Raw genomic sequence first — 56,574 nt, 5'->3', positions numbered from 1 at the left:
TCGGCGTCGTCAAGCAGGTTCACCATGACGTTCTCGCCTTTGGCCGCAGAGGACAGCTTCAGGGCGGACTGCAGTGATTCCAACCCGGCTTCCGTTGCCTGGAAATAATGGGTTCCGGTCCTGGCGTAGGGGGCCAGCCATTGCGCCGCCGAGAACGATGAAAATGCAGCTGCGGGGAGTTCGTCTTCCCGGTGACGGCGCATGGCGTGCCGTGCCGCCTGTTCAAAGGCGCTTCCGTGCAGGGGCGTGTAGAAAGCCAGACGCTCACCGGCCGGTGGTGTATAGGCATCCTGCCATTCATCCAGCAAGGCATCCGGTTCTGACAGCACCAGGCCGCCCTCCGCCACCTGGGCCCATTCGCGCTCCAGCAGAGCCGTGCGCACATTGCTGACGTGGCCGAGGCTGACCGCCGCTGCCTGAGCCAATTCCATGACGCGCCAGGCGCGCTGCGGGTCGCGCAGCAACACCCGCAACACTTGCGCTGATTTCGGTTTGAACAAGGAGCGCAGTGCCCGTCGGTCGGCAACGGGTTTGCTGGCCACCTGCCGTTCGATGAAGATGCCGTCGAAGACCAGGCGGGCATTGCCTTCCAGATCCAGGAAACCGGCTTCATGTTCACGGCACAGCGCCTGGGCATCGGGAGACAGGTAAGGGGCGATCAGGACGGGCGTGGCGTCCTTTGCGTGGTGCGACATGTAATCGCGCAGGGTCAGCAAGGCATGGCGCACATGGCGCGGTTGCCCGGAGGAATTGGCTTCGCACACCAATGCATGGCGTTTGCCTGCGACCTTGATCCGCGCCGTGAAATCGACGCCTGAATCCGCCATGGCGGTCTCGTGCTCGATGTCCAGCAACTTGAGCGCAGGCACCTGCAGCAGCAACGAGCGCAGGGCATGGGCTGCTTGGGTCTCAAACGATTTCATTGAATGATGTGTTTTCAGCATATGATGAAATTAGCACTTTCGATGAAATTGTCAACCCATGTTTTCAGTAAAGTGGTATGTTTCAACATATGTTGAAATATGCGTTATTGGTGAAATATGCGCCGCTAATGTTCAGGCAGGATTATTGTTTGGCATCTCGCTAAACGCAAAAAAAACCCGGCCAGCTTGCGCCGGACCGGGTTGAGGGACTACCGAGGAGGAAGTTTCGGCTTATCGCTTTACCATTCGGCAAAGCTGCCATCCTTGTGGCGCCAGATCGGGTTGCGCCAGCGGTGGCCGACTTCGGCGCGCTGACGGACATACTCTTCATTGATCTCGATGCCCAGGCCAGGGCCTTGCGGGATCTTGACGTAGCCGTCTTCATACGCGAACACGTTCTTGTCGCGGATGTAGTCCAGCAGGTCATTGCTTTCGTTGTAGTGAATGCCCAAGCTCTGCTCCTGGATGAAGGCGTTGTAGCTGCCGGCATCGACCTGCAGGCAGGAGGCCAGCGCGATCGGGCCCAGCGGGCAGTGCAGCGCCAGCGCCACGTCGTAGGCTTCGGCCATCATGGCGATCTTGCGGGTCTCGGTGATGCCGCCGGCGTGCGAGACGTCCGGCTGGATGATGTCCACATAGCCCTCGGAGAGGATGCGCTTGAAATCCCAGCGCGAATACAGGCGCTCGCCCAGGGCGATCGGGGTCGAGGTCAGGTGGGCGATTTCCTTCAGGGCTTCCGAGTTCTCCGACAGCACCGGCTCTTCGATGAACATCAGCTTGTACGGCTCCAGTTCCTTGATCAGGACCTTGGCCATAGGCTTGTGCACGCGGCCGTGGAAGTCCACGCCGATGCCCACGTTCGGGCCCACGGCTTCACGCACCGCTTGCACGTTGGCCAGGGTCAGTTCGATCTTGTCGTGGCTGTCGATGAATTGCAGTTCTTCGGTGCCGTTCATCTTCACGGCGGTGAAGCCACGGGCCACGGCGTTCTTGGCCGCCGCTGCAGTATCGGCCGGACGGTCGCCGCCGATCCAGGAATAGACGCGAATCGAGTTGCGCACCGCGCCACCGAGCAGCTGGTGCACCGGTACGCCCAGGGCCTTGCCCTTGATGTCCCACAGGGCCTGGTCGATGCCGGCCAGTGCGCTCATGTGGATGGCACCGCCGCGATAGAAACCGCCGCGATAGAGCACGGTCCAGTGGTCTTCGATGTTGCGCGGGTCCTTGCCGACCAGGTAGTCGGCCAGCTCGTCCACGGCTGCCGCGACGCTGTGCGCGCGGCCTTCCACGATGGGCTCGCCCCAGCCGACGATGCCTTCGTCAGTCTCGATCTTGAGGAAGCACCAGCGCGGGGGCACGATGAAGGTGGAGATCTTGGTGATTTTCATTGTTCGGTCCGGTTATGCGTTTAATCTGTTCTGTAGATGAATGATCGCTGTGCGATCGGTGACAACGATGAATCTGGTGTGCGGGAAATCAGCCCAGCGCCTTCCAGGCCGCCACGAAGGCCTGTGCACGCTGGCGCACTGCGTCGGCGGACAGGCCCGGCGTGTAGAGCGCCGATCCGAGGCCGAAGCCGGAGGCACCGGCCGCGCGGAACACGGCCATGCCTTCGGGCGTGATGCCACCGACCGGCAGCAACGCGATGTCGCGGGCGATCACGGCACGCCAGGCCTTGACCACCTGGGGACCCAGCTGTTCGGCCGGGAACATCTTGAGTACGTCAGCGCCGTTGTCCAGCGCCGCAAAGGCTTCGGTCACGGTGGCCACGCCCGGTGCGCTGTACAGGCCGGCATCGCGCGCGGCACGAATCACGGCGCCATCGCTGTGCGGCATGACGATCAGCTCGCCGCCGGCATTCTTGACGTCTTGCACCAGCGCGGGCTTCAGGACCGTACCGGCACCGACGATGCAGTCCGCCGGCAGGCTCTTGCGCAGGATGCTGATGCTGGCCAGCGGTTCGGGCGAATTCAGCGGGACTTCGATGATGCGAAAGCCGCTCTCGTAGAGGGCCGCGCCGATGGCTTCGGCTTCCTCATTGCGCACGCCGCGCAGAATGGCAATCATGCCGGTGCTGCGCAGGGCGTCGTGGAATCGTTGGGAATGGGTGCTCATGGTCTTTTGTCCGGGTGCGTCGTAGGTGGTGCAGTAAAGGGGGCGATCAGGCCAGCAGGCCGGCGTGCTGCGCCAGGATCCACAGGCCCGCTTCGGTGGCGGCACCGGCCTCGGCGGCCGGGCCCAGTCCATACAGGTCCAGCGCCAGCTGGTAGCGGCGGCACAGGCCCGGGTCGCCGATCAGGACGATGGCCGGCGTGGTCGGATACAGATTCTTCAGGGCGGCGATCTCGTGGCCGATCAACAGGCCCGAGAGATAGTCGGGCTGCGCCTCGGCCGCCAGTTCACCGGTCAGGCCCAGGGTGCGGCTGCTGAAGATGTTGGAGAGCACGCCGCTCTTGCCTTGTGCGGTCCTGGCCACGCCGGCACCGCGCAGGAAGGCTTCGTCATCGGCCACCTCCGGTTTTTGCATGGTGCGGCCGAGGATGGTGTGGCCGCACAGCGCGCCATAGACTTCGCCGGTCATGAAGGTATCGAAATGTTCGATGCGGCCCTCGACCACGCGCACCCACTTCGAATGGGTGCCGGGCAGGCCGATCAGCAGCTCGCGCTCGGTACGGGTCTGCAGGGCACCGATGACCTGAGTCTCTTCGCCGCGCATCACATTGGGCAGGGCTCCGGCTTCCAGCAGGCCCGGCACGATCCACAGCGGACGGCCGAGGCCGGTGTCGACTTCGGTCAGCTGGCTGCCAATCAGCGCGGGGGCCAGCGGCACGTTCAGATAGGCGGCTTCACGCCAGCCCTGCTTGCTGCCGACCATGCCGGCCGCGATCAGCGGGGCGTCGGGCGCGGCCTTGAGCCAGTCGCCGCAGGCGGCTTCCAGCGCGGCGCGGTAGGGGGCGTGGGCATCTTCGCCGTGGCCCACGGCCGGCAGGTTCATGATGCCCCAGGGATGGGCGCGGCGCTCCACCACCTGGCCGCTGCGATCGAAACGATAGCAGCGCAGCGAGGAGGTCCCCCAGTCGAGGGCAATCAGGGCGCAGTCTTGATTCAGTGCTTGGTTCATCGTCATTCTTTGCCGGCGTCAGCGCGCCAGGCTTGTCTGTTGGGTGGTGGCACGGACTGGCTCCTGGGCGATCTCGCAGACCGTGAAGCGGGTCAGCAGCACCATGTCTTCTCCCGGTGCCAGCGCGATCAGGCCGGGCTGGTTCGGCTGGTGGAAGGCATCGATGGGATGCGTGACCGGTTCCAGGCAGAAATACGGCAGGCCATTGGGGCGGAACATCAGTACATAGCCGCTGCGATCCGTGGTGTGCATCTGCAGGCGCAGGCCGCGTGCCGGATCCTCGATCATGGCCAGACCGTCCCAGCCTTCGAAGCAGTTGTCGATCAGGCCGCCTTGCAGCGGGGCGGCGCGGTTGTAGTCCCAGCCGCTCGGCAGTTCCCGCGAGAAACCGGTAGGGATGCGGTCCGGCCCGGAGAGCCACACTCCGCGCGAACGGAATTGCAGGCGGGTTTGCGCGTCATGCAGGAAATACGGATGCAGGCCCAGGCCGTAGGGCAGGGTCTCTTCGCCCGTATTGGTCACGCGCAGTTCGATTTCCAGCGCGTTCTCGCGCAGGGTCAGTACCTGCCGCGCACGATAGACATAGGGGTTGCCGTCGCAGCGATGCGAATCCAGTTCCAGCGCCATGCGGTCGTCGGCCTGGGACACGATGGTCCAGGCCTGGCGCCAGCTGTCGCCGTGGATGGGATAGGGTTCGCCGGGACGATTGGGGCTCAGCGGATAATGCTTGCCGTTGAAATCGAAGCCGCCGCCGGTGATGCGGTTGGACCAGGGCAGCAGCGGGAAGCACGCGGTCGCGTACAGCTTTTCCGGGTCGGCACTCCAGGGGCGCAGCAGCGGCAGCCACTTGCGGTCACGCTGCCATTCCCAGCCGGCCAGTGCGCCGCCCAGCGTCGGCAGCACGTGCAGACGCTGGCGCCCTGATTGCAGGGTATGGATTTCCGGCAGCCCCTGGGAGCCTGCACGTTGGGCATCGCTTGCTCGGGATGGCATGGTGTCTCGTATCTTGTTATGGAGTGCTGCGTGCATCGTGGGCACGGGAACGCGTTGTCCATCGCGTCGTCCCCCTTGGGGCTGTCTGAAGTCGTCGGCAGGAAGAAGGAGTTGGCTCACGTGGGTTCGCGCCCGGTCTTCATGCAGTGCGCTTCAAAAAAAATCTGGCTGATCCTATCACCGCACTCCGATAGGGAATAATGAAAAAATCATCGCAAACGATATCAAAAATGCGCGCCGTCCGCAGTGAGGCAGGCAGTGAGGCAGCATGCGTGGCCGGCATGCGCCAGCTCGATGCACAGGCGGGGCGCGCTGCCCCAACGATGTGCGAAACGATATCGAAAAACATTAAAAATTCATTGGATGCGAATTGGTCGCTTGCCTAATATGGAGCGCGAATCAAGGACGATCAGGGCTGTCCGCGATTCCAACCGCACCGCGCCGCTTCCAATCCATACCTACAAGTCAAACGCATTCCGGCGCAGCGCACCCCACGCATAGAACAAAGGGAAGTCCACAATTCCCTGTCAACGGAGACTGACAATGAATTCGAAGAGAAGAGCGCTTCTGGGCGCAGCCATTTGCATGAGCCTGGGTAGCGCCGTGAGCTTCCCCGCCTTTGCCGCCGACAAACCACTGACCATGGGCTTCTCCCAGGTGGGTGCCGAAAGTGAATGGCGCACCGCCAATACCGTATCGATCAAGGATGCCGCCAAGCAGGCCGGCGTCAACCTGAAATTCGCCGACGCCCAGCAGAAGCAGGAAAACCAGGTCAAGGCAATCCGCTCCTTCATCGCGCAAAAGGTCGACGTGATCGCCTTCTCGCCGGTGGTGGAATCGGGCTGGGAAACCGTGCTGCGTGAAGCCAAGGCCGCCAAGATTCCGGTCATCCTGACCGACCGCGCCGTCAACGTTTCTGACAAGTCGCTGTATGTCACCTTCATCGGTTCGGACTTCGTGGAAGAAGGCCGCCGCGCTGGTCGCTGGCTGCTGGACAAGGCCAAGTCCATGCCCGCCGGCGACATCAACATCGTCGAACTGCAAGGCACCGTCGGTTCGGCACCGGCCATCGACCGCAAGGCCGGTTTCGAGGAAGTCATCAAGAGCGAACCGCGCCTGAAGATCATCCGCTCGCAGACCGGCGACTTCACCCGCGCCAAGGGCAAGGAAGTGATGGAAGCCTTCCTCAAGGCCGAGGGCAAGAAGATCAACGTGCTCTACGCCCACAATGACGACATGGCCATCGGCGCCATCCAGGCCATCGAAGAAGCAGGCCTCAAGCCGGGCAAGGACATCACCATCATCTCCATCGATGGCGTCAAGGGTGCCTTCGAAGCCATGATGGCCGGCAAGCTCAATGTCACCGTCGAATGCAGCCCGCTGCTGGGCCCGCAACTGATGCAGATCGCCAAGGACATCAAGGCCGGCAAGGAAGTCCCCAAGCGCATCACCACCGAGGAAGGCATCTTCCCGGCGGAAGTGGCGGCCAAGGAATTCCCGAACCGCAAGTATTGATGCCTGCATGACGGCAGCGCGCGCGCACTGGATTGCCCAGGGCGCGCGCGGTGCTGGTGTGGCCTGATGGGAGTGCGCAAGACGGCGCGCGCCCGTCAGGATTCCGATGCTTCTGATGGAGTTGCGATGACGATGTCTGTCGGGACGCAGGCGCGTCCCATGCTGGAATTGAGCGGTATCCACAAGGCATTCGCGGGCGTGAAGGCGCTCACCGATGTCGGCCTGCGGCTGTTCCCGGGGGAAGTGCATACCCTGATGGGACAGAATGGCGCAGGCAAGTCCACGCTGATCAAGGTCTTGACCGGCGTGCATGAACCCGATGCAGGCAAGATCGAACTGGATGGCCGCGCCATTGCGCCGGCCTCTACGCTGGAGGCGCAGTCGCTGGGCATCAGCACGGTCTACCAGGAAGTCAACCTGTGTCCCAATCTCTCCGTGGCCGAGAACATCTTCGTCGGCCGCTATCCCCGCCGTTTCGGCCGCATCGACTGGAAGAGCGTGCATGCACAGTCGAAGCAATTGCTGCAGCAGCTGCAGATCGACATCGATGTCGGCGCGCTGCTGTCGTCCTATCCGCTGGCGATCCAGCAGATGGTGGCGATCTCGCGTGCGCTCTCGGTCTCGGCCAAGGTGCTCATTCTCGATGAGCCGACCTCCAGCCTGGACGAAGCCGAGGTCCAGCAACTCTTCAAGGTGCTGCGCCGCCTGCGCGAGCAGGGGATGGCGATTCTTTTCGTGACCCACTTCCTGGACCAGACCTACGACATCTCGGATCGCATTACCGTGCTGCGCAATGGCGTGCGCGAAGGCGAATATCTGGTTGGCGATTTGTCGCGCCTGGATCTGGTCAACAAGATGGTGGGCGTGACCGCCGTCGATCATCGCAAGGTGGAAGCGGGTGCCGAGGCACTGGCGGCCGGCTTGTCTGCCGATGAAGCCGGCAAGGGCGAGGTCTTCCTGCAGGCGGATGGTTTCGGCCGGCGTGGCGTGCTGTCCCCGCAGGACCTGGAATTGCGGCGCGGTGAAGTCTTCGGCCTGTGCGGTCTGCTCGGTTCCGGACGGACCGAGATGGCGCGCCTGCTGTTCGGTGCCGACCGCGCCGATTGCGGGCAATTGCGCATCGAAGGCCGCAGCGTGAAGCTCGACAATCCGCGTGATGCGATTGCGACGGGCATCGGTTTCTGTTCGGAGGATCGCAAGAAGGAGGGCGCGATCCTCGAACTCTCCGTGCGCGAAAACATCATCCTCGCGCTGCAGGCGCGCCAAGGGCTGTTCCGCGTGCTGCCGCGCAAGCGCCAGAACCAGATCGCCGCCGATTACGTCAAGTGGCTCGGCATCAAGACGGCCGATCTGGAGACGCCCATCGGCCTGCTCTCCGGCGGCAACCAGCAGAAGGCCTTGCTGGCACGCTGGCTGGCCACCGATCCGGGCATGCTGATCCTGGATGAACCCACGCGCGGCATCGATGTGCGGGCCAAGCAGGAGATCATGGATTTCGTCATCGCCATGTGCCGCAAGGGCATGTCCATTCTTTTCATTTCCTCGGAAATTCCCGAGGTCCTGCGCTGCAGCGACCGCATGCTGGTGCTGCGTGACCGCCGCGCCTGCGGCGAGTACCGTCGCGGTGAGCTCGATGAGCAATCGGTCTTGCAGGTGATCGCGGGAGAGGCCGCATGAGTGCATCCATGGATTCCAAACTGATTCCCGACAGCGCCGCCAGCGGCAGCGCGCCGGCTTTTGCAGCACTGCTGCGTCATCCGCTGGTGCGTCCCCTGGCAGCGCTGGCCTTGCTGCTGCTGATCGATTTCCTGCTGGTGCCGGGCTTCTTCAAGCTGGAGGTCAAGGACGGCCACCTGTATGGCGCACTGATCGACATCATCAACCGTGCTGCCCCGCTGATGCTGGCAGCGCTCGGCATGACGCTGGTGATCGCCACGCGCGGGGTGGACATTTCGGTGGGCGCGGTGGTGGCCATCTCGGGTGCCGTTGCGGCCGTTCTCATCGGCGGCAAGATGGTGGTGGTCAATGGTGTCTCCGAATACGTCAGCAACGTACCGATGGTGTGGGCACTGTGCGCGGCGATGGGTGCGGCACTGCTGTGCGGAGCGTGGAACGGCTTGCTGGTGGCCGGTCTCGGGCTGCAGCCCATCATCGCCACGCTGATCCTGATGGTGGCCGGACGCGGGCTGGCGCAGCTGCTCACCGATGGCCAGATCGTGACGGTGTATTACAAGCCCTTCTTCTTCCTGGGCGGTGGCTACCTGTTCGGCTTGCCGTTCTCGCTCTATATCGCCGGGGCCATGTTCCTGCTGCTGGCATTGCTGATGAAGAAGACCGCGCTGGGGCTGTTCATCCAGTCGGTCGGCATCAATCCGGTGGCCTCGCGCCTGGCCGGCATCCGTACTGCCGCGCTGATCTTCTTCGTCTACATGTTCTGCAGTGCCTGCGCTGGTCTGGCGGGACTGATGATCGCTTCCAACATCAAGAGTGCCGACGCCAACAACGCCGGGCTGCTGCTGGAACTGGATGCGATCCTGGCCGTGACCCTGGGTGGCACCTCGCTGGCCGGGGGCAAGTTCAGCCTGGTGGGCAGCGTCATCGGTGCGCTCATCATCCAGACGCTGACTTATACGATCTATTCGCTGGGGGTGCCGCCGGAAGTCAATATGGTGGTCAAGTCCATCGTGGTGTTCCTGGTCTGCCTGTCGCAGTCGCCGGAATTCCGCCGCATGTTGAGGATGTCCAAATCATGATGCTTGCTTCTTCCTTGCGGCGCGCTTCGCACGCGCCGTGGTTCACTTCCATGGTTACGGTGGCGCTGCTGGTGCTGATGCTGGTCATCGGGGCGTTTGGCTACGATGGCTTCCTGTCGCCGCAGGTGATGCTGAACCTGCTGATCGACAATGCCTTCCTGCTGGTGGTGGCCATCGGCATGACCTTCGTCATTCTCTCCGGCGGCATTGACCTCTCCGTCGGGTCGGTGCTGGCGCTGACCACCATGGTGGCGGCTTTCCTGCTGCAGAACTGGCACTGGCCGCCGCTGCTGGTGATTGCGACCGTCCTGCTGATGGGCGCGGGCTTCGGTGCGGCGATGGGCGCGATGATCCATTACTTCAAACTGCAGGCCTTCATCGTCACGCTGGCAGGGATGTTCCTGGCGCGCGGGCTGTGCTACCTCATCAGCATCAACTCCATCACCATCGATGAGCCGCTGTTCGTGGAACTGTCGCAGTCGCGGCTGGAGTTCGGCGGACTGTTCATCTCGCCCAGCGTGATCATCGCCCTGATCGTGCTGGCCGTGGCGATCTGGATGGCCCATGGCACCCGCTTCGGACGCGCCGTCTACGCCATCGGCGGCAGCGAGAGCTCGGCGCTGCTGATGGGCTTGCCGGTCGGACGCACCAAGGTTCTGGTGTATGCCTTCAGCGGATTCTGCGCATCGGTGGCGGGTGTGCTGTTCTCCTTCTACATGCTGTCGGGGTACGGATTGCATGCGCAGGGTGTGGAACTGGACGCGATTGCGGCCGTGGTCATCGGCGGCACGCTCCTCACCGGCGGCTATGGTTACGTGGCGGGAACACTGACCGGCGTGCTCATCCTTGGCGTGATCCAGACCCTCATTGCCTTCGATGGCAGCCTCAGTTCCTGGTGGACCAAGATCTTCATTGGCGCGCTGCTGTTCGTCTTTTGCGTCGCGCAGCGTGTCATTTCCCTGGGAGCCCTGCGCGGCAAATCGGCTGGATCGGCGAAAGCCGCGCCAGCCGTGGCTTAGGCGGGATTTTTTAAGCTTAATTAAGATAACTTTACATAGAGGGAGTTATACCGAAAAACATATCCATTACGCTCAAAAAATCATTAGAAATGTATTGGTAAAGCAATTAATGTAGAGCCCGCAAAACAGTTGCTCTGCATGACATTCATCAGAAATCACGGCGCTGTTTTAGATAACTACAACACGCCATTCCAACAATGAGACTGGAGACTCGAAGCATGAAAATCAAATCCGTATTGAGCGGTATTGCCCTCGGCCTGGGCGTCACCCTGATGTCCATCAGCGCCCAAGTGAGCGCACAGAGCAAGCAGCTGGTCGGTGTGGCCATGCCCACCAAGTCTTCGGCCCGCTGGATCGCTGACGGCAACAACATGGTCAAGGTCCTGAAGGAAAAGGGCTACCAGACCGACCTGCAATACGCGGAAGATGACATCCCCAACCAGCTGTCCCAGATCGAGAACATGCTGACCAAGGGCGCCAAGGTGCTGGTGATCGCCGCCATCGACGGCACCACCCTGACCGACGTGCTGCAGAAGGCTGCCGACAAGGGCGTCAAGGTCATCGCCTATGACCGCCTGATCCGTGGTTCCAAGAACGTCGACTACTACGCCACCTTCGACAACTTCCAGGTCGGCGTACTGCAGGCACAATCGCTGGAAAAGGCCCTGGGCCTGAAGGAAGGCAAGGGTCCGTTCAACATCGAACTGTTCGGCGGTTCTTCGGACGACAACAACGCCTTCTTCTTCTACAACGGCGCCATGTCGGTCCTGAAGCCCTACATCGACAGCGGCAAGCTGGTGGTGCGTTCCAAGCAGATGGGCATGGACAAGGTCGCGACCCTGCGCTGGGATCCGGCTACCGCCCAAGCCCGTATGGACAACCTGCTGTCGGCCTTCTACACCAACGCCAAGGTCAACGCCGTGCTGTCCCCGTATGACGGCCTGTCCATCGGTATCCTGTCCTCGCTGCGCGGCGTCGGCTACGGCAGCCCGCAACAGCCGTTCCCGTATGTCTCGGGTCAGGATGCGGAAGTGCCTTCGGTCAAGTCCATCATCCGTGGCGAACAGTACTCCACCATCTTCAAGGACACCCGCGAACTGGCCAAGGTCACCGTCGGTATGGTTGACGCCGTCCTGGGGGGCAAGCAGCCCCAGATCAACGACACCAAGACCTACAACAACGGCGTGAAGGTTGTGCCTTCCTACCTGTTGAAGCCGGTCGTGGTCGACAAGTCGAACTGGAAGGAAATCCTGGTGGGCAGCGGTTACTACACCGAAGCACAACTGAAGTAAGCATCATCGTGTAATACGCGGGCGGCCGGCATCCTTGATGTCGGCGCCGCCTGCGGCAGTACCGCAAGACCCAACAAGAACAAGAATCACCGTAAGAAGAACAGCATGGTCCCGCTCTGTGCGGGACCGGGGCCTGTTCCCCTTCAATCTGTGAGTGCGAGAGGTCGCCAAGCGTTGACTGCCTAGGCGTGGCGACGCGCCGTAGCGGTGCTACGGCAAGGAGCCGCAACAACGGCAGGCGACGCTTGGCGGCCTCTCCCGAAGGGTTGCTCCCAGAAGGCGCGCTGGCCGCGTTGCACGCTGCTGCTGGTGGCACCACCACCAGCAGCAGCGCGCGCCTTGCCAGCCCGCCTTCTGGGAGCAACGCATCTCACAGATTGAAGGGGAACAGGCCCTTCTTTCAGGAAGTCGCGCTTGCCCCACCGCAACGCGCAAGAGACAAACAAGTCCGGCTACGTGATCCACGCAAGCCCGGCAAATGAGAGGTCAGCATCATGAGCAACATTCTGGAAATGCGCGGCATCGAGAAAAGCTTCCCGGGTGTGAAGGCGTTGAACAACGTCAACCTGGCCGTGCGCGAAGGCGAGATCCATGCGATCGTCGGCGAAAACGGCGCCGGCAAATCCACGCTGATGAAGGTGCTCTCGGGCGTCTACCCGCACGGCAGCTATTCCGGCGATATCGTCTACAAGGGTGAGGTGCGTGCCTTCAAGGATATCCGCGACAGCGAACACCTGGGCATCATCATCATCCACCAGGAGCTGGCGCTGGTGCCGCTGCTGTCGGTGATGGAAAACCTGTTCCTCGGCAACGAGCAAGCCCGCGGCGGCGTGATCGACTGGGAACAATCCTACGTGCGCGCCAAGGAACTGCTGGCCAAGGTCGGTCTGAAGGAATCCCCGCTGACCAAGGTCGGTGACCTCGGTGTGGGCAAGCAGCAGTTGATCGAGATCGCCAAGGCGCTCTCCAAGGAAGTCAAGCTGCTGATCCTGGACGAGCCGACCGCCAGCCTCAATGAAAGCGACTCCGATGCGCTGCTGGAACTGCTGCTGGAACTGAAGCGCCAGGGCATCGCCTCGATCCTGATCTCGCACAAGCTCAACGAAATTTCCAAGGTAGCCGATTCGATCACCGTGCTGCGCGACGGCACCACGGTCGATACCTTCGACTGCCGCGCTGAACCGATCAGCGAAGACCGCATCATCCAGCACATGGTGGGCCGCGAAATGGCCGACCGCTATCCGCAGCGCGATCCCAAGATCGGCGACGTGATTTTTGAAGTGCGCGACTGGCGTGTACACCACCCGCTGCACTCGGACCGCCTGGCCATCAAGGACGTCAACATGACCGTGCGCGCTGGCGAGATCGTCGGCATCGCCGGGCTGATGGGTGCGGGACGTACCGAGCTGGCCAAAAGCATCTTCGGCCGTGCCTACGGCAAGAAGATCACCGGCCAGGCCTTCCTGCACGGCAAGGAAGTGGACCTGTCCACCATCGAGAAGGCCATCGACAAGGGCATCGCCTACGTCACCGAAGACCGCAAGGGCGATGGCCTGGTGCTGGAAGAAGACATCAAGAAGAACATCTCGCTGGCCAATCTGGGCGGCGTCTCCGAACGCACCGTCATCGACGAGGCGCGCGAGTACAAGATTGCTGCGGATTTCAAGCAGCAGATGCGCATCCGCTGTTCCAGCGTGCTGCAGAAGGTGGTCAACCTCTCCGGCGGCAATCAGCAGAAGGTGGTGCTGTCGAAGTGGCTGTTCTCCCAGCCGGAAGTGCTGATCCTGGATGAACCCACGCGCGGCATCGACGTCGGTGCCAAGTTCGAGATCTACAACATCATCAGCAAGCTGGCGGCCGAGGGCAAGTGCATCATCATGATCTCCTCGGAAATGCCGGAACTGCTGGGCATGTGCGACCGCATCTACGTGATGAACGAAGGTCAGTTCGTGGGCCACCTGCCCAAGGCCGAGGCCACGCAGGAAAGCATCATGCGCGCCATCATGCGCAACAAGCGCATTGATGATCCGGGCCTGTCGCAAGCCGCCTGAACACCCATTATCAAGCCGGAGCCAAACCGGCAGCATCACCCATAAAGTCCATCAAGACCAGAGAGCACCCGAGGAGCAAGACAATGGAGAGCATTGACATGAGCAAGAAACCGGCCGTCGCCAGCGGCGCCGTCGAAAAGAAGGACTACGGCAGCTTCCTGAAGAACAACATGCGCGAATACGGCATGCTGATGTCGCTGGTGGCCATCATGGCCTTCTTCCAGATCATGACCGACGGCACGCTGATGCGTCCGCTGAACCTGACCAACCTGGTCCTGCAGAACAGCTACATCGTCATCATGGCGCTGGGCATGCTGATGGTGATCGTGGCCGGCCACATCGACCTGTCGGTGGGCTCGGTGGTGGGCCTGATCGGCGCACTAGCCGCCGTGCTGATGGTGGATTACGGCTGGGGCTTCGTGCCGGCCTCCATCGTCTGCCTGATCGCCGGCGCCCTGATCGGCGCAGCGCAGGGCTACTGGATCGCCTACTTCAAGATCCCGTCCTTCATCGTCACCCTGGCCGGCATGCTGGTCTTCAAGGGCATGGCGCTGGCACTGCTGCAAGGCCAATCCCTGGGCCCCTTCCCGCAGACCTTCCAGATGCTGTCCTCGGGCTTCATCCCTGAGCTGACCGACAACACCACCTTCCGCACCACCTCGCTGATCGTCGGCATCATTGCCGCCGTGGTGCTGATCCTGGTGAAGCTGCATGGCCGCCGCAAGCAGACCAAGCATGGCATGGAAGATGAACCGGCCATGTTCTTCCTGCTCAAGAACGGCGTCTTCGCCATCGCCATCATCGCCTTCAGCTACCTGCTGTCGACCTATCGCGGCATGCCCAACGTGCTCATCATCATGTTCGCGCTGATGGTGCTCTACACCTTCATCACCAGCCGCACCACCCTGGGCCGCCGCGTCTACGCCGTGGGCGGCAATGAAAAGGCGGCCAAGCTGTCGGGCATCAAGACCGAGCGCGTGTCCTTCTTCACCTTCGTCAACATGGGCGTGCTGGCGGCACTGGCCGGCCTGATCTTCGCAGCGCGTCTGAACACCGCCACCCCCAAGGCGGGCCTGGGATTCGAACTGGACGTGATCGCAGCCTGCTTCATCGGCGGCGCATCGGCTTCCGGCGGCGTGGGCAAGGTCATGGGTGCAGTCATCGGCGCCTTCATCATGGGTGTGATGAACAACGGTATGTCCATCATGGGCATCGGCATCGACTACCAGCAGATGATCAAGGGCCTGGTCCTGCTGATGGCCGTCTGCTTCGACGTCTACAACAAGAACAAGTAATCCGGATCAAGCAAGGCGGGCCTGGCGCCCGCCTTTTGCATTCGGGTGCAAGCGTTTTTCGAGATCCTTCGTTTTCTGTCATTCGGGAATTCAACAATGAGTAGCGACAAAAAAGACAAGAGCCGCACCCTGCGCTCGGCCGGCTGGTTCGGTACCGCCGACAAGAACGGTTTCATGTACCGCAGCTGGATGAAGAACCAGGGCATCCCCGACCACGAGTTCCAGGGCAAGCCGGTCATCGGCATCTGCAACACCTGGTCGGAACTGACGCCCTGCAACGCCCACTTCCGCAAGATCGCCGAACATGTGCGTCGCGGCATCATCGAAGCCGGCGGCTTCCCGGTGGAATTCCCGGTGTTCTCCAACGGTGAATCCAACCTGCGCCCGACCGCCATGCTGACCCGTAACCTGGCCAGCATGGACGTGGAAGAATCGATCCGCGGCAATCCGATCGACGGCGTGGTGCTGCTGACCGGCTGCGACAAGACCACCCCGGCCCTGCTGATGGGCGCGGCCAGCTGCGACGTGCCGGCCATCGTCGTGACCGGCGGCCCGATGCTCAACGGCAAGCACCAGGGCCGCGACATCGGTTCCGGTACCGTGGTGTGGCAATTGTCGGAACAGGTCAAGGCCGGTGAAATCACCATCCACGACTTCATGGCGGCTGAGGCCGGCATGTCGCGTTCGGCCGGTACCTGCAACACCATGGGCACCGCCTCCACCATGGCCTGCATGGCCGAGTCGCTGGGCGTGTCGCTGCCGCACAATGCGGCGATTCCGGCCGTTGATGCGCGCCGCTATGTTCTCGCGCACTTGTCCGGCATGCGTATCGTCGACATGGTCTGGGAAGGCCTGACCCTGTCCAAGATCCTGACCCGCAAGGCCTTCGAGAATGCGATCCGCACCAACGCCGCCATCGGTGGTTCCACCAATGCCGTGATCCACCTGAAGGCCATTGCCGGCCGGATCGGCGTGGACCTTGAGCTGGAAGACTGGACCCGCATCGGCCGTGGCACCCCGACCATCGTCGACCTGCAGCCCTCGGGCCGCTACCTGATGGAAGAGTTCTACTACGCCGGCGGCCTGCCTGCCGTGCTGCGCCGCATGGGCGAAGCCGACCTGCTGCCGCACAAGGATGCCCTGACTGTCAACGGCCAGACCATGTGGGACAACGTCAAGGATGCGCCGATCTACAACGATGAAGTGGTGCGCCCGCTGGCCAAGCCGCTGATCGAGGACGGCGGCATCTGCATCCTGCGCGGCAACCTGGCACCGCGCGGCGCGGTACTGAAGCCGTCGGCGGCTACGCCTGAACTGATGAAGCATCGCGGCCGCGCCGTGGTCTTCGAGGACTTCGCGCACTACAAGGAACGCATCAACGATCCTGATCTGGACGTCGATGCCAGCTGCGTGCTGGTGATGAAGAACGTCGGTCCCAAGGGTTATCCGGGCATGGCTGAAGTGGGCAACATGGGCTTGCCGCCCAAGGTGCTGGCTACCGGTGTGAAGGACATGGTCCGCATTTCGGATGCGCGCATGAGCGGTACCGCCTACGGCACCGTGATCCTGCACGTGGCGCCGGAAGCGGCTGCCGGCGGTCCGCTGGGCATCGTGCAGGATGGCGACTTCATCGAACTTGACGCCTATGCCGGCAAGCTGCAGCTGGACATCAGCGAAGAAGAGATGCAGCGCCGCCTGGCCGAACGCGCCAAGGTGCTGGCCGAACGCAAACCGGAGATGGCCGGCGGTTACCAGTCCCTGTACGTGGACCGCGTGCTGCAGGCTGACGAAGGCTGCGACTTCGACTTCCTGGTCGGTTGCCGTGGCGCGGCCGTGCCCAAGCACTCGCACTGATCTTCTTCCCGTCATCATGATGCCGGTGCCGCGCTGTGCGCGCGCACCGGCCTGCAAGGAAACCTCATGAGCAATACTCCCCAGAACGTGCAACTGGCGAACTTCCCCAGCCTCAAGGGCAAGCGCGTCTTCATCACCGGCGGCGGCACCGGCATCGGTGCGGCCATCGTCGAAGCGTTTGCGCAACAAGGTGCGCATGTGGCCTTCGTCGATATCGCCACCGAAGCCAGCGAAGCACTGTGCAATGACATCGCGGCGGCCGGCCACCCCAAGCCGCTGTTCCGTCATTGCGACCTGCGCGACATTCCCGCCTTCCAGGCGACCATCGCCGAGCTGCAAGGACAGCTGGGCGACTTCGACGTGCTGGTCAACAATGCCGCCAATGACCAGCGCCACAAGCTGGAAGAAGTGACGCTGGAATACTGGAACGACCGCATCGCCATCAACCAGCGTCCGTCCTTCTTCGCCGTGCAGTCGGTGGTGGAAGGCATGAAACGCCGTGGCGGCGGTTCCATCATCAACTTCAGCTCGATCAGCTGGCACCAGTCCGGTGGCGGCTTCCCGGTCTATACCACGGCTAAGGCCTCGACCCTGGGCCTGACCCGTGGCCTGGCGCGCGACCTCGGTCCGCACAAGATCCGCGTCAATACCGTGACACCGGGCTGGGTCATGACCGAACGCCAGATCAAGCTGTGGCTGGATGAAGAAGGCAAGAAGGCGATCGCCCGCAATCAATGCCTGCAGGGTGACCTGCTGCCCTGGCACCTGGCGCGCATGGTGCTGTTCCTGGCGGCGGACGACAGCGCGATGTGTACCGCGCAGGAATTCATCGTCGACGCCGGCTGGGTGTGAGCGGTTTGACGAAGCGCGTCTGCGCTGCGGACCAGAAAGAGTCGCCAAATGGCGACTCTTTTTTTGCGCAAATTTTGCGCAAACGCCAAAAGAGTGTCGAAGCGGGAACAGAAGCCAGGCAGTTTCAGGAAAAAGCTGTATGACAGCTTGAAAAAACTTAGTTTTTTACCTGCCTGAAGTGTTGTTTTTTTTGCCGCGTTTTTTTAAAGTTTTGCGTTGCGTGAATTCAGTTTTGTTCCTGCGATTCCGGCCATTTTCAGAGAGGCTTACGCTTCCTTACATTTCTTAATAAAACTCGGCGCAGGAAACCGACCCCGGCATGGCACATGCCCGGGCAGGCGGGGGAATCAGTAAATCATTTTCGCCACTTCGCGGATGGACTGCAGCACCAGGTTGGCCCCGGGCGAGAGCAGGTTGTCCTGGCGCGTGATGATGCCGAAGCCGGCCATGCGGCAGGGCAGGTCGATGGGCAGGATGTCCATCAGGCGGGCCTGGGTGTAGTAGCGCGCCACTTCGGTGGGCATGGCGTAGATGAAATCGGTCTGCTGCAGCAGGCTCGTGATGAACAGGATGGCGGTGGTGTCGACCACGTTGGAGGGCGGCGCCAGGCCTTGCTCGCGGAACATCTGGTCGCAGCGTGCGCGCAGGATGCTGCCCTTGGGGGCCATGATCCAGGCCTCGCCGGCGAGGTCGGCCAGGGTCAGGTCGGTGCGGGTGTGGAAGGGATGTCCCACCCGCGCCACGGCGCACACCGGCTCGTCGGCCAGCTCTTCATAGAGCAGGCCGCCCCGGGCTTCCTCATCCAGGATGCGGCCGATGATGAAGTCCAGCTCGCCATGCAGCAGGCGCGAGAGCAGGATGTTGCTGCTTTCCACTTCAACGCCGATGCGCAACATCGGGGCTTGTTCCTTGACCCGCGCGATGGCCGGCGGCAACAGGGCCATGCCGGGCGAGAGGATCACGCCCACGTCGACCTGGCCGGACAGGCCGGACTTCAGGGCCACGATGTCCTCGTGGGCCTTGGACAGGCTGGTCAGGGCCATGCGCGCATGGCGGATCATGGCCTCGCCATAGATGGTGGGCCGCATGCCGCGCGGCAGGCGCTCGAACAGGGACACGCCCAGCATGTCTTCGAGGTCCTTGAGTTGCTTGGAAGCAGCCGGCTGCGTCATGTTCAGCTCGCTGGCGGCGCGGTGGATGTTGCGGGTGTCGTCGAGAGCGATCAGCAGCAGGAGCTGACGGGTCTTCAATCGCGCCCGCAGAAACCAGTTCGGGTCACTGTTTTTCATAAGTCTCCGGGGACGGTTTTCTAAATTTTTTCAATCGTTTTTTTATTAGGAATTGATGATATCAAATCGCATATCGGAATTGCTAAAGATTTCATTGGAAAGACATGAACCGAATACTTAGTATCTAGCCACATTCCGGGCTGTACAGGAGACAACCAGTACAGCAGCGGGATGAAAGAGAAGAAGGTCGGGCAGCATCAAAAACAACAAGTTGGGAGACTGTCAGGAGTCCGTCAGGATCCAGGGGTCTGAAGTGCAACGCTGCACGGCCAAACCCACCGACGAAAAAAATTTTAAACGGCAATATCCACGGAGACTATTCATGAAGCAAGTGAAGCCATCCTTTATTGGAGCAAAGACCCTGTGCGCGCTCGCGCTGATGGGTGCGTTCTCGGCACAGGCGCAGGCGCAAAGCAGTGTCACCATTTACGGCCGTGTTGTGGCCGGCGTCGACTTCCTGACCAATGCCGGCGCCAACGGCACCGGTACTCGCTGGAGCGCTGCCAATAACCAATGGGGCACCAGCATGATCGGCTTCAAGGGCACGGAAGACCTGGGCGGCGGTACCAATGCCTTCTTCCTGCTGGAATCCGGTTTCAACTCGACCAAGGGCAGCTTCAACGGTTCTGATACCAGCAACGGTACCGCACTGTTCAATCGCCGTTCCTACGTCGGCCTGTCCTCGGCTTCCGCCGGTTCCATCAAGGTCGGCAAGAACCTGTTCATCAACAACGACATCTGGTACCTGGATCCGACCGGCCAACAAGCCATCGGTACTGCCAGCCTGGTCAACGGCCGCAACTGGCCGGGTGCATCGAACATCATCGAGTACAACAGCCCTGACATGGGCGGTTTCACCGTCGGCCTGCAGACCAGCCTGGGCGAAAAGCCGGGTTCGTTCAACGGTGGCGTGCCCAACGCTGGTTCCAGCGACGGCCGCAAGGACGGCATCTCGCTGGCCTACCAGAAGAACGGCCTGGAACTGCGCGTGATCTATGACACCGTGCGCGATGCGAACGGCGCCTACAGCGACATCTGGAGCCACTCCAAGGAGCTGATCGTCGGCGGTACCTACAAGTTCGACAAGCTGAAGATGTTCGCCGGCTGGGAAAACCTGCGCGCCAACGACGCTGTCGCCGGTGCTCCGGATCGTGCGAACCAGTACTGGATCGGCGCGAACTATGACGTGACCCCGCAATTCCAGCTGGTCGGCGCATGGTTCCACGTCAACGCCAACAACGCTTCGGTCAATGCGGCCGGCGTGGGCAACGGCGGCGGTACTGCCAACATGTACATGGCTGGCGTGAACTACTTCCTGTCCAAGCGTACCCTGCTGTACGTTGACGTCGGTACCGTCCGCAACGGCACCGGTGCCAGCCACCAGCTGGAAAACGGCGGCAACCTGGGCGTGTCGGGCCTGAAGCAGACCGGCGGTTACTTCGGTATCGCCCACTCGTTCTGATGCAACGAACAGCAGTAATGTAATCCTTCCTGAGGTGGTCTTGATGTAGTTGAGGGTGGGCGCAAGCCCACCCTTTTTTGTGTTTGTGGCAGACGTTTCCGGTATCTGCCGCAGTCATGCCGAAAACAATTTATATTGTTTATCTTGTTTATTTCATTTTCTTGATTTGCAGGCGGAACCCCGATGAATGCGCAATTGCTGGTCGATGGACATCATGAACTGGGCGAAGGAGTACTCTGGTGCGAGCGCTCGCAGACGGTCTTCTGGACCGACATCCACGCCTCCCGCCTGTGGAACCATGATCCGGCCAGCGGTGCCACGCGCAGCTGGAGCATGCCGGAACGCCTGTGCTGCTTTGCCTTCACGGCCGATGCCCGGCGCCTGCTGATCGGGCTCGCATCGCGTCTGGCCTTCTTCGACCTGGACACCGGCAGCATCAGCCCGATCTGCCGCATCGAAGATGACCTGCCGACCACGCGGCTCAACGATGGCCGCTGCGATCGCCAGGGCCGTTTCGTCTTCGGAACATTGAATGAGGACGCAGGCCGCGACCCCATCGCCAGCTTCTATCGTCTCAATGCCGACCTCAGTCTGGAGCGCCTGGCGCTGCCGGGCATCGCCATTTCCAACAGCATCTGCTTCAGCCTCGATGGCAAGCTGATGTATCACTGCGATTCCATGGCCGGCAAGATCATGGTGTGTGATTACGACACCGACAGCGGCGCGGTCAGCCATCAGCGCGTCTTCGCCGATCTGGCGCAGCAGCCGGGCGGCCCCGATGGGTCGACCGTCGATGCGGAGGGGTACCTGTGGAATGCCCAGTGGGGTGGTGCGCGCGTGGTGCGCTTCGCGCCCGATGGCAGCATTGACCGCATCGTCGAAGTGCCGACGGCGCAGCCGTCCTGTGTGGCCTTCGGCGGGGCGACCTTCGATACCTTGTTCGTGACCACGGCGCACGAAGGCATGAGCGCCGAACAGCGCGCGCAAGACAAGCTGGCCGGTGGCTTGTTCAGCGCGCCGCATCTCGATGTGCGCGGCTTGCCTGAAGTGCGTTTCGCCGGCTGAAGCCGTCTGCGGCGTGGGGCTTGCGCTCCCCACGCCATCCTTTCATCGGGTTCGCTTCAGGACCCGAAACTCGAATCCCCCATCAGCCGCGACAGCCGTGCCGAGATTTCCTGGACGATGCCTTGCACCTCGTCCAGGCTGGGATTGACCTTCTTGTCGATGCGTTCGATATAGGGCACGTTCAAGGCCGCCAGCATGCGGTTGTTGGCCCCCATCACCGGATAGGACAGGTTGATCACGCCACGGATCTGCCGGCTTTCCATGCGCGAGTGGCCGCGTTTGCGCGTGTCCTCGATCTGGCGCATCAGTTGCGCCGTCTCGATTTCCTGTTCGCCATCCATGCGCACGTGCGCGGCCAGCATGCTGGCGCGTTCGGCTTCATCGCGGAAGGCCAGCAACACGTGGCCGGATGCGGTGTCGGTCAGGCTCACCAGCGCCCCGACCTTCAGTCCGAACGCCCAGCGTTCGGGGCTGTCGACCTGCGCCACCACGATCACGCGGCCCGCTTCGTAGACCGTCAGGTGGGTGGACTGCATGGAGCGATTGGCCAGCTCGCGCATGTGGGGCAGGGCGGTGCTCACCAGCGAGCGGATCGGCTGATGATGATGGGCCAGCTCAAACAGTTTCAGCGAGAGCCGGTAATGGTCGTTGTCGGCCACCAGGTAACCGCGCTGTTCCAGCGTGACCACCATGCGGAAGATCTCATTGACGCTGCGTCCCAGTTGCCGCGAGATCTGGTTCAGGGTCAGCATCTGTTCCGAGCGGCTCAGCAACTCCAGGATATCCAGTCCCTTGTCCAGTGCCGGCGCGGCGTAGCGCGTCTTGCCGGCGGCGCTGTCCTCTTCGTGGTCGGCGGCCGTCTGCACGGCGGGAGCCTCGGCGGGATTGAGTTTGCGGGTTCTGGGCATGGCGTTTTCCGGGTGCGACAGGGGACGGTAGATCGCAAAAGCAGGCTTTTCTGGGGCCGGATTGTAGGGGATTTTGATGAAAAATCCATTTTATTCGTAAAATAATTTTTCATGCATGATCTCTTGACCTTGCCTCGTCATCCCAAAATCGATATCGGTCAGGTCGGAAACTTCATCGGACTGGCCCGGCAATGGGAGGATAATCAAGGTTATGCTCTGGTACTCACAGATGAAATGATATTTTACTTGTGAGAGAAAACAAAAGAGGGGCCTGGCCCCGGAGACGATCACCCCAGGCTGTCCGCCACGGATGGCCCGCCGATTGCGGCACGCCACCGCAGCGGCATCCACGCTAGAGACCGATGACCAAGATTACTGCCCTGCGCGTGCTGGACGTACGCTTCCCCACTTCGCAATCGCTGGATGGGTCGGATGCGATGAATCCGGATCCGGATTACTCCGCCGCCTACGTCATCCTCGATACCGACAATGAGCAACTGAAGGGCCACGGCCTGACCTTCACCATCGGTCGCGGCAACGAGATCTGCTGTGCCGCCATCCGCGCCATGGAGCATTTGGTGGTGGGGCTGGACCTGGACTGGATCGCCGCCGACATGGGCCGCTTCTGGCGTCACGTCACCTCTGACAGCCAGCTGCGCTGGATCGGCCCGGACAAGGGCGCGATCCACCTGGCCACCGGCGCAGTGGTCAATGCCGCCTGGGACCTGTGGGCCAAGGCGGCCGGCAAGCCGGTGTGGAAGCTGGTGGCCGACATGTCGCCCGAGGAACTGGTGCGCACCATCGATTTCCGCTACATCACCGATTGCATCACCCCGGATGAAGCACTGGCCCTGCTGCGCGAAAAGGAAGCCGGCAAGGCCGAACGCCTGCGCATCCTGGAACAGGAAGGCTATCCCTGCTACACCACCTCGGCCGGCTGGCTGGGCTATGACGACGCCAAGCTGCGCCGCCTGTGCCAGGAAGCCATCGACCAGGGCTTCAATTACGTCAAGCTCAAGGTCGGCCGCGACCTGGAAGACGACAAGCGCCGCGTGCGCATCGCCCGCGAAGTGCTGGGCCCGGACCGCAATCTGATGATCGATGCCAACCAGGTGTGGGAAGTGGATCAGGCCATCGACTGGGTCAATGAATTGGCCTTTGCGCAACCCTGGTTCATCGAGGAGCCGACCAGCCCGGATGATGTGGAGGGCCATCGCAAGATCCGCGCCGGCATCGGCGCGGTCAAGGTCGCCACCGGCGAGATGTGCCAGAACCGCGTGCTGTTCAAGCAGTTCATCATGCGCGATGCCATCGATGTGGTGCAGATCGATTCCTGCCGTCTAGGTGGCGTCAATGAAATCCTGGCCGTCATGCTGATGGCCGCGAAATATGGCAAGGTAGTCTGCCCGCATGCGGGTGGCGTGGGCCTGTGCGAATATGTGCAGCACCTGTCGATGATCGACTACCTGTGCATCTCCGGCAGCAAGGAAGGGCGCGTGACCGAATACGTGGACCACCTGCACGAGCACTTCGTCGATCCCTGCGTGATCCGCAACGCGGCCTACATGCCGCCCAGCCTGCCGGGGTTTTCGATCGAAATGAAGCCCGCTTCACTGGAGCAGTACCGCTTCCGGGGTTGAGACTGCATCCACCACGACAAGATGAACGAAAACGGAGACTGATGTGGATTTGAACCTGCAAGACAAGGTCGTCATCGTGACCGGCGGCGCCTCCGGCATCGGCGGCGCGATCAGCCTGCAACTGGCCGCCGAAGGCGCGATTCCCGTGGTGTTCGCGCGCAGCGAACCGGACCCGCAGTTCTGGGCGCGGCTAACCGGACTGCAGCCGCGCGCTGCGCTGTTCCAGCTGGAATTGCAGGACGAGGCGCGCTGCGGCGAGGCCGTGGCCGAGACCGTGCGCCGCTTTGGCCGTCTCGATGGCCTGGTCAACAACGCCGGCGTCAATGACAGCGTAGGCCTGGATGCGGGGCGCAATGAGTTCGTCGCTTCGCTGGAACGCAACCTGATCCACTACTACGTGATGGCGCATTACTGCGTGCCGCACCTGAAGGCCACGCGCGGCGCGATCCTGAACGTCTCTTCCAAGACGGCCCTCACCGGCCAGGGCAACACCAGTGGCTATTGCGCCTCCAAGGGCGCGCAGCTGTCGCTGACCCGCGAATGGGCTGCCGCCTTGCGTGATGACGGCGTGCGCGTCAATGCCTTGATACCGGCGGAAGTCATGACCCCGCTCTACGAGAAGTGGATCGCCACTTTCGAGAATCCGCAGGAGAAGCTGGACGCCATCACCAGCAAGATCCCGCTCGGCAAGCGTTTCACGACCTCCGAGGAAATGGCCGACATGGCCGTGTTCCTGCTCTCGGGCCGCTCCTCGCATACCACCGGGCAATTGGTGTTCGTCGATGGGGGCTATACCCATCTCGACCGCGCCCTGACCTGAGGCCGCCATGCGTACCGTGCTGGCCCTCGATCTGAAGGATGATCCCGCGCTGATCGCCGAGTATGAACAGCACCATCAGCGCATCTGGCCCGAGATCGCCGCCCATTTGCGCCGACAGGGCGTGACCGGGATGGAGATCCATCGTCTCGGTACGCGCATGGTGATGGTGATGGAGACCGATGACGCGGTGTTCGACGCCGCCGCCATGGCAGCGGCCAGCGAGCGTGATCCCAAGGTGCAGGCGTGGGAAGCGCTGATGTGGCGCTTCCAGGCTGCGACACCCTGGACGCCGGCCGGAGAGAAGTGGGTGCCGATGACGCGCATCTTCGATCTGTCCGCGCAGGAAGACGAAAAAGATTAAGTTTCCATTGCAGCAAAGTTTAGTTTTTTGCAAATCGCTTTCTAAGTTTTTCGCAAGGCGGTACAGTAGGTAGCAGCAGGTAGCAGCAGGCAGCACGCAAGACCGTAGTCCCCGAACAGCAGCGACCGCAGAGTCGCGCAAACGATGGCCAGGACCTGTTCCGGCCAGCACTGCATCCGCATCCGAGGTGAGCATGCAACAAGAACACGAGACACAAGCCCGCGCAGCGGCATCGGCATCGGCTACACCGCTGATCGCCCTGCGCAATGTCAGCAAGCGCTTTCCCGGCGTGCTGGCGCTGGACAATTGCCAGTTCGAACTGGTGGCCGGTGAAGTCCACGCCCTGATGGGCGAGAACGGTGCCGGCAAATCCACGCTGATGAAGATCCTCTCCGGCGTCTACCAGCGCGACAGCGGCGACATCCTGCTCGACGGAAAACCGGTGGAGATCGCCGAGCCGCGCCAGGCGCAGGCCTTGGGCATCGGCATCATCCATCAGGAACTGAACCTGATGAATCACCTGTCGGCCGCGCAGAACATCTTCATCGGCCGCGAGCCGCGCAAGGGTTTCGGTCTCATCATCGATGAAGAGCAACTGAACCGCCAGGCCGCCGCCATCTTCGCCCGCATGCGGCTCGAGATGGATCCGCGCACGCCGGTCGGCGACCTGACCGTGGCGCGCCAGCAGATGGTGGAAATCGCCAAGGCGCTGTCCTTCGATTCGCGCGTGCTCATCATGGATGAACCGACCGCCGCGCTCAACAACGCCGAAATCGCCGAACTGTTCCGCATCATCCGCGATCTGCAGGCGCAGGGCGTGGGCATCGTCTACATCTCGCACAAGATGGATGAACTGCGCCAGATCGCCGATCGCGTCAGCGTCATGCGCGATGGCAAGTACATCGCCACCGTGCCGATGCAGGGCACCTCCATGGACACCATCATTTCCATGATGGTGGGCCGCGCGCTCGATGGCGAGCAACGCATGCCGCCCGATACCTCCGGCAACGAAGTGGTATTGGAAGTGCGCGGACTCAATCGCGGCCGCGCCATCCGCGATGTCAGCTTCAAATTGCGCCGGGGCGAGATCCTCGGTTTCGCCGGTCTCATGGGGGCCGGCCGTACGGAAGTGGCGCGCGCCATTTTCGGTGCCGATCCGCTGGAGTCGGGCGAGATCATCATCCACGGCGGCAAGGCCGTGATCCGCCAGCCGGCCGATGCGGTGGCGCATGGCATCGGCTACCTGTCGGAAGACCGCAAGCATTTCGGACTGGCCGTGGGCATGGACGTGCAGGCCAACATCGCGCTCTCCAGCATGGGCCGTTTCACCAAGGCCGGCTTCATGGACCAGCGCGCGATTCGTGAAGTGGCGCAAGGCTACGTGCGCCAGCTGGCCATCAAGACCCCCTCGGTGGAACAGCAGGCGCGCCTGCTCTCCGGCGGCAACCAGCAGAAGATCGTGATCGCCAAGTGGCTGCTGCGCGACTGCGACATCCTGTTCTTCGATGAGCCCACGCGCGGCATCGACATCGGTGCCAAGAGCGAAATCTACAAGCTGCTTGATGCGCTGGCCGAGCAGGGCAAGGCCATCGTGATGATTTCCTCCGAGTTGCCCGAGGTGCTGCGCATGAGCCATCGCATCCTGGTGATGTGCGAGGGCCGCGTGACCGGTGAACTGGCGCGCGCCGATGCCACCCAGGAAAACATCATGCAACTGGCCACGCAGCGCGAATCGGCCGTGGCGCAATAAGCGCCACCGGGCCTCCAGACATTACAAGAGAGACAGACCGATCATGGCAAACCAAATCCACTCCGCCCCTTCCGCATCCACCATGGCCAACACCGCTTCCCCCTCGGGCCTGCGCGCCCGCCTGTTCAATCCGGCCGCACGCCAGAAGCTGCTGGCCTTTGCCAGCCTGCTGCTGATGATCCTGTTCTTCAGCTTCGCCTCGCCCAACTTCATGGAGGTGGACAACCTGGTCAGCATCCTGCAGTCCACCGCCGTCAACGGCGTGCTGGCCATCGCCTGCACCTACGTCATCATCACCTCCGGCATCGACCTGTCGGTGGGTACCATGATGACCTTCTGCGCCGTCATGGCCGGGGTGGTGCTGACCAACTGGGGCATGCCGCTGCCGTTGGGCATCGCTGCGGCGATCTTCTTCGGGGCGCTCTCGGGCTGGGTTTCCGGCATGGTGATCGCCAAGCTCAAGGTGCCGCCCTTCATCGCCACGCTGGGCATGATGATGCTGTTGAAGGGCCTGTCGCTGGTGATCTCCGGCACGCGTCCGATCTACTTCAACGATACCGAGGGTTTCTCGGCCATCGCCCAGGATTCGCTGATTGGTGACCTGATTCCCTCGCTGCCGATTCCCAATGCGGTGCTGATCTTGTTCATCGTCGCCATCGGTGCTTCCGTCATCCTCAACAAGACGGTGTTCGGCCGCTATACCTTTGCCCTGGGCAGCAATGAGGAAGCACTGCGCCTGTCGGGCGTGAAGGTGGATTTCTGGAAGGTCGCGGTCTATACCTTCTCGGGAGCCATCTGCGGCATCGCCGGCCTGATCATCGCCTCCCGCCTGAATTCGGCGCAGCCTGCGCTGGGCCAGGGTTACGAGCTGGATGCGATTGCCGCCGTGGTGATCGGCGGTACCTCGCTCTCGGGCGGAACCGGCACCATCCTGGGGACCATCATCGGTGCCTTCATCATGAGCGTGCTGGTCAACGGCCTGCGCATCATGTCGGTGGCGCAGGAGTGGCAGACGGTGGTGACCGGCGTCATCATCATCCTGGCCGTGTATCTTGACATCCTGCGCCGTCGCCGCCGCGCCTGAAACGATTTCTTCGTAGCAATGCAAGCCCCGCCGGAAGCGCCATTTCCGGCACTCCATCATCGATAACAAAAGGAGACGTACCGTGTTCAAGAACAAGTTACTGGCCGCTGCCCTGGGTCTGGCCTTCGCCGTCGGCACTTCGGCTGCGCACGCGCAGGAAGTGTATGTGCCGCTCATTTCCAAGGGCTTCCAGCACCAGTTCTGGCAGGCCGTGAAAGCCGGTGCCGACCAGGCCGGCAAGGACCTGAAGGTGAAGGTGACCTTCGAAGGTCCGGAAACCGAAGCCATGGTCGACAAGCAGATCGACATGCTCTCTGCCGCCCTGGCCAAGAAGCCGCAAGCCATCGGCTTTGCCGCGCTGGACAGCAAGGCGGCGATTCCGCTGCTGAAGAAGGCGCAAGCCGCCAAGATCCCGGTGGTCGCCTTTGACTCGGGCGTGGACAGCGACATCCCCGTCACCACCGCCACCACCGACAACCGTGCCGCTGCGGCGCTGGCGGCCGACAAGATGGCCGAGCTGATCGGCAAGGAAGGCGAAGTCGCCGTGGTGGCACACGACCAGACCAGCCGTACCGGCGTGGATCGCCGCGATGGCTTCCTGGAGCGCATCAAGGCCAACTATCCCAAGATCAAGGTGGTCAGCGTGCAATACGGCGCGGGCGACCAGCTGAAGTCGACCGAGGTCACCAAATCCATCCTGCAGGCCTATCCCAAGATCAAGGGCGTCTTCGGTACCAACGAAGGCTCGGCCATCGGCGTGGTCAATGGTGTCAAGGAGATGAAGCGCAAGATCATCATCATCGGCTATGACTCCGGCAAGCAGCAGAAGGATGCGATCCGCGACGGCCTGATGGCTGGTGCCATCACCCAGAACCCGGTGGGGATCGGCTACAAGACCGTGGAAGCGGCGGTCAAGGCGATCAAGGGCGAGAAGCTGCCCAAGGTCATCGATACCGGCTTCTACTGGTACGACAAGAGCAACATCGATGACCCCAAGATCAAGGAAGTGCTGTACGACTGATCCGGTCCGATGTTCAGTGGTTTCCCCGGAGTGATCCGGGGAAATCCTTAAGTTTCTGCTTTCCCGTTTCTAAGTTTTCATCCAGAAAAAACTAAGAGATGCGGAGACGCTTCATTCTCCTCCTCCCTCCCGAGACCGCGCCATGAAACCCCTTCGCATCGACGCCCATCAGCATTTCTGGCGCTATCGCGCCGACGACTATCCCTGGATCGGCAAGGGCATGGAACTGCTGGCCTGTGATCGTCTGCCAGGGCAGCTGCATCCGGTGCTGGATGCCGAAGGGCTGCATGCCTCCATTGCGGTGCAGGCCCGCGTGGGACGTGAAGAAACCGGCTTCCTGCTGGACTTGGCGCGTGCTGATCGCCGCATCGCCGGCGTGGTGGGCTGGGAGGATCTGTCCTCGCCGCACCTGGCTGCCAACGTGGCGCAATGGGGACGGGACAAGCTGGTCGGCTTCCGTCATCAGATCCAGGATGAAGCCGACGTCACCGCCTTCGTCGAGGCCCCCGCCTTCAATGCCGGCATCAAGTGGCTGCAGCAGCAGGGCCTGGTGTATGAAGTGCTGATCCATGCCCGGCAGATGGCCGAGGTGCAGGCCTTCTGTGCACGCCATGACCGCCACTGGCTGGTGCTGGATCACCTGGGCAAGCCGGCCCTCGTGGATTTCGGGCGAAGTGAAGCTTCCTTCAATGGATGGAAGCGCCAGCTGCGCGCACTGGCCGCCATGCCGCATGTGGCCTGCAAGTTGTCCGGGCTGGTCACCGAGGCGGATTGGCTGCGCGGATTGCGACAGAAGGATTACGACAATATTGCCCTGTGCCTGGATACGGCGCTGGAAGCCTTCGGGCCGCAGCGCCTGATGTTTGGCTCGGACTGGCCGGTGTGTCTGCTGGCGGCGTCCTATGCGACGGTGGCGGGCGTGGTCCGCGAGTGGGCGGCCACGCGCCTGTCGGCAGCGGAACAGGAGCAGCTATGGGGCGGGACCGCAGCGCGCTGCTACGGTTTGTAATACCGCAGAGCAGAAAAGGGCGGGTGCCGCCGCTGGCCGCGGCGCGCCTGCCCTTTACTTCGTGAAGCCGTTGAAGGCCACGTGCAGCATGTATTTCACGATCTCGTCGGTGCTCATCTTGCTGAACTTCTGCAGGTAATCCACGGCCGGGTCACAGGTGCGGGCGTAGTAGCTGTACAACACCACATCACTGGGCAGGGCGGCATCAATCTCGCCGTTTTTCTGCGCATCCTTCACCAGCTTTTCCAGTTGCCCGTTCAGCTTGAGCACGCGCATGACGTATTTCACGTTGCGCATGAGCATCTCGCGCACATGCGCGCTGGTCGAGGGCAGGAAGGGCAGGCCGCCCTCCAGGCGCACCCGCAGCGCCCATTCCAGCATCGCTTCGAGCTTGCCGCGCGGGCTGGGAACCGGCTCCAGCTGCGCCAGCTGGTCGATCGCCCCATCGACGAGACGGATCATGGTCTCGCCGATCAACTCTTCCTTGGACTTGAAATGCTTGTACAGGCTGGGCTTGGAGATGCCCACTGCACCGGCCACGTCGTCCATGGTCATCAGGTCATAGCCCTTGCTGCCCAGGACGGACGTGGCGGCATCCAGGATGGCGTTCTCCCGTAATTTGTAGGCTTGGTCCTTGAAGCTCAGTTTGCCGAAAATACTCATTGGTAGCTAAAGTTACTAAGTAGTAGATTTTATTTTTCTTTGGTAGTAATCTTAGCACCTAAATCAAAGATGAATAGCAAATAAGCGGCGCGAGTGGCAAAAAGGCCCACGGCAAGCGCCGCCCCGGTCACCAAAGCAGCACGGGCCAGCAGGGCAGGGAAACATTCCCACGGACTGGCAACGGCAGAACTTCAATAACAAAGACATAGGCGGGCAAGTTTTCATGAATCCAAACGCAGCAGCCATCGAGCAGGGCACAGGACAGCGCATCGCCGTCATCGGGGCCGGTATTTCCGGCCTGGCGAGCGCCTACCTGCTGGCGCGCAAGCATCAGGTCGTGCTGTTCGAGTCCGCCCCGACGCTGGGCGGCCATGCCAATACCGTGGAGATCGCGCCGGAGGGCGTCCCCTTCCCGGTCGATACCGGGTTCCTGGTCTTCAATGACTGGACCTATCCCAACCTGATCGCGCTGTTCGAGGAGCTGAAGGTCGAGACCTACGATACCGACATGTCCTTCGGCGTCTCGATGGATGAAGGCAGTTTCGAATGGGCCGGCACCAATCTGGATACCGTCTTCGCCCAGCGCAAGCGCCTGCTGCAGCCGTCCTTCCTGGGCATGCTGCGTGACATCCTGCGCTTCAACCGTGCGGCGCACGCCAACCTGGCCGCCTGCGAGGGGCGTCCGGTGACCTTGCGGCAGTTGCTGGAAGAGGGCGGCTATGGCGTCCTGTTCGGCGATGCCTATCTGATCCCGATGGCGGCAGCGATCTGGTCCAGCTCGCCTTCGGACATTCTCGATTTCCCGGCGGCGACTTTCCTGCGCTTCTGCATCAACCACGGCCTGCTGCAGGTCAACAACCGTCCGCGCTGGCGCACCGTGCGCGGTGGTTCGCGTGAATACGTGCGCCGCATCGCCGCCACCCTGGACGATGTGCGCCTGGGCAGCCGCCTCACCAGCGTCACCCGCAACGAGCAGGGCGCGCTGGTGCGCAGTGGTGGTGCCGAGCCGCGCGAGGAACAGTTCGACGCGGTGGTCTTCGCCACCCACGCACCGCAGACCCTGGCGCTGCTGCAGGACGCCACCATCGAAGAACATCAGGTACTGTCGGCCGTGCGTTATCAGGCCAATACCGCCTGGCTGCACAGCGACGTCTCGCTCATGCCGCAGCTGGACAAGGTCTGGTCGGCCTGGAATTACCTTGGTTCGCGCCACAGCGATGGCAGCCGCGCGGTGTGCGTGAGCTACTGGCTCAACCGCCTGCAGGATCTGCCCTGCAAGACCGACATCGTGCTCACCCTGAATCCGCCCCAGCCACCCAACCCGGCGACGGTGATGGGCCGTTTCGATTACGAGCATCCGGTCTTCGACCAGCCCGCCATCGATGCCCAGCGCCGCCTGCCGGAGATTCAGGGCAAGCACCGCGCGTGGTTCGCCGGTGCGTGGACCGGTTACGGCTTCCATGAAGATGGCCTGAAATCCGCCTTGCGCGTGATCAGGGACTTCGGCGTGACGCCGGATTGGGCTGCGCTATGAACACTTCGCTGACCTCCCGCACCGACGCGCCCGCGCTGTTGTTGAGCGGGCAGGTGATGCATCAGCGTTTGCGTCCGGTGCTGCACAAGTTCGTCTATCCGGTGTTCTGCGTGCGCCTCGATCTGGCGCGCCTCAACGAAGCGGGCAATGCCTGGTTCGGCGTGGATCGCCGCCGCCTGATGTGCGTGCGCACGCGCGACTATGGTCCGCGCGATGGCAGCGATCTGGCCAGCTGGGTGCGCGGTCATCTGCAACAGGCCGGGCTGCCGCACGATGGCGCGATCTGGCTGCAGACCTTTCCGAGGCTGTTCGGCTTCGTCTTCAATCCGGTCAGCTTCTTCCTGTGCCATGACCGTGAAGGTCAGCTGCGGGCGGTGCTGGCCGAGGTCAACAACACCTTTGGCGAGACCCAGCACTACCTGCTGTCGGCACCCGGACAGGGCGTCATCGACGAGCACACGCGGCTGGTCTGCAACAAGCTCATGCATGTATCGCCCTTCTGCGAGGTGAGCGGTTTCTATCGTTTCCGCTTTCGCGACCAGGCACGGCATGAGGACGAAGGCGGAAATACCGCCTTCGTCGGCATCGACTATTACGACCACGGCCATCCGTCGGAAGTGGCGCAGGGTTTGCAGCCCCTGATGCGCACCTCGGTCGGCGGCCATCTGCATCCCCTGACCGCGGCCACGGCCTTCGGCGCGCTGTGTGCGCAGCCGTTCCTGACGCTGGGCGTGGTCGCCCGTATCCACTGGCAGGCCTTGCTGTTGTGGCGCAAGCGCGTGCCCTGGTTCAGCAAGCCCGAGCGCGTCGCAGCCGCAGGTACTTCTTCTGGAAAGGAAACCCTATCGTGAACCGTATCCCCGCATTGCAGACTACCGGCCGCCGCGCCGGCCCGATTTCGGCCCGCCTGTTCCTGGCGATGCTGGAGCGCCTCAGCCACGGCCACCTGGAACTGATCACACCGCACGGCACCACGCTGACCTTCGGCGATCTGCGCCAGCCGCCCAGCGCGCAACTGCGCATCCTCGACTGGCGCGCCTGCGCTGCCATCCTGCGCGCCGGTGACATCGGCTTCGGCGAAGCCTACGGCAATGGCTGGGTGGAAACGCCCGACCTGGCCGCGCTGCTGCGCCTGGCCATGCGCAACCGTGCGATGCTTGCCAGCGCGGTCGAAGGCGGACGCCTGGCCTCGCTGTGGTACCGCCTGCGCCACCTGCTGCGCTCCAACACACGCAGCGGCAGCCGTCGCAACATCCATGCGCATTACGACCTGGGCAATGATTTCTATCGCCTGTGGCTGGACCCGACCATGACCTATTCGTCGGCCATCTTCACCGAGCCCTGCCAGAGCCTGGCCTCGGCACAGGCCGCCAAGTATCAGCGCATCGTTGACCAGCTTGGCTTGCAGGCGGGCGATCGCGTGCTGGAAATCGGCTGCGGCTGGGGCGGCTTTGCCGAACATGCGGCGCGCCTGGGCATCCGTGTGCATGGCGTGACGATCTCGCCGTCGCAGCTGGCTTTTGGCCAGGAGCGCATGCGCCACCAGCAGCTCGATCACCTGGCGCATCTGGAACTGTGCGACTACCGCGATCTGGATGGGAAATACGATGCCATCGTGTCCATCGAAATGTTCGAAGCCGTCGGCGAGCGTTTCTGGCAGATGTATTTCGATACCGTGTCGGCCCGCCTGAAAGCCGGTGGCCGTGCGCTGATCCAGTCGATCACCATTGATGAAGCGGTGTTCGAACGCTATCGCGACAGCGCCGACTTCATCCGCGAATTCATCTTCCCTGGCGGCATGCTGCCCAGCCATGAGCGCTTCTCGCGTTGCGCGCTGCGCGCCGGCCTGACCACGCGTGACCGCTTCCATTTCGGCCGTGATTACGCCGAGACCCTGCGCCGCTGGAACGACGCCTTCCAGGCCCAGCGCGAGACCATCGCCGCGCAAGGTTTCGATGAGCGTTTCCGCCGCCTGTGGCAGCTGTATTACGTGTTCTGCGAAGTGGGCTTCGATGAAGGCCAGACCGATGTGGTGCAGTTCCTCTTGCAAAAGGAGTGAGTCATGAATGCCAAGCTGATGCGCACGGGCCTGCCCGCGCGCCTGTGGAAGGGGATCGCGCTGGCGCTGCTGGCGCTGGTGCTCGGTGGCTGCGCCTCGCAGCAGATATCGGACTACGCCGGCAAGACCCCGGTGTTTGATCCCGCGGTGTTCTTCAAGGGCCGCACTGAGGCCTGGGGCATGTTCCAGAAACGCGGTGGCGAAGTGGCGCGGCGTTTCCATGTGGTGGTGACCGGTACCGTGGACGGCAACACGCTGACGCTGGACGAGCGTTTCCGCTATGACGACGGCGAGACCCAGACCCGCGTCTGGACCTTGGTGCGCCAGCCCGACAACAGCTGGCGCGGCCGTGCCGGTGACGTCATCGGCGAGGCCATCGGCCACACCGCCGGCAATGCCTTGCACTGGAATTACACGCTGCTGCTGCCGGTCAATGACAAGCAATACGAAGTCCAGATGGATGACTGGATGTACCAGATGGATGAACGCACCCTCATCAACCGCACCAGCATGAGCAAGTTTGGTGTGGAAGTGGGCCAGGTCACGTTGTTCTTCCGCAAGGAGGGTGTATGAATACCCAGTCCAAGCCCCTGCCCAAGGAGGCTGCCGGAGCCGCCGGCGAGCGTGCTCCGATCTCGCGCCCCGCCGTGTTGTTCGGCCCGATGAACCAGCCGGTCAGTGACCTGCGCGGCCTGCGCATCTGGCTGGTCGGGGCCTCCAGCGGCATTGGTGCCGAACTGGCGCGTCAGGCGCTGCAGGCAGGTGCCCGCGTGGCCTTGTCGGCGCGCCGTGCGGACGTATTGCAGGAGGTCGCGGCAGCCCACAAGAATGCCTTCATCGCGCCGCTGGATGTGCTTTGCCACGATGCCTGGCGCGACCAGCATGCGCGCATCGTTGAGGCCTTCGGCGGTGTTGACCTGCTGGTGTTCTGCGCGGCCAAGTATCGCCCGGAGCGCACATGGGAGGTTCAGGAGGAGGAAGCCGAGCACACCTTGCGCACCAACGTCGCCAGTGTGTATTCGGCGCTGGGTGCGGCGCTGCCCGACATGCTGGCACGTGGCAGCGGCGGCATCGCGCTGGTGGCCAGCGTGGCCGGCTATGTGGGGCTGCCGGGCGCGACCGTATATGGTCCCGGCAAGGCGGCGCTGATCAATCTCGCGGAAATTCTTTATAGCGATTTGCGGCCCAAGGGATTGAACGTGTATCTGGTCAATCCGGGCTTCGTGAAGACCGACCTGACCGACAAGAACGACTTCCCCATGCCGGCCATCCAGACGCCGCAGCAGGCGGCCACCGCCATCTGGCGCGGAATCTCCGAAGGCCGCTTCGAGATCCACTTCCCACGGCGCTTCACGGCCTGGCTGAAGATACTGCGCCTGCTGCCGTTCCGGCTGCGCTTCATGCTGTTCCAACGCTTCATGCTGAGCTGACCATGCAGCATCTTGACCGCTTGCTGGACTGGTATGGCGCGCTGGATCGCAGCAGCCTGGAACGGATTGGGGAATTTTATTCGCCGGAGGCTCTGTTCAAGGATCCTTTCAATGACATCAAGGGCCTGCGATCCATCCGCGCCATCTTTGCGCACATGTTCGAGACCACGGAGGATCCGCGCTTCGTGATCCTGGAACGCATGGGGCAGGGTGAGCAGGCCTTTGCCACCTGGCGTTTCGAGTTTCGGCTGAAGGGCCGCTTCTACACGGTGCTGGGGGCGACGCATTTCCGCTTCGATGCGGCGGGCCTGGTGACCGAGCATCGCGATTACTGGGATGCGGCTGAAGAGCTCTGGCAGAAATTGCCGGTCATTGGCGGGCCGGTGAAGTGGTTGCGGGGGAAGTTCAGGGCGACCACTTATTGATGGCGCGTCTGGTCTGTTCTGCCCGGAGCTGGCAACTTCTCAATGACCCGTGTGTGGAAATTAATTCCACAATGCCGCCTGTCGATTCGCGTACCGGGTGCCAGTCAGAAACGGAATCAAGCGACTGACTGCAGGTCCGACTCTCAGGCCCATGCCGGATGCACCTACTGCGCGCTCTGCGGCAACTGCCGCAAGGCTTGCAATGAGGGCATCGCATTCCACGCCATCAAGGCCGCTTCCTGCTGCGGCCCATTGGCTTGCAACCATTGCGCCATGTCGTTGCCAGCCTGCAGCCCATAGATCCGATGCGAGTGAATGAGGATGAAACCCGTCCCCTCCACCAGCACGAAGCGCGCGAAGACTGCCTCCAGAAAACCCGGATTGCCCAGCACTGCTGCGATGTAGTGTTCGGCGGGCCGGGTGTCGGAGCGGGGCAGCGAATTGATGCGGACCACCTTGCCCGCCGCCTGGTAGCGCTTGAGCACGAGGTTGGCCAGTTGCGCCAGCTTGTCCCCATCGGTGGCCTGCTCGACGACATTGATGGTGACCATGTCGGTCCAGTGGTTCAGGTCCGTTTCCGCAGGTGGCGTAAATTCGTTCTGGCCATTCTTTGACCAGCGATGCACGTAGTTGACGTTGTCGAACGTCAATGCCTCAGCGCCGGCGGCCAGCGCCAGTGCCGGAAGCAGAGCCAGGATCCCGGCCAGGCCGCGCAGAGAACGAAGCAGGAAGGTGGTGTGAGGCATGGCGGTTTCCAGAGAAGGGTAGTTCTGCATTATAGGTTGAGCTACCGATGGTCATTGTCGCTCAATACTGCCGTAGCGACCGCAGCCCCGACGTCCGCTGGCGGACCATGACCAGGACTTGATTCGGGACGCCTCATTCAAAAGCGTCGTGGCGCGTCCTGCATGTCCTGCCTGATGCGCGTTTCACCGTCAAAGCCCTTGGCCTGCTCCTTGAGCAGGTCGGCATCTCCGTCGTCGGCAACGGCATCGCCATTCTTGTTGGCTGCCTCAACCACGGCCTTGGTGATGGTGGCGGTGACTGCAGTTTCTTCCTCTCCGTTCACGCTCGATACGATGGCCACGACCGTGTTGAGGGCAGGGAAGACGTAGATGCGTTGCCCCTTGTAGCCGTTGGCGAAAAACACCTGGACGCCGTTGACCCGGCCACGCCACCAGTGGAGCCCGTAGCGTTCGCTGACACCGGGTGCCCATGCCATCTCGCGATACTCCGGAGCAAAGATGGCGCTGCCGTTCCACTGCCCCTGCTGGAGATAAAGCTGTCCCAGCTTGAGCATGTCCATCGGGCGCAGACGCAAGCCCCAGCCACCGGGCACGCGGGCTCCCTGATCCGGGAACCACCACGCGACATTGCGCATCTTCAGCGGCTCGAACAAGGTCTTTTCGGCAAAAGCCAGCAGGCTGGTCCCTGCCGCTCCGGCAATCACGGTGCCAGTGAGTGTTGCGTCGGCATCCGAATAGTTGAAACGCGTTCCGGGAGGTGCTGCTACGCGTTGATTGACGACCAGACGGACGCGATCCTGCCGGGTATCGTAGATCGGGTTGGTAGCCGGATTGTGCTGGTAGTCGAAACCGGAGGCCATCTGCATCACGTTCTTCAGGCTGATCTGGTCGAGGTTTTTCCATTCTGATTCGCTGAGCCCGCGCGGACGTTCTATCAGTTGCGGGATGGGCGCGTTCATGTCGTGAATTTTCCCTTGCATCAGCAGTGCTCCGACCAGCGTGGAGGAAATCGATTTCGTCACGGAGTACATGGCGTGGTTGTAACCGCGCCCTATACCTGCCTTGTAACGCTCCAGGACGACGTGGCAGTCACGCAAGACCAGCACCGCACGGATATCGAACCGGGCCTGGTCCAGCGTGTGCAGCATGCTGCTCAGCCGCGCCGCAGAGAATCCTTGCGAGGACGGGGATGCCGTTGCAAAGTCTTCGCCGATATCAGCACACTGCGTGGTGCCGGCATGGCTGGCTGCAGACAGAATGGTGAGGCAGCCCAAGACCGCTGCAGTATGGAACGCACGATGGATGCGTAAACGGATGCGCACTGATTTCCCCCTGTTTTCATTGTGGGAGAAATTCTACGGTGAGAAGAAGATTGCTGGCTGACAATCAGCTGACGAGGTGCCAATCAAGCCGGAGCGGCTTTGCCCCGGCCGGCACTGAATGGCTACGAACTCAGTCCGTCGTGCTCGGCGTCCAGAACGCCTGCTTCACGGCAGGCAAGGCCAGCAGACGTTCCACCAGCGCATCGAGTTCATCGCCATCCACGGAGGTCGCCGCCAGGGTGGCTTCGATTTCCACTTCATCCTCCGTAAAGGGCCGCACGTCCAGTCCATGCGTAGGATGGCGGCTCTGTTCCAGCATGTCGGTGACGGCCATGAGCACGCGCTTCTGGTGCGCGCTTTCCACGATCAGGTGGATGGTGTTGGTCACTTCCACCGAAGGCACATCCAGCGGCTTGCGGTTGATGGTGTTGACCACCGGGCGCAGCAGGGTATTGGCGGCCAGCACGAAGAGGGTGGCCAGGATCGCTTCCAGGATCAGGTCGGCACCCGCAGCCGCCCCCACTGCCGCCGAGCCCCACAAGGTGGCCGCAGTATTGATGCCGCGCACATTGCCTTCCTCGCGCATGATCGCGCCCGCGCCCAGGAAGCCCACCCCCGAGACCACATAAGCCACCACATGCACCGCGCCTTCGTGACCGCCCATGCGATTGGCCATGTCGACGAAGACTGCCGCGCCCAGGGCCACCAATACGTTGGTGCGCAGGCCGGCGGTACGTTGCCGGTACTGGCGCTCCAGCCCGATCAGGCCGCCCAGGATGAAGGCGGCCGTCAGGCTGATGGAGGTATCGAGCAGGGATTCGAGATTGATGTTGGCGATGATTTGCATGGGACTTCCGGTACGTTCATGGGGCCGCACGAGGGCCGGGCTGCGCAATGGTGCGCGATGATGCCCCAGAAATGCAACAGGGACATGACAAATTCCGGATCACCCATTGCGCTTCTCGTCCCCTGCACGCGGCATCGACACGAACTACAATCGCCAATCCCGTGCGAGAGGTCGAGTTTTTCCGCGCGGCAAGATCACTTATCCACAAGGAGTTTCCATGAGCAGCAAAGTAGCCCTGATCACCGCCGCCGGCAGCGGCATGGGAGCCGCCGCCGCGCGCCGTCTGGCGGCCGACGGTTTCCAGGTCGGCATCCTGTCTTCCTCCGGCCGTGGCGAGGCGCTGGCCGCCGAGCTGGGCGGCATCGGCGTGACCGGCTCGAACCAGTCTGTGGACGACCTGCAAAAACTGGTCGACCAGGCCGTGGCCCGCTGGGGCCGCGTGGATGTGCTGGTCAACAGCGCCGGCCATGGTCCGCGCGCTCCCATCCTCGACATCACCGATGAAGACTGGCATCGCGGCATGGAGACCTATCTGCTCAACGTCATCCGTCCCACGCGCCTGGTGACGCCGCTGATGCAGGCGCAGGGCGGCGGGGCCATCATCAACATCTCGTCGGCCTGGGCCTTCGAACCCTCCGACATGTTCCCGACCTCGGCCGTATTTCGTGCCGGGCTGGCCGCGTTCACCAAGCTCTTCGCCGACAAGTACGCGCCGGAAAACATCCGCATCAACAACGTCCTGCCGGGCTGGATCGACAGCCTGCCACAACGTGAAGAACGCCGCGCCGGCGTGCCCATGCAGCGCTATGGCACCAGCGAGGAAGTGGCCGCGACCATCGCTTTCCTGGCTTCCTCCGGTGCCGGCTACATCACCGGCCAGAACATCAAGGTCGATGGCGGACTGATGCGTTCCGTGTAATACAGCCATCCCGACCGACACGACGGCTCTGCTTTGCAGGGCCGTTTTGCTGCGCGGCATCGTATTTCATTCTCCACCCCTTCTTGCGCAAAAAAGTATCAGTCCTTCCTCGCTGGTGATGTAGAACCCGCAGCCAGAGGGGCACTAAGATGCAGCACATGATGAAAACTGACAACAGCGATTTGTCAGTTTCAATAAGGAAAATGCTCTCGATTGAGAGGAGACACGATGCAGCCCGACCTGGAACTGGTCCATATCCGCAAGGGCGAATCCTTTGCGGCATGGATGCACGGCTACCCCTTCCGTACCGTGCGCTGGCACTACCATCCGGAGTACGAGATCCACCTCGTGGTGGCGACTTCGGGACGTTTCTACGTCGGTGACCACATCGGCGACTTCGCGCCGGGCCAGCTGGTGATGACCGGCCCCAATCTTCCGCAGAACTGGATTTCCGACATCGGCCGCGATGAGGTGGTCCCCGTGCGCTCGCTGGTGATCCAGTTTCCCGAGCAACTGGTGGATCAATGCGCCGCCAGCATCCCCGAGATGGAAGCCATCATGCCGCTGCTCGAACGCAGCCATCGCGGCCTGCTGTTCGATGCGGCCACCAGCGACACGGTGCGTCCGCTGATGCAGCGCCTGATCGATCAGCGCGGCTTGAAGCGCCTCGCCCTGTTCTGGGAAATCCTCGACGTGCTGGCCAATTCGCCCGAGCCGGAAGTGCTGGCCAGTCTCTCCTACAAGCTGGACCTGTCAGGCGTGAACAGCAGCGGGCTCAACCGTGCCATCGCCTATCTGCGCGAACACCTCACCGATGACATCGGCGAACAGGACCTGGCCGACATGGTGGGGCAGAACCTGAGCACCTTCTCGCGCGCCTTCAAGCGCCACACGGGAACCACGCTGGTGCGCTACAAGAACCAGCTGCGCGTGGACCTGGCCTGTCTCGCGCTGCTCAACAATCCGGAAGCACGCATCACCGACATCTGCTACGAGACCGGGTTTTCCAATCTCTCCAATTTCAACCGCCACTTCCAGAAGATCAAGGGCATGTCGCCTTCGGAGTTTCGCAATACCTTTGCCAGCAACGGCCTCTTTGCCGCGACCGGGTAGCGTCGGACGCACGCCGTAAATCACTTAAATCATTTAAATCATTTAAATCATTTAAAAATTTCCTCGCCAGGGAAAACGCATTCAGGAAAGCCCCCGCTTTCCGGAACAGGACAGGTGTTGCCTGTCACTTCGCAACGAGCATGCCGGGTAATCCCGTCATCAAGCACACACCAACAACAATGGAGACTGCAATGAAGAAAGCACTGACCGCACTGGCCTTGTCCACCGCCACGCTGGTGGCATTCACCGCACCGGCGAGCGCCCAGGAACTGTCCAAGCTCAAGATCGGCATGAGCTTCCAGGAAATGAACAATCCGTATTTCGTCTCGATGAAAAAGGCCCTCGATGATGCGGCCAAGTCCTTCGGTGCCAAGGTCATCGTCACCGATGCTGCCCACAACGTGGCCAAGCAGATCGCCGACATCGAAGACATGCTGCAGCAGAACATCGACATCCTGCTCATCAACCCGACCGACTCCGCCGGCGTGGAAGCGGCAGTCAAAGCCGCCAAGGCGCGCAACGTGATCGTGGTGGCGGTCGATGCCAACGCCTCCGGTCCGGTGGACATGTTCGTCGGTTCCAAGAACAAGGATGCGGGCTACCAGTCCTGCCGCGCACTGGCCGATGCCATCGGTGGCAAGGGCGAAGTGGCGATCCTCGACGGCATCCCCGTGGTGCCCATCCTGCAGCGCGTGGAAGGCTGCAAGCAGGCCCTGGGCGAATACAAGGACATCAAGCTGGTGGCCACCCAGAACGGCCGCCAGGACCGCTCGGTGGCGCTGGGCGTGGTGGAGAACATGATCCAGTCGCGCCCCAACCTGAAGGGCATCTTCTCGGTCAATGACGGCGGTGCGATGGGCGCACTGGCGGCCATCCAGGGCAGCGGCAAGGACATCAAGCTGACCTCGGTGGACGGCGCGCCCGAAGCCGTCAAGGCGATTGCCGATGGCGGGCCCTTCATCGAGACCACCGCGCAATTCCCGCGTGACCAGGTGCGCGTAGGCTTGGCCATGGCGCTGGCCAAGAAGTGGGGCGCACGCGTGGTGCCCAAGGAAGTGCCCATCGACGTCATGCCGGTGACCAAGAAGAACGCGGCCGGCTTCAGCTGGTAAGCCGCTGGCGCGGCGGCCTTCGTCCGTCGCGCCTTCCTTTCCCTTGATGGAGGCAGCCATGCTCCAACTGACTGGTATCAAGAAAAACTTCGGCCCGGTGACGGTGCTGCGCGGCGTCGACCTGCAGGTGCGCGCCGGTGAAGTGCACGCGCTGCTGGGCGAGAACGGCGCGGGCAAGTCCACGTTGATGAAGATCCTGTGCGGCATCGTCACACCCGATGCGGGCGAGATCCGCATCGATGGACAGGCCTGCCGTTTTGCCAGCTATCACGAGGCCATCGCCGCCGGTGTCGGCGTGGTGTTCCAGGAATTCTCACTGATCCCTTATCTGGATGCGGTGGACAACATGTTCCTGGCACGCGAGTTGCGCAGTCCGCTCGGCCTGCTGCAGCGTGCCGCCATGAAGCGCCGCGCGGCGCAGATCATCGCACAGCTGGGCGTGGAAATTCCGCTGGACGTACCGGTATGCAAGCTCTCGGTGGCGCAGCAGCAGTTCGTCGAGATCGCCAAAGCGCTGGCGCTTGATGCCCGCATCCTGGTGCTGGACGAACCGACCGCAACCCTTACGCCCGGCGAGGTAGAGCACCTGTTCAAGGTGATGCGCGGCCTGCGTGAGCAGGGCGTGGCGATCATCTTCATCTCGCACCATCTGGAAGAAATCTTCGAGATCTGCGACCGCATCACCGTGCTGCGTGATGGCGCGTACATCGGCACTTGTGCGGTGAGTGAAGTGGACCAGGCGCGTCTGGTGGAGATGATGGTGGGGCGGCGCATCGAGAACTGCTTCCCGCCCAAGCCGGCCGCCGCGCTCGAGGGCGACGTGGTGCTGGAAGTGCAGGCCTTGCAGCTCAAGCGCAATGGCCCGGTGTCGCGTTTCCAGTTGCGGCGCGGCGAGATCCTGGGCTTTGCCGGCCTGGTCGGCTCGGGCCGCACCGAGACCGTGCTGGCCATGCTGGGCGCGCATCCGGCGGTGCAATGCAAGCTCTCCATGCACGGTGTGCCGTTGCGCTTTGCCGATCCGGCACAAGCCCTGCAAGCAGGCATCGGCCTGCTGCCGGAAAGCCGCAAGGAGCAGGGACTCATCACCAGCTTCCCCATCCTGCACAACATCTCGCTGAACAATTACGGCAAGTATCGCTTCGGCGGCCTGTTCCTGGATCGCCGCCGCGAAGCCGAAGCGACCCGCATCGCCATGCAGCGCGTGCGCGTGAAAGCGCCGGATGCGCATGCGCGGGTCGATACGCTGTCCGGCGGCAACCAGCAGAAGGTGGTGATCGCACGCTGGATCAATCACAACATGCAGGTGCTGATTTTCGATGAACCCACACGCGGCATCGATGTAGGTGCCAAGGCCGAGATTTATCAGCTCATGCGCGAATTCACCGCGCAGGGCTATTCCATCATCATGATTTCTTCCGAGTTGCCGGAGGTGGTCGGCATGTCCGACCGGGTCTGCGTCTTCAAGGGCGGCGGCATCGTGGCCACCGTCGAAGGCGATGCCGTGACTGCCGAAGAAATCATGACCCATGCCACCACCGGGAGACTCCACCATGCAGCATGAAGCCAATACCCTGAGCAGCGCCCCCGTGCGCGCCTCATCGCAGGCGCGCTGGCGCGCCCTGATCCATTCACCGCTGGCACTGCCGCTGGCCGGGCTGGTCGTGGTCTCGCTCCTGATGGGGCTGGCCTCGGACAATTTCTTCACCGTCTCCAACTGGCTCAACGTGCTGCGCCAGGTGTCCATCGTCGGCATCCTCGCCGTTGGCATGACCTTCGTCATCCTCACCGGCGGCATCGATCTGTCGGTCGGTGCGGCCATGGCATTGGCCGGTACCTTGTCGGCCGGGCTGATCGTCAACAGCGGCCTGCCCGCACCGGTCGCGCTGCTGGCCGGCATCGCACTGGCCGTAGGCATCGGCCTGCTCAACGGCGCACTGGTGGCCTGGGGCCGCATGCCGGCCATCATCGTCACGCTGGCCACCATGGGCGTGGCGCGCGGGGTCGGGCTGATCTACTCGGGCGGCTATCCGATCTCGGGTTTGCCGGGCTGGATCTCGTGGTTCGGCGTGGGCCGCATCGGCATGATCCCGGTGCCGGTGATCCTGATGCTGGTGGTCTATGCACTGGCCTGGGTGCTGCTGCAGCGTACCCCTTTCGGCCGCCATGTCTATGCCATCGGCGGCAATGAGATGGCGGCGCGTTTGTCGGGCGTGAAGACTACGCGCATCAAGCTGGCGGTGTATGCGATTTCCGGTTTCACCTCGGGCCTGGCCGCGATCATTTTGACGGGCCGCCTGATGTCGGGCCAGCCCAATGCGGGCGTGGGCTTCGAGCTGGATGCGATTGCCGCCGTGGTGCTGGGCGGCACTGCCATTGCCGGTGGACGCGGGCTGGTGGTGGGCACGCTCATCGGCGCGGTGCTGCTGGGCATCCTCAACAATGGCCTGAACCTGATGGGCATCAATCCCTACCTGCAGGACATCATTCGCGGCGTGATCATCCTGCTGGCCATCTATATCGCCCGGGAATGGCGCTGAGCATTTCCATTCCTTTTTTTCATACTTGATTTCATTCACAAGGAGACAGAACATGCCCCAATCTCTCGCAGGCAAGATCGCCGTCATCACCGGTGCCGCCTCCGGCATCGGCCTGGCCACCACCGAAAAACTGCTGGCCAATGGCGTGACCGTGGTGATGGTGGACTGGAATGCCAAAGCGCTGGATGAACTGGCTGCCCGCCTCGGTCCGCAGGCCATCCCGCAGGTCACCAATCTGCTGGACGCCGACAGCTGCGCGGCGATGGTGCCGGAGATCCTGGCCAAGGTCGACCACATCGACATCCTCTACTGCAATGCCGGCACCTACATCGGCGGCGAGCTGGTCGATACCACGCCCGAGGCCATCGACAAGATGCTCAACCTCAACGTCAATGCGGTGATGAAGAACGTGCATGCCGTGGCACCGCACATGATCGCGCGCAAGACCGGCGACATCATTGTCACCTGCTCAGTGGCCGGGCATTTCCCGACTTACTGGGAGCCGGTCTATGCCGGTTCCAAATGGGCCATCACCTGCTTCGTGCAGACCATGCGACGCCAGATGATCCCGCATGGCGTGCGCGTCGGACAGGTCTCGCCCGGCCCGGTGATCTCGGCGCTGCTGGCCGACTGGCCGGAAGAGAACCTGCGCAAGGCCAAGGAATCGGGCAGCCTGATCGAGCCCTCGGAGGTGGCCGATGCGATCGAGTACATGCTGACCCGCAACCGCAATGTGACCATCCGCGATATGCTCGTGCTCCCCACCAATTTCGATCGCGTGTGAGCAAGACAACGCGGCAGGTGGCCCTTTTCCAAACCAGCGAGGAAAGATGGAGACCTATCTGATCGGCATCGATGTCGGCACCGGCTCGGCCCGGGCCGGCGTATTTGATCACAGCGGCAAGCTGTGTGGCAGTGCGAAACATGACATCGCTCTCTTCCGCGACGAGCGCCGCGCGCGCGTCGAACAATCCAGTGCCCAGATCTGGGATGCGGTATGCCATGCGGTGCGCGGTGCCGTCGCCAAGGCCGGCATCGATCCGGCCAGCGTGACCGGCATCGGCGTGGATGCCACCTGTTCGCTGGTCGTGCAAGGCGCGCCGGCCGGCGTGGGCGATGCCGGCCATCCCGAGCGCGATGTGATCGTGTGGATGGATCACCGTGCGCTGGAGCAGGCGCAGCGCATCAATGCGGGCGCACATGCGGTGCTGTCCTATGTGGGCGGCGTGATTTCGCCGGAGATGGAAACGCCCAAGCTGCTGTGGTTGAAGGAGCAGCTGCCGGAGGTGTATCACGGGGCGGCGCATTTCTTCGATCTCACCGATTTCCTCACATGGAAGGCGACGGGTTCGCTGCAGCGCTCGTCCTGCACCGTGACCTGCAAGTGGACGTATCTTGCCCATGAAGGGCGCTGGGATGCGGATTACTTCCGCCGCATCGGCCTGGGCGATCTGGCCGAGGAAGGCTTTGCGCGCATTGGCCAGGAAGTGGTGTGGCCCGGTACCGCTTTGAATGGCGGCTTGTCGCCCGAGGCGGCGCAGCAATTGCAGTTGCGGCCCGGCATCGCGGTGGCGGCGGGACTGATCGATGCGCATGCGGGTGGCGTCGGCACGGTCGCCGCGCGCGGTGGTGCGGAGGATGCCGCGGCCTGCATGGCCTATGTGTTCGGTACCTCGTCCTGCACCATGACCAGCAATGCAAAGGCGGTCTTCGTTCCCGGTGTGTGGGGCCCGTATTACAACGCCATGGCCCCCGGCATGTGGCTCAACGAAGGCGGACAGTCGGCCGCGGGTGCGGCCATCGATCATCTGCTGACGCTGCATCCGGCTACGCCGCAAGCGCGCCAGCTGGCCGCCGCTGACGGAATGGAATTGCCACAGTGGCTGGCCGCACGCGCGCTGGCCTCGGTGGCGCAGCCGGCGCAGGCAGTCTGGCTGGCCGGTCAGATCAACGTGGTGCCGGAATTCCTCGGCAACCGTTCACCGCTGGCCGATCCGCAGGCCCGTGCCGTGCTGCTGGGTCTGGGCATGGAACACGACATCGACAGCCTGGTGGCGCTCTATGTCGCCGGCTTGTGCAGCCTGGGGTATGGCCTGCGCCAGATCATCGAAGCGCAGGCGGCATGCGGGGTGCGCATTGCCAGCATTTCGGTCTCGGGCGGCGCGGGTACGCATCCGCTGACGCGCCAGTTGCTGGCCGATGCCACCGGCCTGCCGGTGGAAATCACCGCCTGTCCTGAGCCGGTGCTGCTGGGATCGGCGATGCTGGCGGCGGTCGCTGCGGGCACGCATGCCGACCTGCCGAGCGCCATGGCATCCATGTCCAGCGTGGCCGGGCGCAATGCGCCGACAGGGGAGGCCATCGGCCGCTTGCACGAGGCGCGTTACCAGGCCTTTCTCAAGAGCCAGCAACTGGCGCGCGAGGTACGCGACAGCCTGGCCCCGCTGCTGGCGGCGCAGTCCGCGCCGGCCACAGCGTCTCACTGAATGGAGACAAGCAGATGGAATTTTCAGGAACATCGGTCATCATCACCGGGGCCGGCAAAGGCATAGGCCGCGCCTGCGCACGCTTGATGGCGCAGCGCGGTGCCGACGTGATCGCCTTGTCGCGCACCGCCAGCGACCTGGCCAGCCTGCGCGAAGAAATCGGCTCACGCTCGGTGCAGGTCGACCTGGCCGATGCGGCTGCCGCCCGGCGGGCCATGGAGCAGGCAGGTACTGCGGACTTCCTCATCAACAGCGCCGGCATCAACGTATTGCAATCCAGTACCGAGATGACCGATGCAGGCTATGAAGCCGTGCTGGGGGTGAACCTGCGCGCGGCCCTCATCACCTGCCAGTCCTTCGCCCGTGCGCGTATCGCGGCCGGTGGCGGCGGGGCCATCGTCAACATCACTTCCATTGCGGGCCATCGCGGCTTTGCCGAGCATCTGTGCTATGCCGCCTCCAAGGCCGGTCTGGAAGGGGCGACGCGGGTGCTGGCCAAGGAGCTGGGCGCGCATGGCATCCGCGTTAATGCGGTCGCTCCCACCATCACCCTGACCGAACTGGCAGAGGCGGCCTGGAGCGATCCGGCCAAGTCGGCCCCGATGATGGTGCGCCATCCTTTGCAGCGCTTCGCCTCCGCCGAGGACGTGGCGCGCAGCATCGCCATGCTGCTGTCGGCGGATGCGGCCATGCTGACCGGGGCAGTGGTGCCGGTGGATGGCGGCTTCCTGGCGGTCTAGCGGTGCCTGCCATTGCGTGCTTCAGACGCGACAAGGGCGACCCGAAGGCCGCCCTGGCGAAGCTGCTGCGGCCGTCGCCGCGCAAACTTGACGAAACTTGACGGGATCAGCGACCGATCTGGTGCCCGATCACGCCGCCCACGGCCGCACCACCGGCCGTACCGATGCCGCTGCCACCGGTGAGGATGGCACCGCCGACGGCACCCACGGTGGCACCGATGGCCGTGTTCTTGTCGCGGGTGCTCATGTTGCTGCAGCCGGTCATGGCGGTCAGCGCGATGGCAGTGATGGAAATGGCAGCGATCTTGTGAAGTGTTTTCATGATTTTTTCCTGATCGTAAATAAAGACTTGTTCCCGAAGTTTTTTGAATGAGGGTCCGGCTCGCGCATGCTGCCTGAGGGCGGCGTGCTTGCGGGAGCGGGTATGGCAATAGACCAGCTCGATCTCGAAAAGATTCGAGTTGCAACACGTTCTCTTACAGTTGTTACATACTCTGGCCTGCGCCGTACCAGCCCTTGGGAAGAGGGTGAGAGGGCGTGTAATTTTTACAATAATCGGACCAGAGAACCTCATGACTTTGACTTCAAGCCTGCGCCGGGCCGCCCGCCTGTTGCTCACCTCCGCCACGCTGCTGCTGGCGGCCGTTCCGCTGCACGCCGCCGAACCGCCCAAGCCGGTCGAAGGCAGCTGGGTGGCACCGCGCTTCCAGTTCCATACCGGCCAGACCCTGGACAACCTGCGCCTGCACTATGTCACCCTGGGCGAGCGCAGCAACCCCGCGGTGCTGGTGCTGCACGGCACCTACCAGAGCGCCGGTGCGATGCTGTCCAAGGACTTCGGCGGCCAGCTCTTTGGCCCTGGCCAGCCGCTGGATGCCAGCAAGTACTTCATCATCATTCCGGACGGCATCGGCGTGGGCAAATCCACCAAGCCTTCGGACGGCCTGCGCGCGGCCTTCCCGCAATACAACTATGACGACATGGTGCTGGCGCAATACCGCATGCTGACCGAAGGCATGGGCATTTCGCACCTGCGCCTGATCATCGGCAATTCCATGGGCGGCATGCAGACCTGGATCTGGGGCGGCACCTATCCCGGCTTTGCCGATGGCCTGGTGCCGATGGCCTCGCAGCCGACCGAAATGGCCAGCCGCAACTGGATGATGCGGCGCATGCTGGTGGAGTCGATCAAGCAGGACCCGGCCTGGAACAACGGCAACTACACCACCCAGCCGCCGTCGCTGCGCCTGGCCAACAACATGTTCGTCTTCGCCACCAATGGCGGCACGCTGGCCTACCAGGCCATGGCCGGCACCCATGCCCAGGCCGACAAGCTGGTCGACGAGCGCCTGGCCGCGCCGGTGACGGCGGATGCCAATGACTTCATTTACCAGTGGGGTTCCTCGGCCGACTACAACGCCGCGCCGGGTCTGTCGAAGATCAAGGTGCCGGTGCTGGCCATCAATTCCGCCGACGATGAACGCAACCCGCCCGAGACCGGCATCATGCAGGCCGCGCTGAAGGAAGTGCCGGGCGCACAGCTGCTGCTGATCCCGGCCAGCGCCGAGACGCGTGGCCATGGCACCACCGGCATGGCGCGCTTCTACCTGCGCGAGCTGACGCAGTTCATCCAGGGCCTGCCCGCCCGCTGACTCCGGAGCCAGTGATGCACAAGCGCAACGGGCGTGCCGGCCTGGTGCTGGCCGTGCTGCTGCTGGCCGCCGGGGTGCGGCCGGCGCAGGCCGGCACCGGCTACTACCTGGTCAGCGTCTATTCCGACCCCGGCCAGTGGACGCTGGATTACAAGTATTGGAACGCCAAGGCCAGCGTCGGCCCGCCGATCGGCTCGCCCGAGCTGGGGATCGCTTATGGCGTCAATTCGCGCTGGTACACCGAGCTGTATGGCGTGACCCAGCAGGATGCCGTGCAGGGCACGCAGATGCTGAGCATGAACTGGCAGAACGATGTCCTGCTCACGCAAGGGGAATATCCCTTCGACCTGGCCATCCACACTGATGTCGGCCAGTATCGCAACAGCCAGCGCGACGGCTATTCACTGGAGTGGGGACCGGCGCTGCAAACCGAATGGTGGCGCACGCAGTTCAACGCCAACCTGTTCCTGCAGCGGGACTACCGCAGCCAGCGCGACGGACCGACACAACTGGTCTATCAATGGCAGGTGCGTCAGCACTGGCGGCCCTGGTTCAACTTCGGGCTGCAGGGCTTCGGCGAGCTGGGACGATGGGATCACTGGGCCACGCGCGATCAGCAGTCGCATCGCGCCGGACCGGCGCTGTTCGGTACGCTGCGCATGGGGCATCAGTTCGTGAAATACGAGGCCGCCTACCTGTTCGGCAGCAATGCCACCCTCAGTGCGCGTACCTTCACCATGCGGCTGCAAGTGGGCTTCTGACAGGCGCGCTGCGCCTTATCCTGCGGTGTAAAGTTCATATCCGCTCTTTCCCCGGTGCTTGACGTGATACATGGCGGCATCGGCCTGCTCCAGCAGGCGTGACAGGTCTTGCCCGTGGCTGGGATAAAGGCTGATGCCGATACTGGCGCCCAGGACGAATTGCTGGTGCCCGACCTCGATGGGGGCCGCCAGTTTGGCCAGCAGCTTCTTGGCGATTTCCGGGGCCTGGTCCTGGCGTTCCAGCTGGGTGGCGATCACGGTGAATTCATCCCCGCCCAGGCGTGCGCAGATGTCGGTGCTGCGCACGGCCTCCTTCAGGCGTTGCGCCACGCACATGAGCACCTTGTCGCCGACCGCATGGCCGGCCTGGTCGTTGACGGGTTTGAAGTTGTCCAGATCGATGTAATACACCGCCACCAGATGATGCGGACGGGTGGCCAGCAGCAGCGCCTGGTCGAACAGGTTGTTCATGAAATGCTTGTTGTAGAGGCCGGTGAGCGGATCCTTGAAGGCCATTTTGAGGGCCTTGGCCTCGGCCTGGATCAGGCGGCGGTGGAACAGCGCCAGAATGGCCGTGAGCAGGCTCGTGTACTGCAGCGCCACCAGTGCCGTGCCCAGCAGGAAGCCGTAGCGCAGCCAGGGCGGATAGAAGTGTCCGATCAGCCCGCCGCTGGCCCAGTGCAGCGTCAGCGCAATACAGGCAGTGGCCATGCAGCGGCGGATCAGCGGCGGGCAGTCGAGTTTGTCGTGCAGGATCATCCACGACAGGCTGCCCAGCGCGAACACGTTGAAGAGGGCATAGCTGGTGCTCTTGATGAGCGGCAGCGCCAGCTGGTTGTCGGACCACAGCATCCACAGCCCGGCGGCGACTGCCGCCACGCCCACGGCGCGCACCAGCAGCGTTCTCTGCTGCAGATCGAAGAAGCGCACGAAGCCCATCACCAGCAGCACCTTTTCCAGGATCAGGAAACTGCCATACACCGGATTGGCCAGCGCCAGTTCACCCAGCGGCGTGAGATACAGCACCGCCAGCCGGCCCAGCAGGGCACAGCTGATGGCGGCGGCAAACCAGTTGGCACCGGGCGGCGTGCGCGGGATGCGCGCGGCCAGCAGGAACAGCGCGATGAAGACGCAATACACTCTGGCTCCGAAGGCGTGCACGATCTGATAATGCATAGCGTCCCCTTGCGCTTTGCTATCCGCCTGCCCCGGCAGGCTAGTCCCCTCTGGCGATCATAGCCAAGCGGAATGGGCGCGTACAGGGGGAAATGAAGGCTTCTTCACATATCCCTTCAGGCAATATTTCTGCTGCGCAAAATCGGGGTGAAAACGCAGGCCCCGTATGGCTCTTAGGCTAGCCGCGCCGCGCTGGGCGGATGGCCGATGATGCGCTTGAATGCGCGACTGAACGATGCTTCCGAATCGTAGCCCAGCCGGTTGGCCACCACCGCCACCCGCAAGCCGTCGCGGGCGATCCAGTGGCGCGCCTGGAACATCTTGACGCGGGCCACGTACTTGGCCGGGGTCTCGCCCACCGTGGCCGAAAACTTTTCGATGAAGCTGGAACGCGAGGCCCCCATCAAGGCCGCCAGTTCATTGACCGACCAGTCGCGTTCGGGATGCTGGTGCACCGCCGCCAGCACCCGTCCGACCAGCGGGCAGCGCACTGCGGCGATCCAGCCACTGGCATCGCTGCAGGCACATTCCACCCAGCCACGGATGATGCTGGCGGCCAGCACGTCAGCCAGGCGCGCCAGGATGCCGCAGCCGCCGATGCGGTTGAGCGCCACTTCGCGCTCCATCGCATCGAGCAGGGCCAGCACCGCCGGATCGCGCTGGGCCAGGTCACAGGCGCGCATGGCCTCGGGCATCATCATCAAGAGCGGGTGCAGCGGGTCCAGGTTGAAGCGCAGCGTACCCGAGAACACCACGTGCGTCGGCGGCGCGGGGGCCGCATCGGATCGGGCATGCGCACTGTCATCGACCAGGAACAGATTGTCCGCCACCGCCTTGCGGGCCAGCTTGCCGATCTCCACCGTCGGCAGGGCGCGCGCACTGGCCAGCGCATGCGCCGAGCCGCGCGGCAGCAGTACCGCATCGCCTGCATTGAGCTGCAGCCAGTCGTCCTGGCCGACCTGCATCCAGCAACTGCCCTGGGCGATGAAGTGGAAGGTTGCCTCGCGCCGCGCCGGGAAGGCCACCGCCCAGGGCTCGTGCAGCACGTAGCGCGCGTACTCGACGCCATCGAGCCGCAGGCCCAGCAGGATCTCGGTCAGCGGATCGACGCCATCGGCGGGACGGTCCTTGGGGGCGCACTCAGCGATTTCCGGGAGATTTGGACGAATAGTCATATCTTTGCGAAATATCGGCATGGAAAGTCCAGACATTTAACCATAGACTGCGCTACCCAGTCATGAAACGTCACAAGAAAGGTTTTCCCATGTCCAACCCCGGCATCATCGAGGCCCCGCTGACCGAGACGGCGGCCCCGGCCAGCGCCTCTGCGGCCCCTGCCCACAAGGCAGCGCAAGAGCTCCCGGCCAACTGGAGCGGCATTGCCAGCCTGGCGCTGGGCGTCTTCAGCCTGGTCACCGCTGAATTCCTCCCCGCCAGCCTGCTGACGGCCATCGCCACCGACCTGCACGTCTCCGACGGCGCTGCCGGCCAGGCCGTCACGGCCACCGCCATCGTCGGTGCCGTGGCCGCGCCCAGCATCCCGCTGCTGACCCGCAACATCGACCGCAAGCGCGTGGTGCTGATGCTGACCCTGCTGCTGCTGGTCTCCAACCTCATGGCCGTGCTGGCCCCCAATCTGCCGGTCCTGCTGGTGGCACGCGTGCTGCTGGGCGTGGCGCTGGGCGGCTTCTGGTCGATGGCGGCGGCGCTGGCCATGCGCCTGGTGCCGGATCACCTGTTCGCCCGGGCCATGTCGCTGATCCTCACCGGGGTCTCGGTGGCGACCGTGTGCGCAGCGCCCATCGGTGCTTACATGGGCAACCTGTGGGGCTGGCGCAGCGCCTTCATTGCCGCCGGCGTGGTCAGCCTGGTGGCCTTCGCCATCCAGTGGATCGCGATTCCGCGCCTGCCGCCCAAGGACCATCCCAGCCTCAAGGTGCTGGCCGAACTGCTCGGCCGCAAGGATGTGCGGGTGGCGCTGATGGCGGTGCTGCTGGTGGTGTCCGGGCACTTCGCCGGCTTTACCTACATCCGCCCGTTGATGGAGCAGATCACCCACATGTCGGTGGCGACCATCTCGGCGGTGCTGCTGGGCTATGGCGTGGGCGGCTTCTTCGGCAACTTTGCCGGGGGCTTCATCGCCGAGCGCAGCGAACGCTACGCCATCGTCAGCGGCGGCACGCTCATCACGCTGCTGGCGGCTTCCCTGTGGGTGGCGGGCAGCTCGCCGGTGGTGGCCGCCATCGCCATCACGCTGTGGGGCTTTGCCTTCGGCGCCTTCCCGGTGGGCTTCCAGACCTGGATCGTGCGCGCCGCGCCGGACCATGCAGAAGGCGCGGGCGGCCTGATGGTGGCGGCGTTCCAGGTGGCCATCGCCAGTGGCGCGATCGGTGGCGGCGTACTGGTCGATCACGTGGGGGCGCTGGGTGGCCCCATCTTCGCGGTCATCGCCATCAGCCTGGGCACCTTGCTCACGTTGCGCTATGGACCTCGTGGCGGCGGTGCGCCGGTGGCGGGCAATGCGCATTTCTGAACGAATGCGCCGGGTCCCGTGCTGACCCGATGTGAGCGCCTGACGGCTTCCGGCTTTTCACCGGAAGCCGTTTTCATTTCCGCTGCATTATTCCTGCCTGTGCAATAAAGAAGTGCCGATGGCACGGATTCTCTTCATCCGCGCTTGGCTCCACACTGGCATCACGGTCAAGGAACACTCCATGACCGACCCAACCCACCAGGAGCCCTCCCATGAAGATCCATCATTTCTCCCTCTCCGGCCACGCTCATCGCGCCGTCCTGTTCGCTTCGCTGCTGGGCCTGGAGGCCGAGCTGATTCACATGGACCTGGCCGCTGGCGCCCACAAGCAGCCGGCCTTCCTCGCCTTGAACCCTTTCGGCCAGGTGCCGGTGCTGGAAGATGGGGATGTCGTCATCGCCGACTCCAACGCCATCCTGGTCTACCTGGCAAAGAAGGCGGGCCGCACCGACTGGCTGCCCGAGGATGCCCAGGGTGCCGCCAACGTGCAGCGCTGGCTGTCGGTGGCCGCTGGTGAGCTGGCCTATGGTCCGGCTGCCGCACGCCTCATTACCGTGTTCGGCGCCCGTTTCAATCCGGAAGAAGTGATCCAGCGCGCCCACCTGCTGCTGGGTCGCATGGAACAGCATCTGGCAAACCGCGCATGGCTGGCCGCCGATCACCCGACCATCGCCGATGTGGCTGTCTACAGCTATCTGGTGGCGGCACCCGAAGGCAATGTCGACCTGAGCGGCTACCCGTCGGTGCTGCGCCTGCTGCAAGGGATCGAGGCCCTGCCGGGCTTTGTGCCCTTCCCGAGGACGGCGGCGGGTCTGCGCGCGGCGCAGGTCTGAGTTTTCCAATAGTCAGGTCATCCCGCGCCGCGTGTTTGCAGTTTCTTTTCGAGAGGTCCGCCATGAGTGCATCCCCCAAGTCCCCCGTCTGGCATGCCGGCGAGAAGCAGCTGCAAGCGCAATTCGGCGTGGCCGACAAGATGGAATCCGTAGGCCAGCGCGTGATACGCGACTTCATGCCCGAGCAGCACCGCGATTTCTACGGCCAGCTGCCCTTCATCGTGCTGGGCAGTGTCGATCCGTCGGGCGATGCATGGGCGACGTTCCTCGAAGGCCATCCCGGCTTCCTGGCCTCGCCGGCGCCGGCCCAGCTGGACATGCGCGCCCATCCCGCGCCCGAAGACCCGGCCGCCGCTGGCATGGCCGCAGGCGCGCCGGTCGGCCTGCTGGGCATCGAGATGCACACGCGCCGCCGCAATCGCATGAATGGTGTGCTTGCACCGCTGGCCGACGGATGGCGCGTGCAGGTGGACCAGAGCTTCGGCAATTGCCCGCGCTACATCCAGCTGCGCGACTATTCCTTTGCCCGTGAGCCTGCCGAAGCGCACACCGGGCAGGCCGAGACGCTGTCCACGCTGGACGCACCGGCCCTGGCCCTGATCGCCGGCGCCGATGCCTTCTTCGTGGCGACCTATGCCGACCAGGAAGGGCGGCGCCAGGTGGATGTCTCCCATCGTGGCGGCAAGCCGGGGTTCGTGCGGGTCGATGAAGCGGGCGTGCTGACCGTGCCGGACTTCAACGGCAACTTGTTCTTTTCGACCCTGGGCAACATCGTGCTCAACGGCCGTGCGGGTTTGCTTTTTGTGGACTATGCCTCGGGCGATGTCTTGCAGATGACCGGGCAGGCCGAGGTGATCCTCGACTCCCCCGAGATCGCCGCCTTCGAGGGCGCTGAGCGCCTGTGGACCTTCCGCCCGCAGCGCATCGTGCGCCGCCGTGCGGCACTGGCCTTGCGCTGGGCATTCCAGGAGCATGCGTTTTCATCGTATGCGCTGATGACGGGCGACTGGCAGCAAGCCGGGGAGCGCCTGCGCGCACGGTCTCTGGCGGGCCAATGGCGTAGCCTGAAAGTGGCGCGCATCGTGCAGGAGAGCGACACCATCCGCTCCTTCCATCTGGTCGCCGACGATGGGGCCGGGCTGCTGCCGGCACTGCCGGGGCAGCATCTGCCGATCCGCGTGCAGACCGAAGCCGGGGCTGCGCCGCTGATCCGGACCTACACCTTGTCGTCGGCACCGCATGAAGCGCACTACCGCATCAGCGTCAAGCGCGAGGGCGTGGTGTCGCAATACCTGCATGCGCAGTTGCGCGAGGGTGATCGCATCGAGGCGCGCGCCCCGGCGGGAGACTTCACGCTCGATACCGCCACGGACAGACCGGTGGTGCTGCTGGCCGGTGGCGTCGGCATTACACCGATGATGGCCATGCTGCGCCATATCGTTCAGGAAGGATTGCGTCGCCTGCGCATGCGCCCGGCCATCTTGTTTCATGCCGCACGCACGCTGGGCGAGCGCGCCTTCGACGCCGAGCTGGCCGAGCTGGTGGCGGCCTCGCGCGGTGCGGTGAGACTGGTTCGCGTGCTCAGTGACAGCACCGGCGCGCGTGAGGG

Annotated in this window: 52 protein-coding genes (2 of these 52 cut by a window edge); 37 read left to right on the top strand and 15 right to left on the bottom strand. The window is 63.1% G+C overall.

The genetic code is table 11. The features are described 5' to 3' along the window. From ACWHXP_RS15255 to ACWHXP_RS15235, 5 genes are all read right to left on the bottom strand, one after another. On the bottom strand, nt 1-944 hold the 5' portion of the coding sequence (locus ACWHXP_RS15255) for a hypothetical protein (protein WP_489635641.1). Its footprint begins 145 nt before the window's first position; 944 of the gene's 1,089 nt are visible here — the first part of the coding sequence; it begins with the start codon at nt 942-944; its stop codon lies off the left edge, out of view. 218 nt (nt 945-1,162) lie between these two features. Beyond that, a complete protein-coding gene (gene dgoD, locus ACWHXP_RS15250; protein ID WP_088755358.1) occupies nt 1,163-2,311 on the bottom strand; it encodes a galactonate dehydratase in 1,149 nt (382 codons plus the stop codon). Nucleotides 2,312-2,399: 88 nt separating this feature from the next. Then, on the bottom strand, nt 2,400-3,038 hold the full coding sequence (locus tag ACWHXP_RS15245) for a 2-dehydro-3-deoxy-6-phosphogalactonate aldolase (RefSeq protein ID WP_121044395.1): 639 nt from the start codon (nt 3,036-3,038) through the stop codon (nt 2,400-2,402). Nucleotides 3,039-3,084: 46 nt separating this feature from the next. Continuing rightward, the gene (locus tag ACWHXP_RS15240; protein ID WP_489624811.1) at nt 3,085-4,044 is read right to left on the bottom strand and encodes a 2-dehydro-3-deoxygalactonokinase; all 960 of its coding nucleotides are present in this window, start codon (nt 4,042-4,044) and stop codon (nt 3,085-3,087) included. Nucleotides 4,045-4,062: 18 nt separating this feature from the next. Continuing rightward, nucleotides 4,063-5,037, bottom strand: coding sequence for an aldose 1-epimerase (locus ACWHXP_RS15235; protein WP_489635642.1), 975 nt, complete (start codon nt 5,035-5,037; stop codon nt 4,063-4,065). 543 nt (nt 5,038-5,580) lie between these two features. On the opposite strand from ACWHXP_RS15235, the gene ACWHXP_RS15230 reads away from it, so the two are divergent. The 9 genes from ACWHXP_RS15230 (at nt 5,581) to ACWHXP_RS15190 (ending at nt 17,668) form a co-directional block, all read left to right on the top strand. Further along, nucleotides 5,581-6,552 (top strand): ABC transporter substrate-binding protein, encoded by a 972-nt coding sequence (locus ACWHXP_RS15230; protein ID WP_039789112.1) that lies wholly within the window; start codon nt 5,581-5,583, stop codon nt 6,550-6,552. A 126-nt stretch (nt 6,553-6,678) separates the two neighbouring features. Then, the gene (locus tag ACWHXP_RS15225) at nt 6,679-8,229 is read left to right on the top strand and encodes a sugar ABC transporter ATP-binding protein (protein ID WP_489624813.1); all 1,551 of its coding nucleotides are present in this window, start codon (nt 6,679-6,681) and stop codon (nt 8,227-8,229) included. Then, nucleotides 8,226-9,305: an ABC transporter permease gene (locus ACWHXP_RS15220; RefSeq protein ID WP_489635643.1), complete on the top strand. Its 1,080-nt coding sequence runs from the start codon at nt 8,226-8,228 to the stop codon at nt 9,303-9,305. The genes ACWHXP_RS15225 and ACWHXP_RS15220 overlap by 4 nt, the downstream gene beginning before the upstream one ends. Next, a complete protein-coding gene (gene yjfF, locus ACWHXP_RS15215) occupies nt 9,302-10,324 on the top strand; it encodes a galactofuranose ABC transporter, permease protein YjfF (protein WP_489635644.1) in 1,023 nt (340 codons plus the stop codon). Before ACWHXP_RS15220 ends, yjfF begins: the two co-directional genes overlap by 4 nt. 218 nt (nt 10,325-10,542) lie before the next feature. Beyond that, nucleotides 10,543-11,616, top strand: coding sequence for a multiple monosaccharide ABC transporter substrate-binding protein (gene chvE, locus ACWHXP_RS15210; RefSeq protein ID WP_276841322.1), 1,074 nt, complete (start codon nt 10,543-10,545; stop codon nt 11,614-11,616). 494 nt (nt 11,617-12,110) lie between these two features. Beyond that, entirely contained in the window at nt 12,111-13,667 is a 1,557-nt protein-coding gene (gene mmsA / locus ACWHXP_RS15205; RefSeq protein WP_039789107.1) for a multiple monosaccharide ABC transporter ATP-binding protein, read from the top strand. A gap of 83 nt (nt 13,668-13,750) precedes the next feature. Then, nucleotides 13,751-14,962: a multiple monosaccharide ABC transporter permease gene (mmsB, locus tag ACWHXP_RS15200; RefSeq protein ID WP_039789105.1), complete on the top strand. Its 1,212-nt coding sequence runs from the start codon at nt 13,751-13,753 to the stop codon at nt 14,960-14,962. A 96-nt stretch (nt 14,963-15,058) separates the two neighbouring features. Then, on the top strand, nt 15,059-16,816 hold the full coding sequence (locus ACWHXP_RS15195) for an IlvD/Edd family dehydratase (protein ID WP_039789103.1): 1,758 nt from the start codon (nt 15,059-15,061) through the stop codon (nt 16,814-16,816). A gap of 66 nt (nt 16,817-16,882) precedes the next feature. After that, nucleotides 16,883-17,668, top strand: coding sequence for an SDR family NAD(P)-dependent oxidoreductase (locus ACWHXP_RS15190; protein ID WP_039789823.1), 786 nt, complete (start codon nt 16,883-16,885; stop codon nt 17,666-17,668). A 347-nt stretch (nt 17,669-18,015) separates the two neighbouring features. On the opposite strand, the gene ACWHXP_RS15185 is transcribed toward ACWHXP_RS15190, so the two are convergent. Further along, nucleotides 18,016-18,957, bottom strand: a complete 942-nt coding sequence (locus ACWHXP_RS15185; RefSeq protein WP_252697361.1) for a LysR family transcriptional regulator — start codon at nt 18,955-18,957, stop codon at nt 18,016-18,018. A gap of 322 nt (nt 18,958-19,279) precedes the next feature. Here ACWHXP_RS15185 and ACWHXP_RS15180 point away from each other — a divergent pair, with 322 nt between their 5' ends. Next, complete coding sequence (locus ACWHXP_RS15180) at nt 19,280-20,419, top strand: porin (RefSeq protein WP_489635645.1); 1,140 nt, start codon at nt 19,280-19,282, stop codon at nt 20,417-20,419. 183 nt (nt 20,420-20,602) lie between these two features. After that, a complete protein-coding gene (locus ACWHXP_RS15175) occupies nt 20,603-21,484 on the top strand; it encodes an SMP-30/gluconolactonase/LRE family protein (protein ID WP_209579638.1) in 882 nt (293 codons plus the stop codon). Between the two features lie 56 nt (nt 21,485-21,540). On the opposite strand, the gene ACWHXP_RS15170 is transcribed toward ACWHXP_RS15175, so the two are convergent. Both ACWHXP_RS15170 and ACWHXP_RS15165 read right to left on the bottom strand, forming a co-directional pair. Further along, nucleotides 21,541-22,392, bottom strand: a complete 852-nt coding sequence (locus tag ACWHXP_RS15170; protein ID WP_039789097.1) for an IclR family transcriptional regulator — start codon at nt 22,390-22,392, stop codon at nt 21,541-21,543. A 90-nt stretch (nt 22,393-22,482) separates the two neighbouring features. Continuing rightward, nucleotides 22,483-22,743, bottom strand: coding sequence for a hypothetical protein (locus tag ACWHXP_RS15165; RefSeq protein ID WP_489635646.1), 261 nt, complete (start codon nt 22,741-22,743; stop codon nt 22,483-22,485). A gap of 11 nt (nt 22,744-22,754) precedes the next feature. Here ACWHXP_RS15165 and ACWHXP_RS15160 point away from each other — a divergent pair, with 11 nt between their 5' ends. The 7 genes from ACWHXP_RS15160 to ACWHXP_RS15130 all read left to right on the top strand — a co-directional run bounded on the left by ACWHXP_RS15160 (nt 22,755) and on the right by ACWHXP_RS15130 (nt 30,077). Next, nucleotides 22,755-24,032: an L-fuconate dehydratase gene (locus ACWHXP_RS15160; protein ID WP_121044366.1), complete on the top strand. Its 1,278-nt coding sequence runs from the start codon at nt 22,755-22,757 to the stop codon at nt 24,030-24,032. A gap of 43 nt (nt 24,033-24,075) precedes the next feature. Continuing rightward, on the top strand, nt 24,076-24,852 hold the full coding sequence (locus tag ACWHXP_RS15155) for an SDR family oxidoreductase (protein ID WP_489635647.1): 777 nt from the start codon (nt 24,076-24,078) through the stop codon (nt 24,850-24,852). A 7-nt stretch (nt 24,853-24,859) separates the two neighbouring features. Next, entirely contained in the window at nt 24,860-25,213 is a 354-nt protein-coding gene (locus ACWHXP_RS15150) for an L-rhamnose mutarotase (protein WP_489635648.1), read from the top strand. A 193-nt stretch (nt 25,214-25,406) separates the two neighbouring features. Continuing rightward, complete coding sequence (locus ACWHXP_RS15145) at nt 25,407-26,963, top strand: sugar ABC transporter ATP-binding protein (RefSeq protein ID WP_252697358.1); 1,557 nt, start codon at nt 25,407-25,409, stop codon at nt 26,961-26,963. A gap of 43 nt (nt 26,964-27,006) precedes the next feature. Further along, entirely contained in the window at nt 27,007-28,047 is a 1,041-nt protein-coding gene (locus ACWHXP_RS15140) for an ABC transporter permease (RefSeq protein WP_121044357.1), read from the top strand. An 82-nt stretch (nt 28,048-28,129) separates the two neighbouring features. Then, nucleotides 28,130-29,068: a substrate-binding domain-containing protein gene (locus tag ACWHXP_RS15135; protein ID WP_121044353.1), complete on the top strand. Its 939-nt coding sequence runs from the start codon at nt 28,130-28,132 to the stop codon at nt 29,066-29,068. 142 nt (nt 29,069-29,210) lie between these two features. Continuing rightward, nucleotides 29,211-30,077 (top strand): L-fucono-1,5-lactonase, encoded by an 867-nt coding sequence (locus tag ACWHXP_RS15130; protein WP_489635649.1) that lies wholly within the window; start codon nt 29,211-29,213, stop codon nt 30,075-30,077. A gap of 54 nt (nt 30,078-30,131) precedes the next feature. Here ACWHXP_RS15130 and ACWHXP_RS15125 read toward each other — a convergent pair whose 3' ends face one another. Then, complete coding sequence (locus ACWHXP_RS15125) at nt 30,132-30,740, bottom strand: TetR/AcrR family transcriptional regulator (RefSeq protein ID WP_489624819.1); 609 nt, start codon at nt 30,738-30,740, stop codon at nt 30,132-30,134. A 223-nt stretch (nt 30,741-30,963) separates the two neighbouring features. Here ACWHXP_RS15125 and ACWHXP_RS15120 point away from each other — a divergent pair, with 223 nt between their 5' ends. From ACWHXP_RS15120 to ACWHXP_RS15095, 6 genes are read left to right on the top strand one after another with little or no spacing between them, the layout of a single operon-like run. Continuing rightward, entirely contained in the window at nt 30,964-32,274 is a 1,311-nt protein-coding gene (locus tag ACWHXP_RS15120; protein WP_489635650.1) for an NAD(P)/FAD-dependent oxidoreductase, read from the top strand. After that, nucleotides 32,271-33,125: a DUF1365 domain-containing protein gene (locus ACWHXP_RS15115; RefSeq protein WP_489635651.1), complete on the top strand. Its 855-nt coding sequence runs from the start codon at nt 32,271-32,273 to the stop codon at nt 33,123-33,125. The genes ACWHXP_RS15120 and ACWHXP_RS15115 overlap by 4 nt, the downstream gene beginning before the upstream one ends. Next, a complete protein-coding gene (locus ACWHXP_RS15110; protein ID WP_489635652.1) occupies nt 33,122-34,333 on the top strand; it encodes a class I SAM-dependent methyltransferase in 1,212 nt (403 codons plus the stop codon). The genes ACWHXP_RS15115 and ACWHXP_RS15110 overlap by 4 nt, the downstream gene beginning before the upstream one ends. A 3-nt stretch (nt 34,334-34,336) precedes the next feature. Then, on the top strand, nt 34,337-34,906 hold the full coding sequence (locus ACWHXP_RS15105; RefSeq protein WP_085946228.1) for a DUF3833 domain-containing protein: 570 nt from the start codon (nt 34,337-34,339) through the stop codon (nt 34,904-34,906). After that, nucleotides 34,903-35,763, top strand: a complete 861-nt coding sequence (locus ACWHXP_RS15100) for an SDR family NAD(P)-dependent oxidoreductase (protein WP_034340269.1) — start codon at nt 34,903-34,905, stop codon at nt 35,761-35,763. The genes ACWHXP_RS15105 and ACWHXP_RS15100 overlap by 4 nt, the downstream gene beginning before the upstream one ends. 2 nt (nt 35,764-35,765) lie before the next feature. Further along, nucleotides 35,766-36,188 carry a nuclear transport factor 2 family protein gene (locus ACWHXP_RS15095; RefSeq protein ID WP_039789077.1) on the top strand — a complete coding sequence of 141 codons (423 nt, stop codon included), beginning with the start codon at nt 35,766-35,768 and terminating at the stop codon, nt 36,186-36,188. 164 nt (nt 36,189-36,352) lie between these two features. Here the strand turns inward: ACWHXP_RS15095 and ACWHXP_RS15090 are convergent, their stop codons facing one another. The 3 genes from ACWHXP_RS15090 to ACWHXP_RS15080 all read right to left on the bottom strand — a co-directional run bounded on the left by ACWHXP_RS15090 (nt 36,353) and on the right by ACWHXP_RS15080 (nt 39,103). Further along, complete coding sequence (locus ACWHXP_RS15090; protein ID WP_489635653.1) at nt 36,353-36,934, bottom strand: hypothetical protein; 582 nt, start codon at nt 36,932-36,934, stop codon at nt 36,353-36,355. Between the two features lie 137 nt (nt 36,935-37,071). After that, on the bottom strand, nt 37,072-38,208 hold the full coding sequence (locus ACWHXP_RS15085) for a serine hydrolase domain-containing protein (protein ID WP_489635654.1): 1,137 nt from the start codon (nt 38,206-38,208) through the stop codon (nt 37,072-37,074). Between the two features lie 178 nt (nt 38,209-38,386). Continuing rightward, nucleotides 38,387-39,103: an MgtC/SapB family protein gene (locus ACWHXP_RS15080; RefSeq protein WP_134137200.1), complete on the bottom strand. Its 717-nt coding sequence runs from the start codon at nt 39,101-39,103 to the stop codon at nt 38,387-38,389. A gap of 217 nt (nt 39,104-39,320) precedes the next feature. On the opposite strand from ACWHXP_RS15080, the gene ACWHXP_RS15075 reads away from it, so the two are divergent. From ACWHXP_RS15075 to ACWHXP_RS15040, 8 genes are all read left to right on the top strand, one after another. Then, a complete protein-coding gene (locus tag ACWHXP_RS15075; RefSeq protein WP_034340273.1) occupies nt 39,321-40,022 on the top strand; it encodes an SDR family oxidoreductase in 702 nt (233 codons plus the stop codon). Nucleotides 40,023-40,250: 228 nt separating this feature from the next. After that, nucleotides 40,251-41,135: an AraC family transcriptional regulator gene (locus ACWHXP_RS15070; RefSeq protein WP_034340275.1), complete on the top strand. Its 885-nt coding sequence runs from the start codon at nt 40,251-40,253 to the stop codon at nt 41,133-41,135. Between the two features lie 191 nt (nt 41,136-41,326). Then, entirely contained in the window at nt 41,327-42,247 is a 921-nt protein-coding gene (locus tag ACWHXP_RS15065; RefSeq protein WP_034340277.1) for an ABC transporter substrate-binding protein, read from the top strand. Between the two features lie 58 nt (nt 42,248-42,305). Beyond that, on the top strand, nt 42,306-43,808 hold the full coding sequence (locus tag ACWHXP_RS15060) for a sugar ABC transporter ATP-binding protein (RefSeq protein ID WP_489635655.1): 1,503 nt from the start codon (nt 42,306-42,308) through the stop codon (nt 43,806-43,808). Next, nucleotides 43,774-44,784: an ABC transporter permease gene (locus ACWHXP_RS15055; RefSeq protein ID WP_489635656.1), complete on the top strand. Its 1,011-nt coding sequence runs from the start codon at nt 43,774-43,776 to the stop codon at nt 44,782-44,784. Before ACWHXP_RS15060 ends, ACWHXP_RS15055 begins: the two co-directional genes overlap by 35 nt. Before the next feature lie 52 nt (nt 44,785-44,836). Further along, a complete protein-coding gene (locus ACWHXP_RS15050; protein WP_039789070.1) occupies nt 44,837-45,568 on the top strand; it encodes an SDR family oxidoreductase in 732 nt (243 codons plus the stop codon). A 46-nt stretch (nt 45,569-45,614) separates the two neighbouring features. Beyond that, a complete protein-coding gene (locus ACWHXP_RS15045) occupies nt 45,615-47,270 on the top strand; it encodes an FGGY-family carbohydrate kinase (protein ID WP_489635657.1) in 1,656 nt (551 codons plus the stop codon). A gap of 14 nt (nt 47,271-47,284) precedes the next feature. Beyond that, nucleotides 47,285-48,010 carry an SDR family oxidoreductase gene (locus ACWHXP_RS15040; RefSeq protein ID WP_489635658.1) on the top strand — a complete coding sequence of 242 codons (726 nt, stop codon included), beginning with the start codon at nt 47,285-47,287 and terminating at the stop codon, nt 48,008-48,010. A gap of 106 nt (nt 48,011-48,116) precedes the next feature. Here the strand turns inward: ACWHXP_RS15040 and ACWHXP_RS15035 are convergent, their stop codons facing one another. After that, complete coding sequence (locus ACWHXP_RS15035; RefSeq protein ID WP_088755320.1) at nt 48,117-48,332, bottom strand: YMGG-like glycine zipper-containing protein; 216 nt, start codon at nt 48,330-48,332, stop codon at nt 48,117-48,119. Between the two features lie 250 nt (nt 48,333-48,582). Between ACWHXP_RS15035 and ACWHXP_RS15030 the strand changes: the two genes are divergently transcribed. Together ACWHXP_RS15030 and ACWHXP_RS15025 are read left to right on the top strand one after the other, a co-directional pair. After that, entirely contained in the window at nt 48,583-49,662 is a 1,080-nt protein-coding gene (locus tag ACWHXP_RS15030; protein WP_489635659.1) for an alpha/beta fold hydrolase, read from the top strand. Between the two features lie 14 nt (nt 49,663-49,676). Beyond that, the gene (locus ACWHXP_RS15025) at nt 49,677-50,423 is read left to right on the top strand and encodes a hypothetical protein (protein WP_088755318.1); all 747 of its coding nucleotides are present in this window, start codon (nt 49,677-49,679) and stop codon (nt 50,421-50,423) included. Between the two features lie 15 nt (nt 50,424-50,438). On the opposite strand, the gene ACWHXP_RS15020 is transcribed toward ACWHXP_RS15025, so the two are convergent. Then, nucleotides 50,439-51,599, bottom strand: a complete 1,161-nt coding sequence (locus ACWHXP_RS15020; protein WP_489635660.1) for a diguanylate cyclase domain-containing protein — start codon at nt 51,597-51,599, stop codon at nt 50,439-50,441. Between the two features lie 173 nt (nt 51,600-51,772). Then, on the bottom strand, nt 51,773-52,774 hold the full coding sequence (locus ACWHXP_RS15015; protein ID WP_489635661.1) for an AraC family transcriptional regulator: 1,002 nt from the start codon (nt 52,772-52,774) through the stop codon (nt 51,773-51,775). Between the two features lie 89 nt (nt 52,775-52,863). Between ACWHXP_RS15015 and ACWHXP_RS15010 the strand changes: the two genes are divergently transcribed. The 3 genes from ACWHXP_RS15010 to ACWHXP_RS15000 form a co-directional block, all read left to right on the top strand. After that, nucleotides 52,864-54,132 carry an MFS transporter gene (locus ACWHXP_RS15010; RefSeq protein ID WP_489635662.1) on the top strand — a complete coding sequence of 423 codons (1,269 nt, stop codon included), beginning with the start codon at nt 52,864-52,866 and terminating at the stop codon, nt 54,130-54,132. A gap of 212 nt (nt 54,133-54,344) precedes the next feature. Beyond that, nucleotides 54,345-54,965 (top strand): glutathione S-transferase family protein, encoded by a 621-nt coding sequence (locus ACWHXP_RS15005; protein WP_489635663.1) that lies wholly within the window; start codon nt 54,345-54,347, stop codon nt 54,963-54,965. Between the two features lie 62 nt (nt 54,966-55,027). Then, a protein-coding gene (locus ACWHXP_RS15000; protein WP_489635664.1) for a 2Fe-2S iron-sulfur cluster-binding protein crosses the window boundary here: on the top strand, nt 55,028-56,574 show its 5' portion. 517 nt of this gene lie beyond the right edge of the window; only the first 1,547 of its 2,064 coding nucleotides appear in the window; the start codon lies at nt 55,028-55,030; its stop codon lies beyond the right edge, outside the window.

Source organism: Herbaspirillum sp. Her2 (assembly GCF_057961375.1).
This window is presented reverse-complemented; position numbering and strand designations above follow the sequence as displayed.

What these genes read in the sequence shown, in the direction of transcription:
- dgoD (WP_088755358.1), bottom strand. Translation starts at nt 2,311, where the DNA reads ATGAAAATCACCAAGATCTCCACCTTCATCGTGCCCCCGCGCTGGTGC.
- ACWHXP_RS15245 (WP_121044395.1), bottom strand. Translation starts at nt 3,038, where the DNA reads ATGAGCACCCATTCCCAACGATTCCACGACGCCCTGCGCAGCACCGGC.
- ACWHXP_RS15240 (WP_489624811.1), bottom strand. Translation starts at nt 4,044, where the DNA reads ATGAACCAAGCACTGAATCAAGACTGCGCCCTGATTGCCCTCGACTGG.
- ACWHXP_RS15235 (WP_489635642.1), bottom strand. Translation starts at nt 5,037, where the DNA reads ATGCCATCCCGAGCAAGCGATGCCCAACGTGCAGGCTCCCAGGGGCTG.
- ACWHXP_RS15230 (WP_039789112.1), top strand. Translation starts at nt 5,581, where the DNA reads ATGAATTCGAAGAGAAGAGCGCTTCTGGGCGCAGCCATTTGCATGAGC.
- ACWHXP_RS15225 (WP_489624813.1), top strand. Translation starts at nt 6,679, where the DNA reads ATGACGATGTCTGTCGGGACGCAGGCGCGTCCCATGCTGGAATTGAGC.
- ACWHXP_RS15220 (WP_489635643.1), top strand. Translation starts at nt 8,226, where the DNA reads ATGAGTGCATCCATGGATTCCAAACTGATTCCCGACAGCGCCGCCAGC.
- yjfF (WP_489635644.1), top strand. Translation starts at nt 9,302, where the DNA reads ATGATGCTTGCTTCTTCCTTGCGGCGCGCTTCGCACGCGCCGTGGTTC.
- chvE (WP_276841322.1), top strand. Translation starts at nt 10,543, where the DNA reads ATGAAAATCAAATCCGTATTGAGCGGTATTGCCCTCGGCCTGGGCGTC.
- mmsA (WP_039789107.1), top strand. Translation starts at nt 12,111, where the DNA reads ATGAGCAACATTCTGGAAATGCGCGGCATCGAGAAAAGCTTCCCGGGT.
- mmsB (WP_039789105.1), top strand. Translation starts at nt 13,751, where the DNA reads ATGGAGAGCATTGACATGAGCAAGAAACCGGCCGTCGCCAGCGGCGCC.
- ACWHXP_RS15195 (WP_039789103.1), top strand. Translation starts at nt 15,059, where the DNA reads ATGAGTAGCGACAAAAAAGACAAGAGCCGCACCCTGCGCTCGGCCGGC.
- ACWHXP_RS15190 (WP_039789823.1), top strand. Translation starts at nt 16,883, where the DNA reads ATGAGCAATACTCCCCAGAACGTGCAACTGGCGAACTTCCCCAGCCTC.
- ACWHXP_RS15185 (WP_252697361.1), bottom strand. Translation starts at nt 18,957, where the DNA reads ATGAAAAACAGTGACCCGAACTGGTTTCTGCGGGCGCGATTGAAGACC.
- ACWHXP_RS15180 (WP_489635645.1), top strand. Translation starts at nt 19,280, where the DNA reads ATGAAGCAAGTGAAGCCATCCTTTATTGGAGCAAAGACCCTGTGCGCG.
- ACWHXP_RS15175 (WP_209579638.1), top strand. Translation starts at nt 20,603, where the DNA reads ATGAATGCGCAATTGCTGGTCGATGGACATCATGAACTGGGCGAAGGA.
- ACWHXP_RS15170 (WP_039789097.1), bottom strand. Translation starts at nt 22,392, where the DNA reads ATGCCCAGAACCCGCAAACTCAATCCCGCCGAGGCTCCCGCCGTGCAG.
- ACWHXP_RS15160 (WP_121044366.1), top strand. Translation starts at nt 22,755, where the DNA reads ATGACCAAGATTACTGCCCTGCGCGTGCTGGACGTACGCTTCCCCACT.
- ACWHXP_RS15150 (WP_489635648.1), top strand. Translation starts at nt 24,860, where the DNA reads ATGCGTACCGTGCTGGCCCTCGATCTGAAGGATGATCCCGCGCTGATC.
- ACWHXP_RS15145 (WP_252697358.1), top strand. Translation starts at nt 25,407, where the DNA reads ATGCAACAAGAACACGAGACACAAGCCCGCGCAGCGGCATCGGCATCG.
- ACWHXP_RS15140 (WP_121044357.1), top strand. Translation starts at nt 27,007, where the DNA reads ATGGCAAACCAAATCCACTCCGCCCCTTCCGCATCCACCATGGCCAAC.
- ACWHXP_RS15130 (WP_489635649.1), top strand. Translation starts at nt 29,211, where the DNA reads ATGAAACCCCTTCGCATCGACGCCCATCAGCATTTCTGGCGCTATCGC.
- ACWHXP_RS15125 (WP_489624819.1), bottom strand. Translation starts at nt 30,740, where the DNA reads ATGAGTATTTTCGGCAAACTGAGCTTCAAGGACCAAGCCTACAAATTA.
- ACWHXP_RS15120 (WP_489635650.1), top strand. Translation starts at nt 30,964, where the DNA reads ATGAATCCAAACGCAGCAGCCATCGAGCAGGGCACAGGACAGCGCATC.
- ACWHXP_RS15115 (WP_489635651.1), top strand. Translation starts at nt 32,271, where the DNA reads ATGAACACTTCGCTGACCTCCCGCACCGACGCGCCCGCGCTGTTGTTG.
- ACWHXP_RS15105 (WP_085946228.1), top strand. Translation starts at nt 34,337, where the DNA reads ATGAATGCCAAGCTGATGCGCACGGGCCTGCCCGCGCGCCTGTGGAAG.
- ACWHXP_RS15100 (WP_034340269.1), top strand. Translation starts at nt 34,903, where the DNA reads ATGAATACCCAGTCCAAGCCCCTGCCCAAGGAGGCTGCCGGAGCCGCC.
- ACWHXP_RS15095 (WP_039789077.1), top strand. Translation starts at nt 35,766, where the DNA reads ATGCAGCATCTTGACCGCTTGCTGGACTGGTATGGCGCGCTGGATCGC.
- ACWHXP_RS15090 (WP_489635653.1), bottom strand. Translation starts at nt 36,934, where the DNA reads ATGCCTCACACCACCTTCCTGCTTCGTTCTCTGCGCGGCCTGGCCGGG.
- ACWHXP_RS15080 (WP_134137200.1), bottom strand. Translation starts at nt 39,103, where the DNA reads ATGCAAATCATCGCCAACATCAATCTCGAATCCCTGCTCGATACCTCC.
- ACWHXP_RS15075 (WP_034340273.1), top strand. Translation starts at nt 39,321, where the DNA reads ATGAGCAGCAAAGTAGCCCTGATCACCGCCGCCGGCAGCGGCATGGGA.
- ACWHXP_RS15070 (WP_034340275.1), top strand. Translation starts at nt 40,251, where the DNA reads ATGCAGCCCGACCTGGAACTGGTCCATATCCGCAAGGGCGAATCCTTT.
- ACWHXP_RS15065 (WP_034340277.1), top strand. Translation starts at nt 41,327, where the DNA reads ATGAAGAAAGCACTGACCGCACTGGCCTTGTCCACCGCCACGCTGGTG.
- ACWHXP_RS15060 (WP_489635655.1), top strand. Translation starts at nt 42,306, where the DNA reads ATGCTCCAACTGACTGGTATCAAGAAAAACTTCGGCCCGGTGACGGTG.
- ACWHXP_RS15055 (WP_489635656.1), top strand. Translation starts at nt 43,774, where the DNA reads ATGCCACCACCGGGAGACTCCACCATGCAGCATGAAGCCAATACCCTG.
- ACWHXP_RS15050 (WP_039789070.1), top strand. Translation starts at nt 44,837, where the DNA reads ATGCCCCAATCTCTCGCAGGCAAGATCGCCGTCATCACCGGTGCCGCC.
- ACWHXP_RS15045 (WP_489635657.1), top strand. Translation starts at nt 45,615, where the DNA reads ATGGAGACCTATCTGATCGGCATCGATGTCGGCACCGGCTCGGCCCGG.
- ACWHXP_RS15040 (WP_489635658.1), top strand. Translation starts at nt 47,285, where the DNA reads ATGGAATTTTCAGGAACATCGGTCATCATCACCGGGGCCGGCAAAGGC.
- ACWHXP_RS15035 (WP_088755320.1), bottom strand. Translation starts at nt 48,332, where the DNA reads ATGAAAACACTTCACAAGATCGCTGCCATTTCCATCACTGCCATCGCG.
- ACWHXP_RS15030 (WP_489635659.1), top strand. Translation starts at nt 48,583, where the DNA reads ATGACTTTGACTTCAAGCCTGCGCCGGGCCGCCCGCCTGTTGCTCACC.
- ACWHXP_RS15025 (WP_088755318.1), top strand. Translation starts at nt 49,677, where the DNA reads ATGCACAAGCGCAACGGGCGTGCCGGCCTGGTGCTGGCCGTGCTGCTG.
- ACWHXP_RS15020 (WP_489635660.1), bottom strand. Translation starts at nt 51,599, where the DNA reads ATGCATTATCAGATCGTGCACGCCTTCGGAGCCAGAGTGTATTGCGTC.
- ACWHXP_RS15015 (WP_489635661.1), bottom strand. Translation starts at nt 52,774, where the DNA reads ATGACTATTCGTCCAAATCTCCCGGAAATCGCTGAGTGCGCCCCCAAG.
- ACWHXP_RS15010 (WP_489635662.1), top strand. Translation starts at nt 52,864, where the DNA reads ATGTCCAACCCCGGCATCATCGAGGCCCCGCTGACCGAGACGGCGGCC.
- ACWHXP_RS15005 (WP_489635663.1), top strand. Translation starts at nt 54,345, where the DNA reads ATGAAGATCCATCATTTCTCCCTCTCCGGCCACGCTCATCGCGCCGTC.